Annotated in this window: 61 protein-coding genes (2 of these 61 cut by a window edge); 15 read left to right on the top strand and 46 right to left on the bottom strand. The window is 57.5% G+C overall.

What is annotated here, in order from left to right; all coding sequences use genetic code 11:
* From J2S62_RS04410 to J2S62_RS04375, 8 genes are all read right to left on the bottom strand, one after another.
* Positions 1–847: the 5' portion of a complex I subunit 5 family protein gene (locus J2S62_RS04410; RefSeq protein ID WP_310171832.1), read on the bottom strand. The gene continues 656 nt to the left of window position 1, outside the view; only the first 847 of its 1503 coding nucleotides appear in the window; it begins with the start codon at positions 845–847; its stop codon lies beyond the left edge, outside the window.
* A complete protein-coding gene (locus J2S62_RS04405; RefSeq protein ID WP_310171830.1) occupies positions 844–2445 on the bottom strand; it encodes a complex I subunit 5 family protein in 1602 nt (533 codons plus the stop codon). The genes J2S62_RS04410 and J2S62_RS04405 overlap by 4 nt, the downstream gene beginning before the upstream one ends.
* The gene (locus tag J2S62_RS04400) at positions 2442–2738 is read right to left on the bottom strand and encodes an NADH-quinone oxidoreductase subunit K (RefSeq protein WP_310171828.1); all 297 of its coding nucleotides are present in this window, start codon (positions 2736–2738) and stop codon (positions 2442–2444) included. Before J2S62_RS04400 ends, J2S62_RS04405 begins: the two co-directional genes overlap by 4 nt.
* Positions 2735–3745, bottom strand: a complete 1011-nt coding sequence (locus J2S62_RS04395) for an MnhB domain-containing protein (protein ID WP_310171826.1) — start codon at positions 3743–3745, stop codon at positions 2735–2737. Before J2S62_RS04395 ends, J2S62_RS04400 begins: the two co-directional genes overlap by 4 nt.
* Positions 3742–4041, bottom strand: a complete 300-nt coding sequence (locus tag J2S62_RS04390; RefSeq protein ID WP_310171824.1) for a cation:proton antiporter — start codon at positions 4039–4041, stop codon at positions 3742–3744. The genes J2S62_RS04395 and J2S62_RS04390 overlap by 4 nt, the downstream gene beginning before the upstream one ends.
* Positions 4031–4339 (bottom strand): hypothetical protein, encoded by a 309-nt coding sequence (locus tag J2S62_RS04385; RefSeq protein ID WP_310171822.1) that lies wholly within the window; start codon positions 4337–4339, stop codon positions 4031–4033. The genes J2S62_RS04390 and J2S62_RS04385 overlap by 11 nt, the downstream gene beginning before the upstream one ends.
* A 263-nt stretch (positions 4340–4602) precedes the next feature.
* Complete coding sequence (locus J2S62_RS04380; protein WP_310171820.1) at positions 4603–5586, bottom strand: Ldh family oxidoreductase; 984 nt, start codon at positions 5584–5586, stop codon at positions 4603–4605.
* A 96-nt stretch (positions 5587–5682) separates the two neighbouring features.
* Positions 5683–6510 carry an IclR family transcriptional regulator gene (locus J2S62_RS04375; RefSeq protein ID WP_310171817.1) on the bottom strand — a complete coding sequence of 276 codons (828 nt, stop codon included), beginning with the start codon at positions 6508–6510 and terminating at the stop codon, positions 5683–5685.
* Between the two features lie 47 nt (positions 6511–6557).
* On the opposite strand from J2S62_RS04375, the gene J2S62_RS04370 reads away from it, so the two are divergent.
* Complete coding sequence (locus tag J2S62_RS04370; protein ID WP_310171815.1) at positions 6558–7862, top strand: MFS transporter; 1305 nt, start codon at positions 6558–6560, stop codon at positions 7860–7862.
* Positions 7863–7944: 82 nt separating this feature from the next.
* Positions 7945–8652, top strand: a complete 708-nt coding sequence (locus J2S62_RS04365) for an MgtC/SapB family protein (RefSeq protein ID WP_310171812.1) — start codon at positions 7945–7947, stop codon at positions 8650–8652.
* Between the two features lie 93 nt (positions 8653–8745).
* On the opposite strand, the gene J2S62_RS04360 is transcribed toward J2S62_RS04365, so the two are convergent.
* A complete protein-coding gene (locus J2S62_RS04360; protein WP_310171810.1) occupies positions 8746–9318 on the bottom strand; it encodes an NADPH-dependent FMN reductase in 573 nt (190 codons plus the stop codon).
* 207 nt (positions 9319–9525) lie between these two features.
* Between J2S62_RS04360 and J2S62_RS04355 the strand changes: the two genes are divergently transcribed.
* Positions 9526–10092: a cysteine hydrolase family protein gene (locus J2S62_RS04355; protein WP_310171808.1), complete on the top strand. Its 567-nt coding sequence runs from the start codon at positions 9526–9528 to the stop codon at positions 10090–10092.
* A gap of 120 nt (positions 10093–10212) precedes the next feature.
* On the top strand, positions 10213–10776 hold the full coding sequence (locus J2S62_RS04350; RefSeq protein ID WP_310175713.1) for a dihydrofolate reductase family protein: 564 nt from the start codon (positions 10213–10215) through the stop codon (positions 10774–10776).
* A 6-nt stretch (positions 10777–10782) separates the two neighbouring features.
* Here the strand turns inward: J2S62_RS04350 and J2S62_RS04345 are convergent, their stop codons facing one another.
* The 9 genes from J2S62_RS04345 to J2S62_RS04305 form a co-directional block, all read right to left on the bottom strand.
* Positions 10783–11139 carry a zinc ribbon domain-containing protein YjdM gene (locus J2S62_RS04345; RefSeq protein WP_310171805.1) on the bottom strand — a complete coding sequence of 119 codons (357 nt, stop codon included), beginning with the start codon at positions 11137–11139 and terminating at the stop codon, positions 10783–10785.
* 84 nt (positions 11140–11223) lie between these two features.
* A complete protein-coding gene (locus J2S62_RS04340; protein WP_310171802.1) occupies positions 11224–11991 on the bottom strand; it encodes an isocitrate lyase/PEP mutase family protein in 768 nt (255 codons plus the stop codon).
* 96 nt (positions 11992–12087) lie between these two features.
* Positions 12088–12948, bottom strand: coding sequence for a phosphonate ABC transporter, permease protein PhnE (gene phnE / locus J2S62_RS04335; RefSeq protein WP_310171800.1), 861 nt, complete (start codon positions 12946–12948; stop codon positions 12088–12090).
* Positions 12948–13757: a phosphonate ABC transporter ATP-binding protein gene (gene phnC / locus J2S62_RS04330; RefSeq protein WP_310171798.1), complete on the bottom strand. Its 810-nt coding sequence runs from the start codon at positions 13755–13757 to the stop codon at positions 12948–12950. The genes phnE (J2S62_RS04335) and phnC (J2S62_RS04330) overlap by 1 nt, the downstream gene beginning before the upstream one ends.
* Positions 13757–14695: a PhnD/SsuA/transferrin family substrate-binding protein gene (locus J2S62_RS04325; RefSeq protein WP_310171796.1), complete on the bottom strand. Its 939-nt coding sequence runs from the start codon at positions 14693–14695 to the stop codon at positions 13757–13759. Before J2S62_RS04325 ends, phnC (J2S62_RS04330) begins: the two co-directional genes overlap by 1 nt.
* Positions 14696–14835: 140 nt before the next feature.
* Complete coding sequence (gene zapE, locus J2S62_RS04320) at positions 14836–15900, bottom strand: cell division protein ZapE (protein ID WP_310171794.1); 1065 nt, start codon at positions 15898–15900, stop codon at positions 14836–14838.
* 105 nt (positions 15901–16005) lie between these two features.
* Entirely contained in the window at positions 16006–16965 is a 960-nt protein-coding gene (locus tag J2S62_RS04315; RefSeq protein ID WP_310171792.1) for a zinc-binding dehydrogenase, read from the bottom strand.
* An 84-nt stretch (positions 16966–17049) separates the two neighbouring features.
* Positions 17050–17484, bottom strand: a complete 435-nt coding sequence (locus J2S62_RS04310; protein ID WP_310171790.1) for a hypothetical protein — start codon at positions 17482–17484, stop codon at positions 17050–17052.
* Between the two features lie 16 nt (positions 17485–17500).
* On the bottom strand, positions 17501–18376 hold the full coding sequence (locus J2S62_RS04305) for a PPK2 family polyphosphate kinase (RefSeq protein WP_310171788.1): 876 nt from the start codon (positions 18374–18376) through the stop codon (positions 17501–17503).
* Between the two features lie 234 nt (positions 18377–18610).
* Here J2S62_RS04305 and J2S62_RS04300 point away from each other — a divergent pair, with 234 nt between their 5' ends.
* Complete coding sequence (locus J2S62_RS04300) at positions 18611–19096, top strand: GNAT family N-acetyltransferase (RefSeq protein WP_310171786.1); 486 nt, start codon at positions 18611–18613, stop codon at positions 19094–19096.
* Positions 19097–19107: 11 nt separating this feature from the next.
* Here J2S62_RS04300 and J2S62_RS04295 read toward each other — a convergent pair whose 3' ends face one another.
* From J2S62_RS04295 to J2S62_RS04280, 4 genes are all read right to left on the bottom strand, one after another.
* Positions 19108–19668: a dihydrofolate reductase family protein gene (locus J2S62_RS04295; RefSeq protein ID WP_310171784.1), complete on the bottom strand. Its 561-nt coding sequence runs from the start codon at positions 19666–19668 to the stop codon at positions 19108–19110.
* Positions 19669–19745: 77 nt separating this feature from the next.
* A complete protein-coding gene (locus J2S62_RS04290; RefSeq protein ID WP_310171782.1) occupies positions 19746–20411 on the bottom strand; it encodes a DUF6320 domain-containing protein in 666 nt (221 codons plus the stop codon).
* Entirely contained in the window at positions 20408–21748 is a 1341-nt protein-coding gene (locus J2S62_RS04285) for an alcohol acetyltransferase (protein ID WP_310171780.1), read from the bottom strand. Before J2S62_RS04285 ends, J2S62_RS04290 begins: the two co-directional genes overlap by 4 nt.
* On the bottom strand, positions 21745–22764 hold the full coding sequence (locus J2S62_RS04280; RefSeq protein ID WP_310171778.1) for an alpha/beta hydrolase: 1020 nt from the start codon (positions 22762–22764) through the stop codon (positions 21745–21747). Before J2S62_RS04280 ends, J2S62_RS04285 begins: the two co-directional genes overlap by 4 nt.
* Positions 22765–22913: 149 nt before the next feature.
* On the opposite strand from J2S62_RS04280, the gene J2S62_RS04275 reads away from it, so the two are divergent.
* Positions 22914–23417 carry an SRPBCC domain-containing protein gene (locus J2S62_RS04275; protein ID WP_310171776.1) on the top strand — a complete coding sequence of 168 codons (504 nt, stop codon included), beginning with the start codon at positions 22914–22916 and terminating at the stop codon, positions 23415–23417.
* A 70-nt stretch (positions 23418–23487) separates the two neighbouring features.
* Here the strand turns inward: J2S62_RS04275 and phnE (J2S62_RS04270) are convergent, their stop codons facing one another.
* From phnE (J2S62_RS04270) to J2S62_RS04260, 3 genes are read right to left on the bottom strand one after another with little or no spacing between them, the layout of a single operon-like run.
* Entirely contained in the window at positions 23488–25251 is a 1764-nt protein-coding gene (gene phnE, locus J2S62_RS04270) for a phosphonate ABC transporter, permease protein PhnE (RefSeq protein WP_310171774.1), read from the bottom strand.
* Complete coding sequence (phnC, locus tag J2S62_RS04265; protein WP_310171771.1) at positions 25248–26099, bottom strand: phosphonate ABC transporter ATP-binding protein; 852 nt, start codon at positions 26097–26099, stop codon at positions 25248–25250. Before phnC (J2S62_RS04265) ends, phnE (J2S62_RS04270) begins: the two co-directional genes overlap by 4 nt.
* Positions 26100–26105: 6 nt before the next feature.
* Positions 26106–27077 (bottom strand): phosphate/phosphite/phosphonate ABC transporter substrate-binding protein, encoded by a 972-nt coding sequence (locus tag J2S62_RS04260; protein WP_310171768.1) that lies wholly within the window; start codon positions 27075–27077, stop codon positions 26106–26108.
* A 270-nt stretch (positions 27078–27347) separates the two neighbouring features.
* On the opposite strand from J2S62_RS04260, the gene J2S62_RS04255 reads away from it, so the two are divergent.
* Complete coding sequence (locus J2S62_RS04255; protein WP_310171767.1) at positions 27348–29159, top strand: pyruvate kinase; 1812 nt, start codon at positions 27348–27350, stop codon at positions 29157–29159.
* On the opposite strand, the gene J2S62_RS04250 is transcribed toward J2S62_RS04255, so the two are convergent.
* A complete protein-coding gene (locus J2S62_RS04250; protein ID WP_310171764.1) occupies positions 29156–29716 on the bottom strand; it encodes a pyridoxine/pyridoxamine 5'-phosphate oxidase in 561 nt (186 codons plus the stop codon). The genes J2S62_RS04255 and J2S62_RS04250 overlap by 4 nt on opposite strands.
* 371 nt (positions 29717–30087) lie before the next feature.
* On the opposite strand from J2S62_RS04250, the gene J2S62_RS04245 reads away from it, so the two are divergent.
* Positions 30088–32031, top strand: coding sequence for an MFS transporter (locus J2S62_RS04245; RefSeq protein WP_310171761.1), 1944 nt, complete (start codon positions 30088–30090; stop codon positions 32029–32031).
* A gap of 161 nt (positions 32032–32192) precedes the next feature.
* Here J2S62_RS04245 and J2S62_RS04240 read toward each other — a convergent pair whose 3' ends face one another.
* Both J2S62_RS04240 and J2S62_RS04235 read right to left on the bottom strand, forming a co-directional pair.
* On the bottom strand, positions 32193–33251 hold the full coding sequence (locus tag J2S62_RS04240) for a restriction endonuclease (protein ID WP_310171759.1): 1059 nt from the start codon (positions 33249–33251) through the stop codon (positions 32193–32195).
* 78 nt (positions 33252–33329) lie between these two features.
* Positions 33330–34349, bottom strand: a complete 1020-nt coding sequence (locus J2S62_RS04235) for a bile acid:sodium symporter family protein (RefSeq protein WP_310171758.1) — start codon at positions 34347–34349, stop codon at positions 33330–33332.
* Positions 34350–34560: 211 nt separating this feature from the next.
* Here J2S62_RS04235 and arfB point away from each other — a divergent pair, with 211 nt between their 5' ends.
* The 4 genes from arfB (at position 34561) to J2S62_RS04215 (ending at position 37436) form a co-directional block, all read left to right on the top strand.
* A complete protein-coding gene (gene arfB / locus J2S62_RS04230) occupies positions 34561–35001 on the top strand; it encodes an alternative ribosome rescue aminoacyl-tRNA hydrolase ArfB (protein WP_310171756.1) in 441 nt (146 codons plus the stop codon).
* Positions 35002–35077: 76 nt separating this feature from the next.
* On the top strand, positions 35078–35401 hold the full coding sequence (locus J2S62_RS04225) for a PadR family transcriptional regulator (RefSeq protein WP_310171754.1): 324 nt from the start codon (positions 35078–35080) through the stop codon (positions 35399–35401).
* Positions 35398–36105 (top strand): DUF5808 domain-containing protein, encoded by a 708-nt coding sequence (locus J2S62_RS04220; RefSeq protein ID WP_310171750.1) that lies wholly within the window; start codon positions 35398–35400, stop codon positions 36103–36105. The genes J2S62_RS04225 and J2S62_RS04220 overlap by 4 nt, the downstream gene beginning before the upstream one ends.
* A gap of 32 nt (positions 36106–36137) precedes the next feature.
* A complete protein-coding gene (locus J2S62_RS04215) occupies positions 36138–37436 on the top strand; it encodes an FAD-dependent oxidoreductase (RefSeq protein WP_310171747.1) in 1299 nt (432 codons plus the stop codon).
* On the opposite strand, the gene J2S62_RS04210 is transcribed toward J2S62_RS04215, so the two are convergent.
* Complete coding sequence (locus tag J2S62_RS04210) at positions 37426–39144, bottom strand: AMP-binding protein (RefSeq protein WP_310171745.1); 1719 nt, start codon at positions 39142–39144, stop codon at positions 37426–37428. The genes J2S62_RS04215 and J2S62_RS04210 overlap by 11 nt on opposite strands.
* Positions 39145–39435: 291 nt before the next feature.
* Between J2S62_RS04210 and J2S62_RS04205 the strand changes: the two genes are divergently transcribed.
* Complete coding sequence (locus tag J2S62_RS04205) at positions 39436–40569, top strand: N(5)-(carboxyethyl)ornithine synthase (RefSeq protein WP_310175711.1); 1134 nt, start codon at positions 39436–39438, stop codon at positions 40567–40569.
* Positions 40570–40722: 153 nt separating this feature from the next.
* Here J2S62_RS04205 and J2S62_RS04200 read toward each other — a convergent pair whose 3' ends face one another.
* The 5 genes from J2S62_RS04200 to J2S62_RS04180 all read right to left on the bottom strand — a co-directional run bounded on the left by J2S62_RS04200 (position 40723) and on the right by J2S62_RS04180 (position 44538).
* Positions 40723–41091 (bottom strand): DUF1801 domain-containing protein, encoded by a 369-nt coding sequence (locus J2S62_RS04200; protein WP_310171741.1) that lies wholly within the window; start codon positions 41089–41091, stop codon positions 40723–40725.
* Positions 41092–41343: 252 nt separating this feature from the next.
* Complete coding sequence (locus J2S62_RS04195) at positions 41344–42177, bottom strand: ABC transporter permease (protein ID WP_310171739.1); 834 nt, start codon at positions 42175–42177, stop codon at positions 41344–41346.
* Positions 42178–42184: 7 nt separating this feature from the next.
* Positions 42185–43153 carry an ATP-binding cassette domain-containing protein gene (locus J2S62_RS04190; protein WP_310171737.1) on the bottom strand — a complete coding sequence of 323 codons (969 nt, stop codon included), beginning with the start codon at positions 43151–43153 and terminating at the stop codon, positions 42185–42187.
* Between the two features lie 189 nt (positions 43154–43342).
* A complete protein-coding gene (locus J2S62_RS04185) occupies positions 43343–44116 on the bottom strand; it encodes an SDR family oxidoreductase (protein ID WP_310171734.1) in 774 nt (257 codons plus the stop codon).
* A 62-nt stretch (positions 44117–44178) separates the two neighbouring features.
* The gene (locus tag J2S62_RS04180) at positions 44179–44538 is read right to left on the bottom strand and encodes a VOC family protein (protein ID WP_310171732.1); all 360 of its coding nucleotides are present in this window, start codon (positions 44536–44538) and stop codon (positions 44179–44181) included.
* 228 nt (positions 44539–44766) lie between these two features.
* Here J2S62_RS04180 and J2S62_RS04175 point away from each other — a divergent pair, with 228 nt between their 5' ends.
* Both J2S62_RS04175 and J2S62_RS04170 read left to right on the top strand, forming a co-directional pair.
* Positions 44767–45393, top strand: coding sequence for a M23 family metallopeptidase (locus J2S62_RS04175; protein WP_310171730.1), 627 nt, complete (start codon positions 44767–44769; stop codon positions 45391–45393).
* Positions 45394–45494: 101 nt separating this feature from the next.
* Positions 45495–46040, top strand: a complete 546-nt coding sequence (locus J2S62_RS04170) for a hypothetical protein (RefSeq protein ID WP_310171727.1) — start codon at positions 45495–45497, stop codon at positions 46038–46040.
* Here J2S62_RS04170 and J2S62_RS04165 read toward each other — a convergent pair.
* The 12 genes from J2S62_RS04165 to J2S62_RS04115 form a co-directional block, all read right to left on the bottom strand.
* Positions 46037–46540: a methyltransferase family protein gene (locus tag J2S62_RS04165; RefSeq protein ID WP_310171726.1), complete on the bottom strand. Its 504-nt coding sequence runs from the start codon at positions 46538–46540 to the stop codon at positions 46037–46039. The two genes, J2S62_RS04170 and J2S62_RS04165, sit on opposite strands and share 4 nt — an antisense overlap.
* Before the next feature lie 42 nt (positions 46541–46582).
* A complete protein-coding gene (locus J2S62_RS04160) occupies positions 46583–47089 on the bottom strand; it encodes a flavodoxin family protein (RefSeq protein ID WP_310171724.1) in 507 nt (168 codons plus the stop codon).
* A gap of 891 nt (positions 47090–47980) precedes the next feature.
* Positions 47981–49162: a PD-(D/E)XK nuclease family protein gene (locus tag J2S62_RS04155; RefSeq protein WP_310171722.1), complete on the bottom strand. Its 1182-nt coding sequence runs from the start codon at positions 49160–49162 to the stop codon at positions 47981–47983.
* A 69-nt stretch (positions 49163–49231) separates the two neighbouring features.
* Positions 49232–50863: a response regulator transcription factor gene (locus J2S62_RS04150; protein WP_310171721.1), complete on the bottom strand. Its 1632-nt coding sequence runs from the start codon at positions 50861–50863 to the stop codon at positions 49232–49234.
* Between the two features lie 113 nt (positions 50864–50976).
* Entirely contained in the window at positions 50977–51825 is an 849-nt protein-coding gene (locus J2S62_RS04145; protein WP_344986473.1) for an NAD(P)-binding domain-containing protein, read from the bottom strand.
* The gene (locus tag J2S62_RS13570; RefSeq protein WP_344986476.1) at positions 51822–52088 is read right to left on the bottom strand and encodes an FAD-dependent oxidoreductase; all 267 of its coding nucleotides are present in this window, start codon (positions 52086–52088) and stop codon (positions 51822–51824) included. The genes J2S62_RS04145 and J2S62_RS13570 overlap by 4 nt, the downstream gene beginning before the upstream one ends.
* A 141-nt stretch (positions 52089–52229) precedes the next feature.
* On the bottom strand, positions 52230–52733 hold the full coding sequence (locus J2S62_RS04140) for a GNAT family N-acetyltransferase (protein ID WP_310171720.1): 504 nt from the start codon (positions 52731–52733) through the stop codon (positions 52230–52232).
* Between the two features lie 10 nt (positions 52734–52743).
* Complete coding sequence (locus J2S62_RS04135) at positions 52744–53286, bottom strand: 2'-5' RNA ligase family protein (protein ID WP_310171718.1); 543 nt, start codon at positions 53284–53286, stop codon at positions 52744–52746.
* A gap of 225 nt (positions 53287–53511) precedes the next feature.
* Positions 53512–54078, bottom strand: a complete 567-nt coding sequence (locus tag J2S62_RS04130) for a type 1 glutamine amidotransferase domain-containing protein (RefSeq protein ID WP_310171716.1) — start codon at positions 54076–54078, stop codon at positions 53512–53514.
* A gap of 115 nt (positions 54079–54193) precedes the next feature.
* Entirely contained in the window at positions 54194–54544 is a 351-nt protein-coding gene (locus tag J2S62_RS04125) for a hypothetical protein (RefSeq protein ID WP_310171714.1), read from the bottom strand.
* A 336-nt stretch (positions 54545–54880) separates the two neighbouring features.
* Positions 54881–55825, bottom strand: a complete 945-nt coding sequence (locus tag J2S62_RS04120) for an NADP-dependent oxidoreductase (RefSeq protein ID WP_310171713.1) — start codon at positions 55823–55825, stop codon at positions 54881–54883.
* A 193-nt stretch (positions 55826–56018) separates the two neighbouring features.
* A protein-coding gene (locus tag J2S62_RS04115; protein WP_310171711.1) for an OsmC family peroxiredoxin crosses the window boundary here: on the bottom strand, positions 56019–56069 show its 3' end. Its footprint extends 387 nt past the window's final position; the window shows 51 of its 438 coding nt (coding positions 388–438); its start codon lies off the right edge, out of view; it ends in the stop codon at positions 56019–56021.

The raw sequence follows: 56069 nt of genomic DNA, 5'->3' as shown, positions 1-56069 counted from the left end.
GGCCCAGCTCACGTGCGGTTTGGATGCCGTAGACATCATCGACGATGCGGACGATACCGAACACACCGGCCTTGACCACGGCCACGGCATGGAGCAGCGCTGACACCGGCGCGGGTGCAACCATGGCCATGGGGAGCCAGCCGTGTAAGGGCACCAGGGCTGCTTTGACGCCGAGCCCACCGATGAGCAGGATGAAAATGAGAATGGCCACGATCGGTGACTCGGCGGCCAATACATCGACCGCTTCAGCTCCGCCGGCTTGGAAGTCAGCTTGACCTGTGTAGACGGTCAACCAGACCACACCCACCAGTAAGGCCAATCCGCCAGATAGTGTGTAGCGCAGGTAGATTCGTGCCACGCGGATGGCTTCGGGGGTGCCCCAGTGGGCCACCAGGGGGTAGGTGACCAGGCTCAGCATCTCGTAGAAGAGCAAAAAGGTCACTAGGTTACCGGAGAACGAGATCCCCACCGTGGCCGTCACACACAGGCTGAAGAATCCAAAGAAGCGACTCTGGTTGGGTTTGCCGCGTAAATACCCGATCGCATATACGGTCGTGATGAGCCACAAGACCGAGGACAGCGCGGCAAACAATAACGCTAACGGTTCGACCCGCAACACGATGTCGAGTCCGGGCACAAATGGCAGGGCTATTTGGGGGTGGACCTGTTCCACCAGGACCAGCGGGAACAGTGATGCGACCAGCCCCACCTTGACGACTGCCAAACTGATATTGACTGTGGCTCGCAGTCGATTGGCGCGCTCGGGCATCGGGAAAATTGCCATAGCTGCCCCCAGGGAGAGCAGCAGCATGATCACCGGGATGTAGGTCAACAACGTGTTGTTCACCAGCTCACCCCCACATCCAACAGGTTAAAGATCGGCGCGCCCATGAACCCGGTGACCACCGTGAGGATGCCGAGCACAAACGGGGCGGCTTGGGCGAGTTGCGAGATGTCCTCGCGGACGGGTGCGGGACGTTCGATCTCTTCGCCATCGGGGCCTTGTTGCATCAGCAACGGGGCTATGGCTTTCAGCAGGTAGGCGGCCGAGAGAAGGGTGGCGATGACGATAACGGGCAGGATCCAATAGTGTCCGGCCGCGACCGCTGCGCTGGTCAGTTGCCATTTGCCGGTAAACGACAGGGAGAAGGGCAGGCCAGCTAACCCGACGGCAGATAGCCCCATTGTCATGACCAACAGCGGATGAGACCGGGCCACCCCGTGCAACGCGTAGATTTCATCGGTGCCGTAGCGTTCCTTGAAGTAGCCGGCGGTCAGAAAGAGGCCAGCTTTGGCCAGCCCGTGACCTACGATCAGCCCGATGGTGCCCGCGAGCGCACCGGATTTGACGCCGGCATCGTCCAGGAAGGTGATGGCCGGATCGGCCAAGGAGTCCCCTTCGGGGATGACCAGGATGGGCAGCAATAAAAACCAGTAGCCAACTTGGGCGACGGTGGAATAGGCGATCAGCGGTTTCAAATGGGTCTGGCGCAGCGCCATGATCGCACCGATCACCAAGGCAAGGACTCCCAAGATCGCAAACACCCAGGCCAAGATGGTGACGGCGGTGTCGAAGTCGAAGGATTCCGCGGGGTTGCCGGCCATCACGATGGGGATAGCGATCCAGCCCCAGCAGCGCAGGAAGACAAACAGCGCGGCTTTGATCACCAAGGCGCTGAGCAGCGGGGAGACTGCCGAGGGTGCACCAGAGTGTGCCGGGACCAGCCAGTGGTGCATCGGAAACAGTGCGACTTTCATTGCCAGGCCCAGGCTGAGCAGGATGAGGGCGATGAATGCCACGCCGTGGTTGTGTGGGTTTTCGATCAGCGCACCGGCGGCCTGGTTCATGTCCAGGGTCCCGGTGACGGAGACGATCAGTCCCACGGCCACCAGGAAAAACAGGGAGCCGAGCACGGCGATAAATAAGTAGCGTAGTGCCGCGGCCCAAGATCCTGAGCCTCCCAGGGCGACCAGTCCCACGGCGGTCAGTCCCACCAGTTCAAGTCCCACATAGCTATTGAATAGATCCCCGGAGACGAATACGGCATTCAGTCCCGCCCAAGCACCGAAGGCTAGCGGCCAGAATCCGGGGTGGCCGGTGATTTCGTTGTGTTCGGCATCGGTTCGGGTGCCGGTGGATGAGTCGATGCGTGCGGCAAAAAAGATCACGCACAGCCCGACTGCTGCCGTCAGGGCAATGAATATCGCTGACATGCCGTCGGCTCGTAGCCTGATTCCTAACGGGGCTTCGTAACCGCCCAAGGCCAGCTCCAGGACCTCTCCGGTGGCGACCTCTGCGATGACCGGTACCGTCAGGGCGGTCACCGCCAACGCTGCAACCACCCCGGCGATCCGGCGGGCCAGGGTGGGCAGCACAGCCAGGATGGCCGCGACCAACAGGGGCAGCAGGACCAGGGCTCCGAGACTGATATCGACAAGGCTCATGACGAGGCCTGCCCATCGTCAATGTCCGGGTGGTCTTCCAGGCGACGGATCAACACAGCGGCAACGCTGGTAAAAGCAGCGGTGATGACCAGTCCGGTAATCACCAGCGCTGAGATCACCGGGTCGATGGGAGTCGACCGGGCGGCTAGTGCCATCAGCACCATCAGTGAACCAGTCCCGGTGACGTTGAGGGCAATGAGGCGGGCGATGAGGTCCTGGACCATCAGCAGCCGTAACGCTCCGGTGGTCACCACAACAATGCCGAGACATAAATACCAGGTGGCTATGCTCATGTGTCGGCCTCCCGGTGGGTTTCGGGGACCGGGGCGGAGGCGACGGACCGGTACGAGGCGGCTAAATACAGCATGAACAGACCGATGGCGATGCCGATGGTCAGGGTGGTCTCGATGGTCAGGATGATGGCGTAACCGCCCACGGTTGGCCAGCTAAACCAGGTGGCGCCCCAGCCCAGTCCCAGACCTGCTGCCAATGTAAAGACGACCACCCCGATGATGGCCAGCGGTGTTAACCAGTGGCGCACGAGATGATCGAGGCGTGCCCCGGTGAGCTGAATCATAATGAGCATCCCGGCTAAGACCGCACCGGATTGGAACGCTCCACCGGGTTGAGTGGTACCGGCAAAGAGCAGCCAGATTCCGACAAGCAATAGCAGGGGCACGATCAACCGGTAGGCCCAACTGAAATCTAGGGCCCTGGCGGGTTGGAGGAAGGTTTGGTGGGTGGCGGCCAGCTGGTCGAAGTTGTCATGGGGCATCAATGCCCGGGCGATAATGGCGCCAAACATCAACACGGCGGTTTCTAGCAGCGTGTCATAGGCTCGAAATGCCAACAGCACCCCGGTGATGCCATGGTCAACCGGCAGCGCGTTCATTGCCGGTGTCAGCAGGGCTTCCCATTGGGGTAGTCGTTGTTCGGCGCGTAACCACACACTGGCAATCACTACGACCAGCACTGCCCCGCTGAGCAAAGCCACGACCACACTGACCCACAGTGGCACGTTGTCGCGCTGCTGTTGAGCTTGAAGTTGGTGGGCGGAATGTGCACTGGGCGCGGCCGCCAGGATGACCAAGACTGCGCTGAGGATTCCACTGCCCAAAGCTGCTTCGGCCAGCCCGACATCGACACTGCCCAACCGTAACCACACCAGGCTCACCACCACGCCGAGACCAAGAAAAGCTAACACCTGGGCTTTGCGGGCGCGTTGGAACAGCGTCATCCCGACGATGAGCAACACCGCTAGGGCTAAGGCAAGGTCGATAAGTGTGACGGTCTGGGTCATTGACTATCACCGACCGCAGGATCGATGTGGCGCTCACTTGATGCCAGCACCCGGGCCGCCAAGGATGCAGATATCAACGCTAGTAACCACGTCAGCAGCAGGATCAGAGCTACTGACCAACTGGCTAGATGGATGGCGATACCGGCAAAGAGCATGCCCAGCCCGAGATTATCGGCTTTGGTGAGTGCGTGTAATTGGCTGCGAATATCTGGGAAACGCAGCAGGCCGATGGTGCCTGCGGTAAAAAATATCCCGCCTGCGATCAGCAGTGCGGCGACCAGGATGTCAAGGAGCATGGTCACCGTCCTGGCCTGCGGTGTTTCGGCTGAGCATCATGCGCATCACAACCGGCAGGGAAGCCAGTCCCATCAGAATCAGGCTGAGATCCACGAACCGGGCCGGTTGGTCTGAAACCGAAATCGCAACCAGCGCCGCGACTGCCGCACCCGTAGTACCCGTCAATAACAGGGCCAGTAACCAACTGTTATCTTTACTCCGGCGACCCAGCACAACCATGGCGGTCACGAGGTTGAACAGCAGTACGATGCAGATCACCATCATGACGATCTCAAGCACAGTACTGCCTCCTGACACGCTTTTCAGTCTGGGTGGTCAGTTACATCTTCACGGCATCCGCCGCGCGTCGTCTAGCACTGACCGCCGCATATACGGGATCATTCAACGATTTAACTGTTAAGGATGGCTGACGACTTTTCAAGCACGACCAGCTGTTTCCACCCTCGTCGAAATTGCCCAAGGTCAAATCCCTCTGGGTGTGTTACCGCACCGCATAACGCCGTGGGATAATAATTCCGCATGTCAGAGTCGGGAAACCTGCCGGGGCGGTACGACGGACACTAATGATTCCGCAGCGAGCCGTCTGCAGCATAGTTCGTCAGTTGCGACCACAAGCTCTGAGAAACCTCCACTGCGCGCTTTGCTAACTGGAGGTCCGTCAGCCGAATCTTGCTGCCACGATCGTGGGTGAAGTGCTGGACTAGCTCGTCAATTCGGTCGGTGTATCCGGGCAGCTTCTCCGCATCTATCGCAATGATGCTCGCCCCGATGCCTTGCTTGCGCTCGCCAGCATAATACGGTGCGGCTTCATACGAGGAGTCTCCCCCGCCGAGCATGGCTAGGAACTCGACCATCAGCGCGATGTTGCCACCTTTGTATCCTCCAAAGGGCAGAAGCGTGCCTGCGAGCGCGTCGTAGGCGTTCGTGGTGGGCTGGCCATGACGGTTCAGGGCCCAACCTTCTGGGATGGCCACCTGACGTTCCGCATATTTTTGAAAATTGACCCGCGCAGTCGACGAGGATGCCTGATCAATGACGATGGCCCGGTGTTCATCCAACGGGATCCCATAGCTGAGCGGGTTGGTGCCCAGCAGGCGATCAAAACTGCCGCCCACACTCATGACCGCAGGGCTATTGGCAAACGCGATGGATACCAACTTGTGTCTGGCTAACCGGCGAGCAAAATACCCAAGCTCCCCACCGGCAAAAGCTCCGTGAATCATCAGCAGGGCAACCCCGTGACTTTGCGCGGCCTCGATCAGCGCTGTTTCACTTTGACGGTAGGCAAATTGCATGGGTCCGTGGTCAGCGTTCGTGCGGAGCATCGCGCCGGTCAATGACTGATGCTCAAGCACGGGGGTGGGGTTGATGAGACCGTTCTTGGCTGCTTGAAAGTAATAGAAGAGGTGGCTCAGGCCCACGGAGGGCTTGCCGTGCAGCTCTGCTTCGGTGGTTGAGTCGGCGAGGACCTCCGAGACAGCTTCGAGGAACCCAGCACGCTGAGTAGAGCGATATACCAGATCCCAGATCTGCTCTGCTGTCACCGTTTTCATGTCTACCCCGGTCTCAGTAGGTGTTCGCTAGGTCACAGTATACGGGTAGGTAGCCGCGGTGTGAGCTCAGAAAAACTACGTGGGGCCCTACCTGCGGACCACAAAATCCGTGAGGTCGGATTCGAGTGAGGATTTGGTCCGCCATAACGTGTCGACAAGCTTTCGACGAACCTCCCCTGAGAATCGGGTGTGCGGGACTGACACGCTTAGTCCTGCAATCGCTTTACCATGGCCATCGCGGATCGAGACCCCAACCGCGCTCACCCCGGCTTCGGTTCCTTCAACGTTGGTAGCAAAACCCCGGGCACGGACGACGGCCAGCTCATTGCGTAACGAGGTCATCCATGAGTCGTCAGGGTGGTCGGTTCGTGTCCGCTCGAAGATCGCCTCAACATGCTGCGGGTCCAGCTCAGCCAAGATGGCTTTGCCCCCGGAAGCCTTATGGGCCGGCAGCGCGACACCTTCGCGTTCACTAATTTTTGGTAGCTGCCCTTGTTCGAGGGCTTCTTCCAGCTCCGCTTGAGCCTCCCCTTCAGGCTCGACCGACGACAAAAAGCGCACCGCATCCCCAGACAACACCACAAGGTTGGAGGTTTCACCTACCCGGTCCGTTAGAGCCTCCATGTGTGTTCGAGCGCGATGGCGTAATTCAGCCGTCCACGATAATCCGGTGGGTGTTAGGCCCATTGCCGGACCGGGCACATATCGGCGTGATGCGTCTTGCTCGACATAACCGCGATACACCAGCATCGCCATCAATCGGTGCGCCGTGGAAGGAGATATGTCCAAGAGTTGCGCGGCAACGCTGATCCGGATGCGGCCAAAATCCCGAACCATTTCCATGAGCGCGAAAGCACGGTCCACCGAGGCAATGGGATACTGCGGAGGTTGCCGCAAAAGCTGTAGTTTCTGCATAGCAGAATAGTTTTGCACACACCTGTAGTGACCCTCACAATATGACTATGTCCCAGATCCCAACTGAGCCCACCGCTCCGCGCGCAAACGATGCCGCGTTCACCCCACCGGTCCCCCGCCGCCAAGCCATCATGGCCATCATCGTCTGCTGGCTCCTGGTGGTCTTCGACGGTTATGACCTCATTGTCTACGGCACTGTGCAATCGTCCCTCTTGGCTGAACCTGGCTGGGGATTGGACGCAGCTTCGCTCGGAACCGTGGGCTCCATGGCCTTTATTGGCATGATGATCGGTGCCTTGCTGGCAGGTCGCATCTCGGATGCTCTGGGACGTCGCAAGACGATTCTGGCTTGCTCGATTACTTTTTCTATCCTGACGATCGCTTGTGCTTTCGCACCCAACGCGTGGGTGTTTGGCGCACTGCGCCTGCTCGCCGGTATCGGCCTAGGCGGCCTGGTCCCATCAGCCAACGCGATGGTTGCCGAACTGGTCCCACCCAAGTGGCGTTCTTCGATCGCCACGTTGATGATGTCGGGTGTGCCCATCGGTGGTTCGCTGGCCGCCTTGCTCGGTATTCCAATCATTCCGGCCTTCGGCTGGCCCGCCATGTTCTTGGTTGCGGCTGTGGCACTGTTTGTCGTCGTACCGCTGGGTTTCAAATATCTGCCCGAAACCCTGCCATCCGAAGAAGAGCAACGCAAGGAAGCTGAAAAGAGCGGCTCCACCTCGGGCCCAACAGTCACCGGGTTCGCCTCGTTGTTGCGGGCTCCGTACTTGGGTATTTCGCTCATGTTCGCAGCCGCCACGCTGGCTACGCTCTTTGCCTGGTATGGTCTGGGTACCTGGTTGCCAAACCTGATGGAACGGGCCGGCTACGACCTGGGTTCTGCTTTGACCTTCGCGCTGTCCCTGAACCTTGGTGCTGTGATCGGCTCGATCGTGACCGCCTGGGCCGGGGATCGTTTCGGGCCGGTATCCGCCGGTGCCGCAGCTGCAGCCCTCGCCGGGGTGGCGCTGTTGGTCCTGCTGGCTTCCCCACCGGTGTGGGTGGTCTATGTTGTTCTGGTGCTTGCCGGTGTCGGTACGCACGGCACACAGTGTCTGATCATCGCGGCGGTAGCGAACCACTATCCGAACCATATGCGCGGTACAGCGCTGGGTTGGGCGTTGGGCGTTGGCCGGATTGGCGCCGTTGCAGCGCCTCAGGTTGGTGGCCTGCTGTTAGCTATGGGCTTGGGAACAAACTCCAACTTCATCGCCTTCGCCGTCGGAGCACTGGTGGCCGGGGTCCTGCTGGTCATCATTGCGCTGCGTTCGTCACGCGAGCTCCGCGTGCATAAAACTGCAGCATAAGACAGCCTGCGGGCACACGAACAACAAAATAGAATCCGACTGAACACTCGGCACCTGAGATAAATCCACGTACTGTGGTCTCATGGACATTGAGTTGTTCCCCGAGACACTGGCCACCGAAGCTTTCTTATTGGTGTGTTCCTTCGTGCTTTCGGGAATTATCGGCTTAGAACGCGAGCTCCGGCAGAAATCTGCCGGAGCTCGCACTCATATTCTGGTCGGTATGGGGTCTGCTTTATTCACCCTGGTGTCTGCTTATGGGTTTCAGCACGTGTTGGGCGATGATGTGGTGTTAGACCCCTCGCGTATTGCCGCACAAATTGTCACCGGTATCGGCTTCTTAGGCGCCGGTGTCATCTTCGTTCGGCGCAACATCATCTCGGGGCTCACGACTGCCGCTTCGGTGTGGGTCACCGCCGCCGTCGGGATGGCCTGCGGGGCTGGCATGCCCGTCATTGCCGCCCTGACCGTAGTCCTGTATGTTTTTGCGGTCACCGCCGTGACCGCTGTGATTCGTCGGCTGCCAACCCAACATCAAGCAGAGATCTATCGCATCCGATATCAAGACGGCCACGGGGTGCTACGAACCATCCTGCAAACCGCCACGAATGCCGGCTATGAAATGACGCTTTCTGAAACTCGGCGTCAGCACAGCGAGGACGGCTATATCGTCAACGCCACGATGGAATTCTCCCGAGGTAAACAACCCCCGACTGAATCCCTGCTTCAGCAGCTGAGCGAGCTGTCAGGGGTTATCGAGGTGACTTCTGAAGACCGGGACCACGACTAGTGGGAGATCCTCGGGCTCTAACACCGTAGATTCGGGATAGAAAAACGGGTGCCCTCCGAATATCGGAGAGCACCCGTTTAGGAAAAGATCAGACTAGCTGCGGTCTGCGGCTACGGTTTCGCGGTTCTTTGCGACCAAGGCTTCGAGCTCATCTAGCATGGCTTGGATCTCACCCGGGTGACGCTCTGCCGGGGTGAATTCACCGTCGGCCCAGTCGAAGAAGAGGTTGAAGTTCAGTTCTGCACGGGTCATTGGCATGGAGAAGTTTGCCAGGATCTGGCGCCATTGTTCAATCGCGCGGACTCCCCCCACGGCACCGTGGCCGATGAAGGAAACTGGTTTGCCGATCCACTCGGCAGCCAGTACGTCAACAGCGTTCTTGAAACCACCGGGCACACCGTGGTTGTATTCTGGAGTCACAAAGACGAAACCATCGAGGGCGTCAATGGTGTCGGACCAGGCCTGTACGTTGGCGTCTTCGTAGTCCTTATTGGCCATCATCGGGTGCACCGAGGTAGTCAACAGTGGCACATTGTATTCACCAAGATCGACGTACTCGTAGGTCACGTCACCATCGCGCTGGGAAGCGATATCGTATGCGTATTTCGCGACTGGTTCGGTGTTGCGTTCGGCGCGGATCGAGCCGTTGATGATACCGATCTTCATAAAGATGTACTCCTTGTAAGTCCTATAATGCCAACCCGTAGCTTACCTTCAGTCAGGCATAGCCGATTTGGGTTTGTCACAATCGAGCACTCTATCCCGCCCACATATCTACTTCAAATTTGTAGCGGTTGGCGGAATGCTCATCTCACAGTACTTTCCGACACCCATTGCTGTACCTCAGCGTAAGCCGTCTTTTAGACTGACGGCATGACTGAATCCCGTGATGCATTACTACTGGTCGACATGCAAAATGCCTTCTTCAATGAGGACGGTTTAGCTGAGCAGCAGGAAGAACTTGTCGAGGCAGCCAATCGGCTTTCAGATGCTGCACGACAGGCAGAAGTCCCGATCTTCGTGGTCACAACGGTCCACAGTCGAGACGAGTCCACTTGGACGTTGGGCATGCTCGCTGCCGGTGAAGGTTTCCTCTTCAACGGCGATGAAGGCACCGAAGTGGTGCCAGGACTGGACACGTCAAACACCACGCGAATCGAAAAAACTCGCGACAGTGCATGGTTCGCCACTGACCTGCATCTGCGGCTGTCCAATCTGGGCGTCGATCGAATTGTATTGGCCGGCGTTTCGACCCACGGTTGTGTGGGACAGACCGCCCGCGATGCGTATGCCTACAACATTCGCACCACGATCGTGACCGATGCTGTGGGAGATTCTCGCGACGACTATCACCGCGAACAGCTCTCCCACCTCGAAGATGACGGTCAAGCCGCTATGGCGACCGTCGATGAGATCATCGAGAAATGGACCGGTGCCTAACAAGACGAGCATTGGTTTCACTAAGCTCGGCGCTCGGGTGGTCTAAGATAGACAGATACCAGTACCTCATCCACATCTGACACATTTGCCCTTCACACATCGACGACAGTGAGGTCTGTGATGGGTCAACTGATTTACTCCATGATGGTCTCGTTAGACGGCTACGTGGCCGACCAACACGGGGATTTCATGTGGGCTGTGCCGGATGAAGAAGTCCTCGCCATGGTGAACGAACAGACCGCAACGGTGGGTACGTACCTGTACGGTCGGCGGATGTATGAGCTCATGCAGGTCTGGGAAACCGATCCCGACATCGCTGGCGATTCCCTGGGATCACAAGAATATGCCGCCCTCTGGCAACAAGCGACCAAAATCGTGTATTCACAGCGTCTCAATGAGGTAGCTACGCAGCGCACCACATTACGCCGAAGCTTTGACCCTGCAGAAGTACGACAGCTCAAGGAAACGTCTTCGACCAACTTGACCGTCGATGGGCCTACCTTAGCTGCCGAGGCGTTCCGCCACGACCTGGTAGATCAGATTCACGCGATTGTCTGCCCCGTGGTGGTGGGTGCAGGCCTAGCCTTCCTACCCAAAGTCCGCCTGGACCTCGAGCTACTCGCCAGCCGACGGTTTGCCAACGGAATGGTGAGCCTGCAGTATCAGGTCCACCACCCCTCCTAACCAGCCTCAGCCCGCCTTCTTCACCACACTGGATTTCAGCTGCATGTTGCCAAACCCGGGCACCCGCGCGTCGATATCATGCCCATCGATAGCATCTTCGAGGAGCCGAATACCGGTGACCTTTGTGCCAACCTTAATCACGCCGCCTGCTCCTTTGACCTTCAAGTCTTTCACGATCGTGACGGTGTCGCCATCGGTGAGTTCATTCCCCACCGCATCACGGATCACCGGTACCGCAACTTCCGCATTCAGGTCTGCCACAGCAGACCATTCATGACCGCACATCGGGCACACAAGTAAAGTACCCGATTCGTAGGTATACGTTTCGTGGCATGCGGGGCAGGCGGGCAATTGATCAGACATCGACGCGACTCTCTCCGGGTAATACAGCTGGGATACGGGCTGATGACAGCAACCCGTATCGTATCAGGCTGGCTGAGGAGTAGCTCAGTCAGTCCATTTCGCAAGCTGTTTCGCCGAAACGTCACCGAGCCATTTCTGCCACAGTGGACCGAACGTTACACGACGAACGCCCAGTTTTTTGAGTTCCTGAATGTGCCCGACCCCGTGACCATCGACCGGGTGGGCTGTTGCATTGACCGGGACCGAGGTTGCTTCAACCACTGCGCTCACCTCGGCGGCAGTGGACAACCCGACCGGGTAAACGGCACGCGCTCCGGCCTGTTCCATTAACCTAACTCGCTCGACGGCTTCGCCCAGCGGATCCTGGTAGACCTCGGAGCCAAGCTTGACCGCATCGGTACGTCCATTGATCACAAAGTCCACCCCGGCATCATCGGCAGCTTGACGGGCTGCTGCAATGTAGTCGGCGTGTTCCTGACGCTCACGCACACGTTTGCCTTCAGTGTGCACGACGTCTTCGATGTTAGCGCCCACGGCACCGGCTTCAAGCAGCCGGGTGATCAGTTCTTCTGCTTTGAGGCCGTACCCGGATTCCACGTCGGCACTAACCGGCAGGTCGACCGCACTGACGATGCGTTTGATGACCTCAAGGTATTCGGAGAAGTTCATATTCTCGCCGTCGGCGCTGCCGATGGCGTCTGCTACCGGGTGACTTCCGATGGTCAAGCCGCTGAATCCGGCTTCGGCAGCCACCGTTGCACTCCACGTGTCCCAAACTGTGGGGAGAACGAGTAACTCGCCCGACTCATGTTGTTCTGCTAGGTCTTGAGCGTGTGCTTTAACGTTCGACATAGAACCTCCTTAGGATTGCATTTTCAACCTTACGATGCCTTGCGGGTGGTGTACACACTCGTCGGGCCTGACCAGGGTATCTTCCACCTGCGAGTGTTAGACAGCTCGCTGGAGCTGGTCCACGCCTAGCATTTTGCGGCGCACCAGGGAACTCAATTGTTCTGCTAAGAAGACCACCACCAGGATCATGATGATGATCGTTAACGCCGTATCGAATTGACGCATCGTGAAGGCCGGGGTGAGTTCCATCCCGATCCCACCGGCGCCGACCATGCCCAAAATGGTTGCTCCACGTATCGATTTCTCCAGTGTGTAGAGGCCGGTTGCGGTAAACGAAGCAAACGAGGCTGGTAGCACCGCGGTGGCCACGACCGCGACACCGCTGGCTCCAGTGGAACGCAGCGCATCGATCGGGCCGCGTTCGACTTCTTCGATGCGCTCGGCAAAGAACCTGCCAGCAAAACCCAACACGTCCACGGTAAGGGCCAAGATTCCTGCCAGCGGTCCAAGTCCGACCGCCATCACGAAGATCAACGCCCATACGAGTTCTGGGATCGAACGCAGGACCGTCAAAATAAATCGCATAGCAACCCCGATGGGCGCATACGGCGTGGTGTTTTGAGCAGCGAGGATCGCTGCCGGGATGCTCAGGACAACACCCAGCCCGGTGCCGATGATCGCCATTTCTAGGGTCTCAAGCATGGCCTCAGCCAGATTGGGTGCGCGCTCGAGGTTCGGCGGGAACGCCCCGGTGATGAAGCCCCAGATGTTTGCTGGTCCCTCGCCGATACGTGCCCAGGAAATATCCATGCGCACCAGACCATTGACTGCAAGCGCCAGCAGCAAGACCCCGATAGCAATAGAGGTCCACTTCGGGAGTTCGAACCGTGCTGGTAGCTTCGCGGTCCCGTGTGCGCCAGTATCTGGCTGATTTCCAGCGGGTTTCAGGCTAGACATTAGGCAGCACCTCGCATATCTGACCGCTGATCATAGTCATGTTCACTGGTGTAGAGCCCTTGGAGCTGATGGTCTGCCAATTCTGAGATATGCGCGTCAATATCTAGGGAGCCTGCGCGCAGTGCGACAATTCGGCTGCCGTAGTCCCGGGCGAGCTCCAGTTGGTGCAATGTACACACCAACGTCAGGTTGTGTTCTTCTGTGATATCCCACAGCATGTCCATAACTGCCCGACCAGCGCGTGGATCCAGTGCGGCCACGGGTTCATCCGCGAGGACGATCTTCGGGCGTTGCATCAGCATCCGGGCAATCGCAACTCGTTGCTGCTGACCACCCGATAACTGTTCAGCACGCTTGCCGGCCACATGAGCCATACCTACTCGGTTCAGAGCTTCCAACGCTTCTTCGCGCTGGGCCTTTTTGGCGGTCGCACTCAGCCAGTTCCTTGGACTCGGTGCCCTACCCAACCCGCCGTGGATAACATTGGTGAGTACGGATAGCTCGCGCACGAGATGAATGCGCTGATGTACCATGCCCACCTGCTGTCGAACCTGGGTGAGCTGTCGTTTATTCGCGCTGGTGACTTCCGTGCCCAGCACATTAACCGAACCGCTCGTTGCAGCCACCAGTCCGTTGAGGCATTTCTGTAAAGTAGATTTGCCCGAGCCGTTCGCACCCAAAAGCACGACCGTTTCTCCGGCGGCTGCCGAAAAATCGATGTCATGCAGTGCCTGCGTGCCGTTGCGATAGACCTTCGTCAAATTCCGGACGCGAATAACCTCGTCTTGCGCCGAAGACCACTGTGACATTACTGTTCGTCCTCATCCGGGAGGTCGGCGTACTGGTCGAAGCCTGCTGCTTCGAAGGCGCGTCGAGTTGGGTCATAGTCGCTATCGGTCGCGTCGACGAACTCGGAACCGAGGTATTTGTCGTTTTCACCGGTCTGGACGATCGCCTCAAGGAGCACGTCCTGGTTTTCTTCCAGGGTGTCTGTCAGGTAGTTCGCGCAGTCTTCACCAAGGCCAGTGCGTGCAATGAACAGATCGTTTGGCAAATCTGGGCCTTCAGCAAGGATCTCGACTGCGTCGTCGCCCATCGCTTCTTGCACGGCTTCGAAGTCGGAGATGCCGGTCCCCAGTGCATCGCCATCGCCGGTGGCGAAGGCTTCAATGTGAGTATCTGACAGCGGGACGACTTCGACGTCACCGGCGTTTGGGTCCAACCCGGCGGAGTCGAGCATTTCTAGTGGGCCAAGGTGGCCGGAAGTTGAGCCGACTTCTTTAGTGATCATTTGTTTGCCTTCAAGATCTTCGACGGATTCGAGATCAGAGTCGGCGCGTTTGAAGATTGCCGCTTTGTAGTTGTCGCGGGTGACCCCGACCAGTGGGATCGCGTCGGCTTCTTCTTTTAGGACCACATATTCAGCCGGTCCGGTGAGCAGTACGTCCAGGTCGTCATATTCCAGGGCTGTGGCTGCTGCGGTGCGGGAGGCCATTGGTTCGAATTCAACATCCAGACCGGTGGCTTCCTCTAATGCGACGCGGAAGTCTTCGAATTCCAGCACGAGGGTTTCAAGTCCTTCAACACCCGTGTCGGAGAAGCGCAACGGTTCGAACTCAGCGCAGACTCCACCTGCGGAGTCAGCAGAGGCGCCATCAGCAGACTCGTCAGCATCTGCGTCACCACAGGCTGTCAAAGCAAGTGCGGTGGCTGCTGCCGCCGAGAGGGCAAGAAACTTTCGTGACATGAAAAAGGGTCCTTCCACAAGGTGCGAATTTGGTGGCACTCCTGTTGAGGTGCCATGCGTAGTTTTCGCGCCTTATCTAAACGGAAGGTTGCCCAATCACGAACCCTCGGTCCCGGGGTGTTGAATTCTTCGAACTTCGACTACTGCAAGAGCTGCAGGCGGCTTTGCGTGCGGAACAGATCAGGAGGTGGGTCAGCGATGTCTACGAGTTCTTCACGAGAGACCTCAGCACAGACGATGAGTGGCCTATCTCGCTCAACCAAGACGTCGATCAGGGTCACCAGACGCTGTCGTGAGGCAGGATCCATCCGCGATAAGCGCGGAACATCCGTCAGTCTCCAAGCATCGAACTGTTCCGCCAGTTCCAGATAATCATGTGTCACGGAGCGTGTGCCCAACAGGTTGGCGAAATCGAACCAAATCTGAGAGCCTCGAACAGCGCTGGCCTGCAACGCACGATGGCCCTCAAGCACTGTGACGACCTCGTCGCTTCCGGGCGCGATTTCACCAACGGAGAGCAGCGCGTCTTGGGTGGCTTGGCCTGGGCCGAGGGTAAGCCAGTGACCCGATGCGAAGCCGCCGCTTCGGGGTGCGGCCAAGCTTCGGTAGTCGGTGCCACCGTCGAGTTCTTCAACGACGAACTGCTCCCGCAGAATGGTAATACTGGGTTCGATCACATGATGGAACATAACATCCGGGAGGAGCCCCTCAGGCTCATAGTTCGACGTGATCAGCGTGGGAATCCCACGCTCCGCGATCTCAGCGAGCAGGTTGTTCAGCAGTGCGGCGCTTCCGGGGTCATGCACATGGAGCTCATCAAAGAAGAATAATTCGGTGCCGGCCAATAGCTCGGTCAGGGTTGCTTCGATGGCTTTACGCATGCTGGTGCCGGGGCCAAGTTGCTGCTGTAAGTTGCGGAAGAAATCGTGAAAGTGAACGTGGCGTTTAGTTTCGGCCGGATATGATGCCCTCTCAAAGAGCTGGCTCATTAACCATGTTTTGCCACGACCAGGAGGACCGTAAACAAAGTATCCCGTCGGCACGTCAGCGGGCGCATGACTTCCTTGAGGCGAACGGTGCAGCAACTCAATGACCGCGGTCGCTAGGCGTCGCTGTGATGCATCGAGTGTCGTTCCGGTGAGGGATTCGATTTCTAAGAGCGCCGAGGCGACGGTCTGGGAGGGTAAAGTCTGCGCTATCTCCATAGCGCCCCATCATAGCTACCAAACCGTAGCACTCAGCTGTGACCGAAAAGAACCCCGGATGGGACGCCTTGTGCATCTCATCCGAGGTTCTTGGTCTAGCGGAAGTTAGTTGTCGTATTCGGCGATGTAGCGGCCGACCACGCCACCTTCGCGAAGTTTGTTAATTGCTTCTGGGATGTCCTCGTGTTTGATGTGATTCATCGGAGGGTTCAGCTTGCCAGAGCGCATCAGTTCATAAATTTCAGCCAGGTCCTCTTTGGTTCCAGACTGGGAACCTTTGATCGTCAGCTGATTGATGATGATCGTATAGGTGCTGATGGTCGCTTCAAGCCGTCCCATGCCGACCTGGACAAAAGTACCGAATTTGCCCAGGGTCTCGATGCCTTGGGCTGTCGTGGTGCCGAAACCGGCGTAGTCGACGATGAGGTCAAGTTCTTTGTCCTTGAAGGCGTCGATAGAATCCGCAACGTCTTTGAGGCCAATTTCGTCAGCCAGTTTTTGGGTCTCCGGATTGATTTCCGCCCCATAGACTTCGGCACCCAGCAGTGCTGCCACGCGGGCACCGATATAACCGAGCCCACCGAGTCCGATGACGCCAACTTTGAGACCTTCCTTAGCACCACCCTTGGTGACCATGGCATGGTATGCGGTCAACCCGGCGTCCGTTGCCATTGCACCCAGATCGAAAGGCACTTCATCCGGCAGGGCGACGAGGTTGTCTTCAGTGGCAAGAAGTTTCGGGGCGAAGCCGCCATCCCATTTGCCGTAACCCAGTGCGTCCCCATCGGACATCATGGGTGATAGACCAACCCGATCGCCGACCTTCCACTGTTCCATGCCCTCGCCGACTTCGCTGATGATTCCGGCGTTTTCATGGCCCATCGTGCGTGGGAGGCCGTGCTGAAACAGCTCCATCCAGCCTGGATCATCAAGTGCTGACACGTCCGAGTGGCACACGCCAGCGGCTTTGACCTCGACTACGACCTGTCCAGGACCCGCTGTGGGTTCTGGGACCTCGTTGAGTTCTAGAGGTTTATCTGTTCCTACGAATTGCCAAGCTTTCATGAACTTCACCTTTCACTTTGGAGTGTGGGTTCCTCTCCACCCTACGCCTCGCAGTTTGGCTCTTCTACGGCTCACGTTTGGGACTTAGCTCTCATGGTCCGGTGAGTTGGATGGCAGCAGGCCACGCATCAATGGACTCAAGCTCAGCTGTAGAGCCCCGAGCGCAAAGTAGAGCGGTTGTAAAAAGAAGTACGTATCAATGATGAGGACTTCGACGAAGATAAACACCATCATGGTCATGCCGGCGAAAGCATGTGCGACACCCAGCCACGGGCTCCTCCTGAGGTGAACAATGAGTGCTGTCAACTGCACGAGGCCGACGAAACCGAGAGCAAGCGCGGCCAGCCCATAGTTATCCTCAAACGTGGTGCCAGCCAGAATATCTTCACCAAACAGATCGGGCCCTGCGGCAACCAGGCCCACTACCCCGGCAACGCAGCTGAGCACGTTGAGTATGGCAAGGACGAGCAGTAACCAACGAATGCCGCCCTGTGGCTGCTTTGCGATTCGAGAGCTCATGCCAGAACTGACCAGTTTATCGGCTGGCTTCGAGCCGTTTACGCTGTTCCTCAATGTCGAAGGTCGCCTCGGGCCAGCTCAGTTCAAGAGATTCGAGCGTCTCGATGAGCAGCTGCTGCACGGCGAGCCGGGCGTACCACTTCCGGTCTGCTGGGATGACAAACCAGGGCGCTTCAGGTTTATCGGTTTCTTCGAGCGCTAGCTGGTGGGCCTCCATATACTCGTCCCATTTCTCGCGGGCATCCACATCGCTGGGTGTGAATTTCCAGTGCTTCTCTGGATTATCCAAGCGTTTGGAAAGCCGTTCGTATTGTTCCTCCCGGCTTATATGCAGCAGGACTTTGACGACGATCGTGCCGTTACTGACGAGTTCTTTTTCAAATTGTCGGATCGAACCGTAGCGACGCTCCAGGCGTGACGGTGGGGTGAGTTCTTCGACTCGGTGGATGAGGACGTCTTCGTAGTGTGAGCGATCAAAGACTCCGATTTCGCCGTGCTTTGGCGTCTCGCGGCGGATGCGCCACAGAAAGTCGTGCCGGAGTTCTTCTTCGGTGGGTTTCTTGAACCCAACCTGATGCACGCCTTGCGGGTTCATCGATCCGACCACGTGGGTGATGGTGCTTCCTTTACCGCTGGTGTCCATGCCCTGCATGACCAGCAGGACGGAACGGCGCAGCTCAGCCGCCTGGGCGTTGGCGAAAAGCAGTTCCTGGAGCTTGGCAAGGCGTTCAACATCGCGTTGGAGACGTTTCTGCCCAGCGGCCTTCCCTTTGGTTTCGCCTTTCTTGGTGAAGAAGCCAGGGGTTTGGCGGCAGTCGAGCGTGGTGAGATCGCTCAACGCTCCATCCTGAAAGGCGAATTTTCGTAGGGCTTCGTGGAACGGTTGCTTCACAGTAGTCCTCCAGACCTGCGGGGTGCGCATCATGCGTTCATATCTCCCACCAGAGGTGGATCGTGTAATGACGAAGCCACAGTGAAAGACAGAGACGCAACTAGAATTCAGCTTAAACCTCTTGCGTAAACCTGTAAGCCTCTGAAGAGCCCTATGCCCGGTAAGGATCGCTACGATCCGTCGAAAGCACACACCTGTGATCCGGTGTTCAGCCTGCGCGTCTATCATCGAAGTATGGTTTCTGTGACTATTCGTGCGTTGCGCCCTGATGAGGGCGAGTTACTCTTGCGGGCCACGGTAGATAATTTCAACTGGCAAGACGAGCGTTTTACTGCCTCCGATGTTCTCGCGTCTCCGGAGATGGTCTACTACACCGAACTGTTTCCTGAGCGGGGCGACTTCGGATTCGTTGCACTGGAGGGTGACACACCCGTGGGTGTCGCCTGGGCGCTGTATTTGCCACCTAGTGCTCCAGGGTGGGGTTTTGTTGATGCTGAGATCCCCGAAGTCAGCCTATGGGTAGCGCCGTCGTATCGCCGCGAAGGTATAGGTCGAGCCTTAATACACGCTATCCAACACGGCGCCCGGTTCAGAGACTTGCCCGGTTTGAGCCTGTCGGTAGATGCAGGCAACCCAGCGAAAGAACTGTATCGCAGTGAAGGTTTTGTCGAGGTTGAAGGCAAGGAATCCCACGGTGTGATGTTATGGCGCAGGACGTAAGGGGCGGGGTCCTATCTCCCGTATCGCAGGTATACGGTACCGTTGGCAAAAGTCCTGGTGTCTTCGAGCCTGAGTTTACGATACGCTCCCTCGGGCAGCGCCTTGCGTCCTCCACCAAGCACGATCGGGATGACGAAAAATTCGAATTGATCTACCAGACACGCCCGGATAGCTTCCGCTGCGGTGGTGGGTCCAAAGATTTCGACGACGCCGTCAGTTGCAGCGACTATACGACGGATGTCTGCGAGGCAGAGATCGCGTTGTAAGCGATCCCGATCAGATCGCATTTGACTTGCCGCGAGGGTGGAGGAGACGATGATCTTGTGAACGTCCTGCCAGTATTGCGCGAAGTCCTGTTCGGCTTCGGTCATTTCGGCACGCTGGGCCGGGTCCTCCCAATACTGCATCAGATGGTAGGTTCGGCGCCCTAAAATTTCGGTAGTCACGCCTGAGAGCCGCGCTAAATGCAGGGCAAAGATGTCTTCGTTCGGGGCAGCCCACTGAAAATCACCGGCACTGTCAGCGATATACCCATCGAGCGAGATTGTTGCGGCGTAATTCAACATCCCCATAGCTGCCGTCCTTTCCGACTGTGCAGCATCTTTGTGCAAAGTGTACAGCTGATTTCCAGGTTTGGGGAGGGTGATTTTTAGAGATGGAGTCGTTTGGCTAACTCATGGCGCACTTCAGCTCCGCGATACACCTGCATCATCACCAAGGCGATGATGCTGATGGCTGCACAAATGGCCGAGGGTATTGGTTGGGAAACCCACCCGAAGACGAGAAACACAATGGGAGTCAAACCCAACAGGACGGTTAAACCGCTGTAAACGATGTACTCCCCTACTTCCATGCGCATCACTCTGACGGTAATCACGAGCGCCACAATAGAAGCGGCCAAGACGATGGGGACGGCATAGTCCAGTGACCAGCCGTGCCAATCGGTCAGATAGTCCCAGTAGACACAGATGAGCCCCACCGCAAGGTTCAGGTACACAATGTTTTTCGCTACATTCCGGCGCTTGCGCACGGCCAGTAGGACGACTAACCACATCGCTGTGATTCCCAACCAGAGCGATCGGAGGATGCCGATATCGGCTTCGTTTGCGTCGAAGACCAGTTGGGCGGCAAACGATCCAAGTATCACCACGATAGAGCTGAGGAAGAGGATCTTCAGGATACGTCGGCGGGAAAAGGCTAGCGGTACATCCGGAAAGCCACTGGGTGTTGGTTGCCCGGTGGTGGGTGTTGCACACAACGGGCAGCGAGACCAGGTGCCGGCAATATCGGCCTGACAGTCAACGCAGTGTTTCATGGCTGGGATTCGGAGGTCGGGGTCAGTTCTTCTTCGGTGACGCGGGTGGCATCTACCGTGACGTGAATGTCGTGTGCTGTCAGTGTGCGCACAAAATGCCGGATGTGGTCCATTTCGACAAATGGCGAGGTGAAGCTGACGTTCAAATGCCCCGCGTGGGACATCACGCAGATTTGGGGCCGGACCGCTGAGACGTGGAATCCCATTCGACCCACGTGGTCTTCTGCTGGCTTTGGTAGCGTGACGCGCCCCAAGTTCGACACCGAGACACTCAACCCGCGGTTATTCACCCAATTGACACCCCGCAGAATGGTGTCTTTCAGCGGTCTGGGCACGACCCTCAGTAACGGCGAACGCTCGAATTTCGCGAACCGGCGCAGTTTTTTATCGAGCGCTTCGGGGGTGGCCTGCGGACGGAATTGGTTGTCGAGATTGCGACCGACCGAACCGATGTCGTCATCGCCCTTCCCGTAGGTGTGCTCCACCCGAACGGTGGCAAAGAAGTTTCGCGGCGAAACCGATGGGAAAAATTGACGAAGATTCACCGGCACCGTTGCGGCGAGCGTCTGGGATTTTCCGAGTCCTCCAGACGAGCTGCGAATCGCTTCAAAAAACAACGCGGTCAGATACATCGTCAGCGAGATACCTTCGGCGCGTGCCAGCGCCAGGACGTCTTTGGCCGGCATGGTGACCTCAACGGCACGAGTCCGGTAATCCGGTGTCCGTGTGCCACTGACCCGAAAAGCTTTCTGCGGTTTCGGCAGGCTGTCTTTGTCGTGAGGTTGTGTGGGAGGTGTCGCGGGGTGGAAGTACTGCGCGAAACTGTCTCCCGTGAGTCCGCGGGCCAGAGCTGCCTCGTGGGCTCCGGGTTGGGCGGTGAGTTCAGCCGTCGAGGTGTCTTCGAGTGCCTGATGTTCTGGGTGACGCAACCGCAGGTAGGCGCTGATCAGATCGGTTAGAAACCATAGGGCCCCGGTGCCGTCGGACAGAGCGTGGAAGACTTCGAGGCTGATGCGCTCGCGATAGTAGACCACCCGGAAGAGCAGGCCCGTGCGGTTGGCATCATAGATTGGTGCGCATGTGTATTTGGTGTCTTCGGTGACGGTTGGTCGTAGATCGCTGTCTTGCAGGTAGTACCAGAAGATCGCTCGACGCAGCACAGCGTGGTAGAGGTGATAGCGGTCGTAGGTGGTATCTAAAGCCGACTGTAACAACACGGGGTCGACTTGGTGGTCCATGTCTGCGCTGATCCGAAACACTTTTGGGTCAGTTTCGCTGCGTGCGGCTAGGAAAATATTCGAGGCGTTATCGAGTCGTACCCACGTGCGTCGGGTCATGGAGTGACCTCCGAGGTGGACTCAGGGTGTGCGGGATGCTTATCCAAGAAGGTGTTAATCACCTCATAGGCCTCCCGGACTGACCGAGAGATCCGGGGCAGCGCGATGAACCCGTGCAGGGCTTCATCTACTCGATGGATCGCCACCTCATTGCCAGCTTGTTGTAGTTTTCGACCGTAGTCTTCGCCTTCGTCGCACAACAAGTCCAGTTCTGCGGTGATAATCAGCGTGTCAGGTTGGTCGCTGAGGTTCTGAGCCATCAGTGGTGCCACCTTCCAGTCGCGTCGCTGCTGTTCATCCGGAACATACAGTTCAAAGTACGCCTGGATTTCTGCAGCGGTCAACCGGTACTCCGTGCCGTGGGATCGCACCGATTCATACGGAGACGTTTCCAGTTTGTGGTCCCAGTGCGTGACGGGATACAACAAGATTTGGCGACTGGGTGGTGTGCGACCCTGTTCGCGCAGCATTAGTGAGACGACCGCGGCAAGGTTGCCGCCCGCCGAATCCCCGATGAGCACAATGTTGGCTGGGTCTTCAACTCCAGCAGGAGTTGGGTCGGCGAGCAGATCGCGGGCCACTTGGTAGCAGTCCTGTAGTCCGGCCGGGAAAGGATATTCCGGGGCGAGCCGGTAGTCCACCGCCACGACCACGCAACCGGTCAGATCCGCCATCCGGCTACAGGTGGGGGTATAGCTGTCAATGTCTCCAGTGACCCACCCGCCGCCATGAAAGAACAGCAGCACATCGTCGCGGAGTCGTGCTTTGGGGTGGAATACTCGCACGGGGATCTCGTGGGTACCATCATCGGATGGAACCCAATGGTCGGTCGCTCTGGTGACCGAACGTGTGGGGGCCGTCAGACGCCGCTGGAGCCGTCGGACCTTCTCATAGTCTTCGCGCATATTGACTCGAGGCGCTGCAAACAGGCTCAGCACCGAACGCGCAAACCGGCTGACCGGCGAGCGCTGGCGAGCTGGGTCCTCTTCCCCACCTGGCTCCGCAGGTCTCCGCATAGTACCGTTCCTTCCCCGGGATATGAGGCTCACTTCCAGAAGTTCCGGTGTGGCCTCAAACCGCCAGTCTACGACATCCCGGGATAGGACCCGGGTGAAAATCCGGTTGCCTATAGTCAGCAGATCTGTGATCCACTACGCTGAGTTATATGACTTCCCCTGTCCCTACCGGTCGGGTCGTTTCGGCTGGGAAGGGTTGTAACCTGGTGTTGCCCCGGTCGCTGCCGGTGGCCCTCAATGACGCCTGGACACATATCACCGAAGCTCAATCGACAGCTCGGTGGATCGGCACGTGGCAGGGTAACGGTACCATCGGTGAAACAGCGCAACTCCAACTTGGATTCGAGGAGGGCCAGCCTTGGACGAACTTCCGGATCACTGCATGCCAGGCGCCCACTTGGCTACGCGTCGAGACCCTTGATGCAGACGGGCACACCGCATGGGATCTTTCGATTGAACTGCGCGGTGGCCCTGTTCAGACCGAACTGCTGTTCACGATGTATGGCATAGACCCAGCCAGTGTCGGAGAGATTGGCCCGGGCTGGGAGTATTACCTGGATCAGCTGGTCCTCTCGCTGAGTGACGCACCGTTACCGAATTTTTCGGAGTACTATCCCGCACAAAAGGAATATTTCCAGGCTCAGGTCCGCTGACTCCCGCATTTTCATAACTGCCCCCTCAACGCAGCTGCAGCATGCCCTGGAACAACTGCCCCAGGTCTACCTAGCGGACGATATTGCGCAACAGAATTGCGATCGCTTCGAGTGCGAGCACCACGATGATAATCAGCACCAAGATGAAGGTGACAACCTCAAACTGCAACACCCGGTTGGCGTTGAGCAAGTAGAAGCCGATACCACCGGCGCCGACGACACCCAGCAAGGTCGCCGAACGGAAGTTGACGTCGAGCTGGTAGATCACGTGAGCAATGCCGGCCGGCGCCACCTGCCGCAAGGTCGAACCGAAGAAGATCTGGGTTTCCGTGGCCCCATTGGCTCGAAGCGCCTGCTGGACCCGGGTATCAGTTTCTTCCAGTGAGTCTGCAATAAGTTTACTCAGCAGCCCCATGGCGCCAACGGCCAGTGCCAGCGCGCCTGCCACCGGACCCATGCCCGAGATAATGACAAAGATAATCGCCAAGATCAGTTCGGGAATACCGCGGGTAACTACAATGACGCCGCGGAAGAACTTCGACACCGACGGGTTGGGTGACACGTTGCGGGCAGCCAGCACCCCAACCGGTAACGCCAGCACGGCTCCGATCAGCGTACCGGCGAGTGCAATTTGTAGTGTCACAAGCAATTGCTCAAGCAGTAATTGAAGATTGCCAGCGTGATCCGGGGGCAGGAAGCGGCCCAAGACTTCGGGGAGGTTTTGGAAGCCTGAGAAAAAGCGCTGCCAATTGACTTCCGAGTACCACAGGGACAGCACGATCACAGCGATGAGCAGCGTCGTGAAGAATGTCTGGGTGAGACGATCGAAGTTCCACGGTCGCAGGGTGCGGGTGTCTGCCACTCCCGGCCGTGGGGCTTCGGCGACGTGCCGGTCCGGTGCTTGTGCAGTTGTCTTGGCGTAACGGCCTCGGATTTTGTTCACGCCCCAGAGGATGCCAAAGCGGGAGGGTTCGGCTTTGCGACCCAAGAGACGAGAACGCCACAGCCCGGAGATGATTTCTGTGACAATACATAAGGCCAGCACGACTACTGCCAGGGCCAGTCCCCTGTCATAGTCCCGGATAGACAATGCTGTGGAGAGCTCCAGGCCAATGCCACCGACACCGACCCAACCCAGGATCACCGAGTTTCGCAGATTGATATCAAACCGATGGAGGCCCGTGGCCACGATCGCGGGCATGACACCGGGGATCGTGGCGCCCAGTACTTGTTGGAGCCGGGTCGCGCCGTTTGCTTGCAGTGCTCGTCGAGGTCCGTCATCGGCGTCTTCGATTGCATCGGCGTAGAGTTTGCCGACCATCCCGACCGAGGTGAACCCCAGCGCCAAAATCCCGGCGATCGAACCGAATCCGAAGACGCGTAAGAAGAAGATTGCCAGAATCAGTTCTGGGGCTGCCCGCATGAGCACAATGAAAAAGCGTGCTGCAGCACGGACCGCCGGATGATCTGAGGTGGGGCGTGCGGCAAGGAGCGCCGCGATTAACGAGACAATGACTCCCAGGACCGTCGCGGAGATGACGATCGCTAAAGTCAGTGCAGTCATCTCCCACAGTTCAGCCCAGCTCGGGAAGTCCAGCGGAAAAACGTTACTGAAGAACCTGGTCGCGTTATCCCAGGAGTCGATCAGGGTGGCAAGGTTGATCCGCAGATCAATCACAGACCAGATCGCGGCGATAATAAAAACCGCCATAATGCCGGTGGCCAGCAGGCCACGCCAGGACGGGATGTTGAGGGTCCTTGGACTCCCGGGGGTCGGCGGGGTCGATGTGGGTTCCTGCTGTGCGGGTTTATCTAAAACCGGTGCGGTACTCATACAACTGGCCGTCCAGAAACCGATTGATAAATGCCCATGGCTTCTTCGGTGCTCAGCGTGTCGGTTGATTCATCGAGCACGAGCTCACCTTGACGGAGCCCAAGAATCCGGTCGCCCCATTCCATTGCCAGGTTGACCTGGTGCAGTGTGCACAGCACGGTCAGCCGGTCCTCTTTGGCAATCTGGTTGATCAGCGTCATGATCTGATGCGAGGATTCCGGGTCCAAAGAGGCCACCGGTTCATCGGCCAACAAGATTTTCGGACGTTGTACCAGTGCACGAGCAACAGCTACGCGTTGCTGCTGACCACCAGACAGTGTGTCAGCGCGCTGAAATCGCTGATCTGCTAGCCCGACGCGCTCCAGCTGTTCAAGAGCTGCTTCGCGAAGCTTCTTGGGGTAGGTGAACAGCCCGACTCGGGGCCCATTGAGGGCCCCGAGCGCGCCGCTGCACACATTCTCTAATGCTGTCATTGATCCCACGAGGTGGAATTGCTGAAACACCATGCCGATATCGCGGCGCAACGCTCGCAGTTTCCGGCCGCGGGTTGCAGAAATATCCTGGCCCAGTACCTTCACCGTGCCACTGGTTGGCATGTGGAGACCGTTCACTAACCGCAGCAGCGTGGATTTGCCTGAGCCGGAGAGTCCCAGCAGGACCGTGAAGCTGGACTCTTCGACAGAGAAGCTCACGGAATCCAATGCTGTGGTCGATGGTGCGAACTGTTTGATGACATCCTGCATCACCAACGGTGACTCTGCAGCTGGCTGTTGCACTTCAGTGAGTCTCGCATCTGTTTGGGGTGCTGCGGCCTGGATCGTGTTTCGAGGTGTGGAGATCAATGACATGGTGGATCACTCGTTACAAGCTGCTGCTTGGGTGATGTCACAGACTTCGCGAATACCGTCGTAGGTCGAGTCATCGACTGGCGCGTATTCGTAGGAGTCTTCTGGCAGGGTGCAGTCTTCTGCATCCTCGCAATACCCGGCCTCAACCAAGTTGTCGACGTTAATCAAACGGTCATCATGGAATACCCGGCGCAGTGCGTCTTGGGTTTCTTCATCCAGAGTGCCGGTGTTCATGTAGATCGGGGAAGCCGGGATCAGTGGGGATTCCCAGATGATCTCGTAGTCTTCTTCGGACACTTCGCCGCGGTCTGGCATGAGCACTTCAACCATGGAGTCATAAGCAAAAGCCATGTCACAGGTCTCGTCGAGCAGTGCCAGGACGGAGGCGTCGTGGCTTCCAGCGAAGATAGCGTCAACGTCCTCTTCCGGATCCAGACCGGCATCCATCATCCCTGCCGATGGGTACAGGTAACCTGAGGTCGAACCTTGGTCAACATAGCAAACGGTGCGACCTTCAGCGTCAGCAAGTTCCTCAATATCGGAACCCGGGCGAGTCAGAGCGTAAGAAACGTAGCCGGCTTCTTCGCCTTCCTCTTCGATACGGCCGCCCAGTGGTTCTACTTCGGCGCCGGCTTCAGCAGCACGGACGTAGGAGAACGGTGAACCAATAGACATGTCAGCCTGGCCAGCGACCAGCGCTTCGATGACGGCGGCGTAGTCGGTGGAGTTGCTGAACTCAACTTCCTTGCCGGTCTCTTCAGCGAGGACATCCATCAGCAGTTCGAATTTGGAGACCAGTGCGCTGGCTTCTTCAGCTGGTACACCGGTAATGGTGATAACTTCGGATCCGCCGTTGCCGGCGTTGTTTTCTGTTTCGGCTTCGGCTGCGGATTGACCACAGGCGGTCAAGCCCAACGTAGCGGCGGACAGTGCGGCTACGGTGCCCATAATGCGGCGACGGAATGGCGTGAGTGACACGACAATAGCTCCTCGATTGAGTGTGCATGGGGAGACGCTCCCCTCTTGACATTGCCCGACCTCTTAGTGGCGGGATTTTCAGTATCACTGGCTAATCTGTCGCCAAACCCACCGGAAGCTAAACAGCAGGTTATCTCGAGGACAAACTTCACGTCGTTTCATCCCGGTTTGGTGAGGTAGAACACGAATTCTGCCCGTGGGCAGTATCTTTGTGGCAGCATCGGCGGTCTCTATAGTTAGAGGCGGTATAACTGGAGAAAGCAGGGCAAGATGACAACCATATCGTCGCTCATCGACGACGTTACTGCCTTACGTGATGCCGTGCTCGAGGCCGAAGCACGACAGACTGAGGCGCTAGGCAGGGTGCTTGATCGTCACCTGGTGTCAGCTCGCAACCTCATCCACTACGTCGAAGTGCGCTCGCATGATTTGCGCGAGCTGCAAGCTCGTCTGAGCGATGTGGGGATCTCTTCGTTAGGACGAATGGAAGCTGGTGTCCTAGGCCATCTAGAAACTGTATTACGTGCGCTGCGCGCTCAGTTAGGCCACACTCCCCCGCCGGAACCGGCCGAATATGATGACCAGACCACTCCGGTCACCCCGGCTCAGGGCCGACAGATTTTAGAGGCCAATGCGACCCAGTTATTAGGGCCCGAACGTCCGGAACGCAGCCAGCGCATTATGGTCACCATGCCCAGTGAAGCAGCCGACGATGAGGAGCTCGTTCGCGGCATGGTCGAAGCTGGCATGGATCTGGCTCGGATTAACTGTGCCCACGATGACGAAGCTGCCTGGGCGGCCATGACCAAGGCGGTCCGGTCGTATAGTCGGCCCGATGGTTACATGCCGCTGGTTGCAATGGATCTTGCCGGACCGAAACTACGCACCGGGCCCCTCGAACCCGGCCCAGAGGTCCTGAAGATCAGGCCGCGTCGCGATGTCGATGGTCAGGTGCTGAAGCCGGCGCTGGTTTCCTTCGGCGATATAGAGCACGATGAGGCTACCGCCTTGCCTTTAGCCGGCGATGCCCAAGCCAACCGCTCGATCCTTGAGCATTTGCAGGCTGGTGAAGAGTTGCGTCTGACCGATGCGCGCGGCTCAAGCCGCAAGCTTCGAGTCGAGGAAGCTGGAGAGACCGGGGTGGTGGTCTCCGCCAAACGCACCATTTACTGGTCGACTGGCACAGAGGTCCACACCGACCATGGGACCCTGGTCATCGGTGACCTACCCGAAGTGGAACAAAGCATGCGGGTGCATATCGGCGATGAGATCGTGTTGACACGTTCGATGGAACCTCGGCCTGCGGTCGCCGAGTCGCCCTTTGTGATTGGCTGTTCGCTTACCGAGCCCTTTAAGACCATTTCCACGGGCGACAGAGTGCTCTTCGACGACGGAAAAATAACTGCCATGGTCACCGCCCACTCGGATGATGAAATTCGTGTTCAAGTCGAGGAAGCAGCACCCAACGGCACAAAACTCAAAGCTGAAAAGGGCATTAACTTTCCCGATACCGATCTTGGCCTCGCCGCTCTGACCGCTGAGGACCTCTCTCATATCCCGTTCGTGGCTCAGCACGCAGACATGGTCAACATGTCGTTCGTGCACAAAGCCAGTGACGTTGCTGAGCTGATGGACGCTCTGGCTGCCGAAGATGCGCAACATGTCGACATCACGCTGAAAATCGAAACGGTTGAAGCTTTCGAACAACTTCCGCGGATGCTGTTGGAAGCGATGCGCTGGGACAACATTGGTGTGATGATTGCACGCGGGGATCTCGCCGTCGAGGCAGGTTTCGCTCGTATGGCAGAGCTCCAAGAAGAGATTCTCTGGCTCTGCGAGGCCGCGCATGTACCGTCGATTTGGGCCACTCAGGTGCTCGAGAGTCTCGCCAAATCCGGTCTGCCGTCCCGCGCCGAGATCACCGACGCCGCCAGCGCCCAGCGCGCCGAAGGTGTAATGCTCAATAAGGGCCCCTTCATCACGGAAGCAATTACGGAGCTGTCGGATATCTTGCACCGCATGGGCAGTCACGCCGACAAAAAGCGCGATATGCTGCGTGAGCTACGCTCGTGGAACCTCTAGACTCGTTCCCCGATATTCTCAGTAGCCATATGCCACTGATCGCCGTTCGCAGCGTAGACGATACGCGTATGACGACGATCCTGCGCTCCCTGCCAGAATTCAACGCGTGTTGGTTGTAGCCTCCAAACTGCCCAATCATCAGGATTGACATCCCGTTGAGCTGCGGCGCTGCGAGCCCGCAGATCTGCAAGATTCTCTTCGCGAGAGGATTCAATAACCGGCCCGCGCAATCGGACCGAGCGGACCAGCGGTTGCCACCAAAACGTTAGGGCGGCATACGGGTGTTGCGCTAGCTGCTGGCCCTTGATGCTGGATTTCGTGCTGGCAAACGCCCAACCTCGAGTATCGACATCTTTCAGCACAAGCACCCGAGCATCCACCATCCCCTTGTCGCCCACGGTAGATAGCGTCATCGCGTGCGGCTCTTCGACACCTGCTGCTACTGCGTGCTGAAGCCATGTGGTGAATAGGTCGAGCGGATCAGCAGGTAGTGCGGCGAAGTCTATCGGTGGCGCGTCCCCGGTCAGCGCTGGCAGTGTTCGAAGTTGTGATCTCATGTCCTTGCTGCTCCCCTTTGCTTCCGTGATACAACCCAAGCACCTTATACACGCGACATGCCTTCGGGATGTCCTCCAGATGAACACCGAGGTAACTGCACGAACGCGTGGCAGCTAACTCAGCTCAGTGCAGGGGCTGCAGCGAGGTTGGATGGGATTTGGGTCCGCGTTGTTCATAAATGTGCCCGATATTCTAATCGTTCAGCTGACTGCAACTACGTGCCCAACGCAGCCACTAGGAACTGTTATAGTCATTTTCTGGCCATTTAGGCCCTTCCACTGCATCGATGACACGACACGCGAGGTCCATATAAGCACCTTCTGACACGGCACGGTCGATGAGTAATCCCCGCCGAACGTCAGGAGCATATATGTCCTCATCCCCCACTGCCCGAACGGCCCAAACTGGGCGTGCCGGGTGGATGATCGCGGTTGCAGCAGCGGCCGCGTTTCTCGCCACCTTCAACGAGACCTTCCTCAATGTGGCCTTCACGCCGATCATGCAGGATTTCAATGTCGATGTGAACACGGTCCAGTGGCTCACCACCGGCTACTTGTTGGTAGCCGCAGTGTTCGTCCCGGTCTCCAACGTCTTGTATCATCGCTTCCCGACGCGGCCGCTGTTTGCCGGCGTGCTCGCGCTCATGGTCGTTGGTTCGGTAGTGGGAGCGCTTGCCCCAACGTTTAGCGTGCTGTTGATTGCCCGGTTATTACAGGCCATCGGAACAGGACTGCTGACACCGATCGGTATGAACATCACCCTTGCGGTCTCCCCGCGTGAGAAACTCGGCCTCAACATGGGCATCATGGCTGCGATGACGACCTTAGGTCCGTCTTTGGCAATCGTCCTATCAGGCATCTTGTTGACCTTTGCTCCATGGACCACCTTGATGTGGGTCTTCGGCGGTCTCGCCTTCCTCGTTCTACTTGCCGGTGCAGTCATCCTGCGCACCGTGACTGACCTTGGCCGTCCAAAACTCGACATCCCGTCATTCCTGCTCGTGGCCGTCGGGCTTGTCGGAGTGCTTTACGGCGTCAGTGCTGCCTTCGGTGGCTCACCGCTGTATGCTGCCATCGCTGGTGTCGTTGGTCTAATTGCCCTGTGGCTCTTCGTCATGCGTCAATCTCGTACTGCACACCCCCTGATCAACCTCAAGCCCTTCTCGAGCGCGCCATTCGTTTTCGGCGTGTTGATGACCATGCTCGGACTCGCGTTCGTCTTCGCGATGAACGTGGTCATCCCGCTGTTCCTCCAGGGCGCCCATGGCATCTCGCCACTTGGTGCTTCGTTGACCCTGGCGCCAGGAATTTTGTTGACCGTCGTGATGGGACCGATCGCCGGCAAGCTATTCGACCGTCATGGTGGACGCTGGTCCATCCCACTGGGCTTCCTCGTCATGGCAGTCTTTGTCACCTTGGTTGGTATAGCTGCCGGATACACGTCCATCCTGCTGTTCGCCACGCTCTATGTACCGGCCGTATTGGCCACCGCATTTGTTATCGGCCCATCCCAGACCTTCGCGCTCGGCAGTCTCGACCGTGAAGCAGCACCTCACGGTGTCACGGTCGTGTCGACCAGCTTCCAGATCGCCGGCAGCGTTGGCACCTCGTTAGCCGCCGGTATTTATGGTGCATTGACCACCGCAAATATCAAGGCCGGGCGCGATGAGTTCGATGCAATGCTGACCGGTTTCCACGGTGCCGTCGGTTTCGTCGTGGTCGCTTCGCTGATCGGTGTTGTTCTGGCGATCCTGGCTTACCGTTCGGTCCGCGCCCAGCGTGCAACAGATAGTACTGCGGCTGAACATGACGCATCGAATACTGTCGCGTCGATCATGAAATCTAATGTCTACGCATTACGCGCCGATCACACGGTGCTGGATGCTCTCCAGATATTCAGTGAGCGCGGTATCTCGGGGGCACCGGTCCTCAACGAGGACGCTTCGTTGGCCGGTTTCCTCTCGGATGGGGACGTGATGCGTTATCTATCAGCAACGCACCCATCCTCGACCTCGATCTATTCTTATGCGATCGGAGCCGAAGACGACCTTGAACAAGCCATGACTGATCTGGCAGAGCTCAACGTACTGCGCCTTGCTACCCAGGAAGTCGTCACGATCAACGCCGACGCATCGATCGCCGACGCAGTGGCAACGCTTTCAGATGCGCACCTGAAGAAGGTGCCGGTCCTCGACGGTGCAACCGGCGACCTCGTCGGAATTGTTAGTCGATCTGCGATTAACCGGCTGGCAATAGCCAACTACCTGCGCAGCCGAGTAGACACGCAGCAACCGATAGAGACTGTGACCGTCTAATCAGTGGATATGTCCGCATAACTCTTGTTATGCGGACATAGTCTTCTCACGGATCGGTCCGGGCTCTGCCGAGCGCAGAAGTGCAGGCGAGATAGCGCGCGAGCACTATTTCGCCTGACCCCTGAACGCTCTATAGCACTGCGCACACCACGGACCCAGTTCTAGGCTTCCTCTTCTAACACCCATGCCTGGGTCAATGGAATGCGCGCCCTCGTCGTGGCAGGCAATTGCTCGTACGTGTCAAACAGCTGATCGAGGACCTGCTCTGCGTCCCATACCCGAAAGGAGGTGCGGTCCCGTTGAAACTCCCGCATCGCCGGTTTAGTGGCTCCACCCCAAGCCACCAGAAGACCCTGATCGGCTCGATCCTGAGTCATTGCAGAGTGCAACCCACGCACTACCTTGACATCCACGGGGATGCTTTCGCTCTTGACCTCGACGATTAGCGTTGGGGAGTCGAGACCAAGTGGCCCTCGACCGGCCAAGATATCAACTCCGCCATCAGGGCCTGGAGGCGATACTTCACAATGGAAACCACGCGCTTCGAGAATATCTGCAACGAGATGGGTGAGCTTGTGGTCGCCAAAGTTTTCCACCAAATGACGCCGGATTCTATCTCTGATGGCCTCAAGCGTGGGTGTAGGGTCCGGATCCATGACCTCATCCTGCAATTCTGCAGCGGTTGTCGGATCAGCCTCGCGCGCAGCTTCACTAAGTTCCACATCCCCTGGGTCTTCCCCTCGGTGATAAAGGGCAAGTACACGTTGAGCGGCATTATTTCTTGACGGGTTGAATACCGTCATGATCGCGTTCAAAGAATATAGCAAGTCATCTTTGATGACCGACTTCGAGATGGGTTCCGGTAACCACTCGACCGGAAGTTTATGGCGACGTCCTAGATCGGATTCCTCTGCACTGTAGACATAACTGCCCGTGCATTTGCCTAAATAAAGATAGCCCGGTTTAAACTTCGAGGGCATGATAACAATGTCCTCGGGCCGAATGAGGTTTCGAAAGGCCCAAATCTGGCCGGTGAGATTTGCCTTTCGACCAGGCGAGTCATCAGGATAGGCCTCGTCTACATGGGTACGAATTTCTTCGCGTGTAGTTGCGGGCGTCAAGTCGGGCACATTCCAACTAATCGTCGCAAACCCTCCTGCTAAATTAGCCTCTTCGTGCTCGCCTGCGCTACCCGCCCGGATGACCCAAGCTTTAGTCATTCTGGTCCTCTCTATCCCACCAACACGATGAACGAACCTACTGGTTCGAGCGTACGACGATGTCACGATCCGAATGTCCTACCGGGCAGCATCGCTATGAAGGCTTTCGGTCTGTTCCAGTTTTTCTTGACGTGCGGAACGATAACGATAGAACACCGCGAGCAGCCCGCCGGAAATGTTGTGCCACACACTAAATACCGCCGCGGGTAGTGCCGCAACCGGATTGAAGTGTGCTGCGGCCAAAGTGGCTGCCAAACCGGAGTTCTGCATCCCAACCTCAACGGAGGTGGTGCGTGCAACCCGCTCCGGATATTTGAACATTCTGGCTGAGAAATATCCCAACAAGTAACCCAAGGCGTTATGCAAGACCACGACCGCGAGTACGAGTAAGCCAGCTTCAACAATGCTGTCAGCTGAGCCAGAGACCACTGCGATCACAACATATGAAATACCCAGCACGCTGACCCAGGGAAGAAGGGGCAGAACTTTCTCGACCCAGCGGCGCAGGAGCCACCGGACAAGCAGACCGGCCACAACAGGGATCAGGACCATCTGGACGATAGACATGGCCATCGAACCGGCATCAACCGGTAACAGCGTTCCGGCTAACCACAACGTCAGCAGTGGAGTAAAGATCGGGGCGAGTAAAGTAGAGACCGATGTCATCGTGACCGACAACGCCACGTCGCCCTTGGCAAGATAGGTAATGACATTCGATGAGGTTCCACCTGGCGCACAGCCGACGAGGATCACGCCAACGGCCAGCTCCGGCGGCAATTGGAAGATAAAAACTAGTGCAACGGCAGCTGCAGGCATCAGTACATATTGCGCCACGACACCCAGGAGGATTGGCAGCGGTCGTTTCAGGACCAGCGCAAAGTCGGGGATGGTCAGGGTAATTCCCATCGCAAACATGATGATGCCCAGGGCAACGCTGGTGTATTGGGCTAACGGTGCGGTTTGTTCGGGGAACATAAACCCGATAAGAAATGCGGCAATAATAATAACCGGGAAGACCGTCACCGCAATGCGCGCTGAACGGTCCTCCTGAGTTGGGCGCCGATCCCCTGGCTGCCGATCCGTGCTGGTATTGTCCATAAGTCCCACTTCACCCTTCTGCTGCACGCCAACGAGCTGGTGGCGTTATGACGTTGGGTAACCTAGCACCGATTCTCAGCTCACCAGCAGATGTGACGGACGCAGCCCGTCTCTGAGGCATTCAGGCTGGGATACGTCAGTATCGAAGATAAGCTTTCACAGACAATATGTGCCATCTCAACCCACGCCCGGGATATGCCACACTGGCATTATGGACGATCTCGTTGTACCCGCTGGACCGGGTATTCCCAAAGGTCTCGTCGTGCCGGCCAAAGACCTCGTCGAACAATTCACGCACGCCTCCGGGCCCGGCGGCCAGGGAGTGAACACGACCGACTCGCGCGTCCAACTCAGCCTGGACCTCGGCGCCACGGCCGCACTGACCGAAACTCAACGCCATCGCGTACTTCGAAATCTCGAACAGCGACTGTCCGAGACCACTCTTACCGTCACGGCCTCGGAACACCGATCCCAGCTGCGGAATCGAAAAGCCGCTCGGCAGCGCCTGGCTTCCATGTTGCGCGATGCCCTGGCACCCCAACCGGTTCGCCGCAAAACCAAACCGACCCGCGGGTCACAGCGCCGCCGTCTAGCAGCAAAACGTCAGCGTGCCGAGATCAAGCAGAACCGAAAACGCCCGCCGATGGATTAGCTCATGCTCTAGTCACGAGGCTCGACTCCGACTATTATGTATTACAAGGTACTAGGCGTAGGAGAGAAGGTGTTCGGTGGCCGAATCGCAAATGCGAAAAGGTGTCCTTGAGCTCGTCGTCTTAGCGACGCTGAAGGATCAGCCGACCTACGGTGGGGCCCTGTTGGAAACCTTGACGGAGACACTGGGCTCTGACCTATCTTCAGGCACGCTCTATCCCTTACTTGCCCGGCTCCGCAAAACCGGGATGTTGGAAACTCATTGGGAGGAATCTCCCGTGGGTCCGCCACGCAAGGTGTACCGGGTAACTGACCGCGGCTCTGCAAGATTCAAGGATCTTCAGAGCGAATGGAGCGCTCTCGTGGGTGCCGTATCCACTGCGCTGAAAGGACTGCTATGACGACAACGCAACCCGAAGAAGCCGTACGACGCGTGCTCGGCGTCCCGGTTTCTCTTGCTGGATTGACCAACCCTGAAGCTCGACTTCGTGCATTCGAACCAGAGAACCCAAACCTTTTTGTACCCCGGACCGTTGGCATCGGGTGGGACCTGAATATCGGTGCCGTAGCGGTTCGACTCGGGCTGTTGCGGCCCGACGATTCCGTTCCAGATCTGGTTGACCATATCCCACCCGCCACGCTCAAAGCCTTACGCATCAGCCCGCTTGCAGGGGCCGCTGCTGTGGTCATCGCAGGGGCTTATACTGCCCAGCGCTACGAGCGACTTCCGACAAACTGGGGCCTATCGTTCCGCCCGACCCGCTGGGGCAACGGTGTCGCTGCGATGGCAACTCCGGTGCTGCTTTCTGTTGGGGCAGGGTTATGGGCCGAGATCGCTACCCGACGTGCGACCACCTCAAATACACGGTCGACCGTGGATGTGACAGCATCAGCCCAAGCGTTGGGACTGCAAGCCATGTCACTGGTGCTGATCACCGCAGCGGCCCGCCAAGCCGATAACCCAGACGCTGCCCGCTTACTTCCGCTGGCCGGTGTTATAACTGCCCCTGCGGTAAGCACCGGAGTGCTGGTAACAACCGTGCGCAGTGCACTCCGTCGGCTTGATCGCAGACTGCGCCGTAACAGCACTCAGCAAAGCAGGTAAAATGTAACGCACCTGTCGAAGGGTGTCGCATCATGGCTACCTCACACGATTCATCCGGCTCAGGCCCTGCTACCAGAACAACAACGTGCGCTATTGCCGGAGCTGGACCTGCCGGGTTGGTGCTTGGACTGTTGCTGGCTCGCGCTGGTATATCGGTCACGGTGTTAGAGAAACACGCCGACTTTCTGCGAGATTTTCGTGGCGACACCGTGCATCCCAGCACCATGGCCCTACTGGATGACTTAGGTCTGTTTGACCGGTTTGACGACCTGCCGCAATCACGGCTGTCGCATTTGCAGTTACCCGATGCCGAAGGCAACGGGGTGGTCCTGGTAGATTTTCGGCGGTTACCTGTACAGCATCGTTATATCGCCATGGTTCCGCAGTGGGATCTTCTGAATCTGCTTGCCGAGGCTGCAGCAACTGAACCAAATTTCACGCTGCTGACCCAACATGAAGTGACCGATGTGGTTCGGGATAAGGGGCGCGTTATAGGCGTCGATTACCGCTCGCCGGATGGTGAGGGTCGGTTGCTGGCTGATCTGACCGTGGCATGTGACGGTCGCTGGTCCACCGTCCGACGAGCCGCCTCGCTGCCGGTCAAGGAAACACCTGTCGGCTTCGATGTGTGGTGGTATCGCATCGACACCGGCCGCGATATTGGCAATGCGCTCCTCCCCCGGGCTTATCAAAACCGCATTGCGATCGTTATCCCTCGCGAAGGATATCTCCAGGTGGCGCAGCTTGGTCTTAAAGGTGCTAACGCTGAGATCCGCGCTCAGGGAATCGAAGCTTTTCGAGCTCAAGCAGCTGAGCTGCTCCCCGAAGTGGCCGAAGAGGTCACAAGCATCGAATCGATGGACGACGTCAAGCATCTGGCTGTGCGGGTTGATCGCTTACGCCGCTGGTACGGCCCCGGAGTGTTGTGCATTGGCGACGCCGCTCATGCCATGTCGCCTGTAGGTGGCATCGGTATCAACCTGGCTATTCAAGATGCCGTAGCTGCGGCCCGGTTATTGGCCACCCCACTACGCCGCGGAATTTTCGGAACCCACGGGGGTCAGCGACTGCTCGCACAAGTGCAACGCAGACGACTCGTTCCCACGATTTTGCTGCAGGGATTGCAACGCCTCGCGCATGCTGTGGTCATTATGCCGGTGTTGCAAGACCGCCGAAGTCTGCAGGTACCAGCACTCGTGTCGCAAGTTCTACAACGGGCGCCGTGGCTGAGCGCTGTTCCTGCATTTATCGTGGGAGTAGGTCCCCGGTCGGAAAAGATTCCGCGCTGGGCGCGTCGTCCCGTTCCACCCGCCTCGAACGTCAGCGTGTGATGTCACGCTTTTCGTTGCGGAGCCGGTCCACTTTCTGTAATTGGTTTTTGACCTCGCGGCGCAGCACCTTGCCCATCTCATTGCGCGGCAGTTCGGCCAACACGTGGAAGCGCCGGGGCACTTTATAACTCGTGAGTTTGTCTTTGAGCAGGTGCCGCAAGCGGTCCACGTCAGGCAGGAGACCGTCAGCGGTGACGAGCGCGGCGATGACTTCTTCGTCGCCTTGCTCATTGACCAGACCGATGACTGCGCTATCTTCAATGCCATCTTGGGTACGAATGACGTTTTCTACCTCAGAGGGGTAGACATTAAACCCGCCGGTGATGACGACTTCTTTCAACCGGTCCACAATGCGCAGGAAACCGTTGTCGTCGGCTGTTGCGATATCACCGGTGCGGAACCAGCCGTCGTAGAACGCAGCTGCAGTTTCTTCCGGGCGTTCGTGATACCCCGAAAATACTTGCGGTCCTTTGACCAAAATCTCGCCGGGTTCACCAAGCTCGACATCTCGGTCTAGGTCTTCTGGATCAGCAAGGCGGACATCGGTATCCGGGAAGGGCACGCCAATCGAGCCCGCCGTTCGTGTTGCATTGACCGGATTTCCGGCAACGATCGGCGAACATTCTGACAGACCGTACCCTTCGATGAGATACCCACCGGCTGCGTCTTCCCAGGCAGTAATCAGTTCGGGTCGCAGGGGCATCGCACCCGCGACGCCAGTGCGAATCTCAGCCAGTGAGACACCCCGTTCTTTGGCACCGTCGACGATACGCTGAAATAGTGGCGGGACGGCGATCATGGTGGTCGGTGGCCGACGCTTGATGGCATCTAAGATCAGACCTGTTTCGGGCTTGGGAATCAGGTGAATCATCGCACCCACGCTGATCCCAGCATTCATCGACAAGGAGCACCCGAAGACATGAAACAGCGGCAAGCATGCCATGAAGACTTCTTCACCAGGAACGATCGTCGTGACCCACTCCTTGGCTTGAGTTGTGGTGGCGAGCAAGTTGGCGTGGGTCAGGGGCACACCCTTAGGCGTGCCGGTAGTGCCCGAAGTGTACAGCAACAACGCCACGTCTTCGGCGCTGGGGCGCAATACTTCCGGTGCCCGGCCCTTGCTGCGCAACAGTTGGGAGTACGGCACGGCTTGTGGTGGCGCCGGCTGGCTCAGTTGCTCGCGTGATGCCCGCGCCTTGGACAATGGCAGGCGCAGCAGCGCTCGTTTGAGTCGGGGCATCTCTTCGATCAAGTTGACTGACACCACCACACGAGGGCGAACGGGTTCCGGGAGTTGCAGCAGTTTTTCTGCGGCAGCGTCCCACACGATCGCAACCTCAGCGCTGTGGTCTGCAAAGAGCTGTTCAAGTTCCTCGGGCGAGCTCAACGGGTTGTGTTCCACAACGGTGGCTCCGGCGCGCAGCACTGCGTAAAACGCCACGACATGTTGTGGACAGGTTGGCATGAGCAGGGCGACGCGAGAGCCCTTGCCGATACCCATCGTGTGGAGGGCAAATGCTAGGCCTTCGACCTGTTCGGAAAGCTCGGCATACCGTGTTCTGGCACCAAAGAAATCCAATGCCGGTTTGTCCGCGTAGGTATGGCACGCCTTGAGAAATTCATCGACAAGCGAGCCGGTTGGGTAGTCCAGGTGCCGCCGAACCCTAGGGTCATATGAAGCTTCCCAGCGGTCCTCTAGTGTCTGCATGTGCCCTTGCCACCTCTCGTATCTCAGATAGTTCTCGTTCCAGACTAGGCGGTAACGGGCGGGTCGTGTCACTGGTTCACTCGGTACCTGAAATGTTTGCTTCTTGACGTGGCCCAAGCTGCGTCCACTATGCCGCTGCCCGAATTGGCATTAGCCGTAAGCGGCGTAGACTCAAGGTCGGAGCCGACCTGGGTTCCACAATAAGGAGGGCGCATGCCCGGTACCACTGATCACTTTTCTCCAACCCCAGTCGCTGCAGCACACAGTAGCCCGCCACAAAAGTCGCTGTTGATGCTCGGGCTTCTTGGCAGCTCGTCGATGGAGAACGAAAAGCGCCTTCCGATTCATCCTCATCATTTGGATCGCATCGACGCAGACGTGCGTGCTCGGATGATCGTCGAACGGGGTTACGGCGCGGATTTCCAACTTGAACCTGGTTACGTTGAGGCGCGCGTCGGGCGCGTCGCTGAACGTTCGGAAGTCCTCGAAGCCGCTGACGTGTTGGTGCTGCCGAAACCGCAGGCTGAGGATATGGGCGCCATACCGGCGGGTCGCGTTCTATGGGGATGGCCGCATTGTGTTCAGGACACAGAGATCACCCAAACCGCCATCGATAATCGGCTCACGTTGATCGCTTTTGAGGCGATGAATCACTGGACCAGTCGGGGTGATTTCAACCTGCATGTGTTCCATAAAAATAATGAGCTTGCTGGCTACGCTTCGGTCCTGCACGCACTGAGTCTGGTCGGATACACCGGCGATTACGGTCCCCGACGCAGCGCGGTCGTCATAGGCTTCGGAGCCACGGCACGAGGCGCCGTCACCGCGCTCAAAGCCCACGGGATCCACGACGTTCAGGTGCTAACCCAGCGGGGTGTCGCCGCCGTCGGCTCACCAATACACGCAGCACACATCACCCAGCTCAACACCGACGATGGCGCAGCCTATCTCAGCACGGTGCCCACAGAAGATGGCGACGTGCTGTTACCGGAGTTCTTGGCCAGCCACGACATAGTCGTCAACTGTACGCTCCAAAATGTTGCGGCACCGATGACCTACCTGCGCACGGAAGATCTCAAACATTTCGACGCTGGCAGCCTGATCATTGACGTGTCGTGTGATGAAGGCATGGGCTTTGAATGGGCCAAACCCACCGAATTTGAGGACCCGACGTTTACCGTGGGGCATGAAGTGAACTACTACGCCGTGGATCACAGCCCGTCCTACCTGTGGAACTCCGCCACGTGGGAAATCAGTGAGGCACTGTTGCCGTACCTTCGCACCGTCATGGAAGGTCCTGCAGCTTGGGCAGAAAGTTCTACGGTAGCTCGTGCAATAGAGATCCAAGATGGCATGATTAAAAACCCGAGCATCTTGAGTTTTCAAGGTCGTTCGGCAGACTATCCGCACACATTTGTTGGCTGATCCAAAGAACACCTGATTCAGCCTTCGGATACTGCTGGTATCGCTGCGCTACGGGCGTGTAGCGTTTGCGGATGGCACCCGCATCGTGGTGACGCTTTGGCGGCCTCTGCTGGATGCCAGCAGAGGCCGCCGCAGCGGTTTGCGGAATCGATACTAGATGGACTCTGATACAGGGACTACAGCTCGAACGATCTCGGCCACTCGCTTTTCAGTGACCTCATCGAGTGCTTCGAAATACCAGGCCGCTGGAATCAGCAGGCCATCTTTGCCACCGGCTGGTTTCAGCTCAGCTTTTTCACTGATCCCGAGAGTCATCAGGTCGTCCTTGCGGAAAAACACCAACACCGCACTGCTGGCACTGAGGGCATAACCTGGCATGCCGTACCAAATGCGTGCTTTAAGGTGAGGCGCCGCCGTGGTGATGACCTCGTGCATACGCTGCATGACGGACCGCTCAGGTTCCTGCATTTTTGCAATCTTGTTGAGGACTTTCTGCAGATTCTTCTCGTCTTTGGTTGCCATGACATATCCTTTCAAAATGCCGATCGATCAGATCGGCTGCGAGGTTAACGCGCTGGTTAGCGCAGCACCCCACGTGGACATGTCCTGAGAAGTTCAGTCCTCTCCACAGTGATTCAGATTCTCAGATCTGGAAGCGCTGTCGGTGGCGCATAACGCGGCCACAACTCCATGATACTAACCTACGAGGGCACGTTTCCAGCGCTAGGCCAGTGTAGGTTTCGGCACGTTCTGGCTCTGATTCGCAAGGCTAAATCAGGAAATGCGGTTGTAAATTCGCAGAGCAATGGGAGCGAAGATCGCAATGATCACAGCGGTCATTCCTAGTAGTATCAGCACGCCCGACAGCGTCGCCTCGTTATTCATGAAATCGCGCAGCGTGTCAACAACGTGGGTTACCGGATTGACGTTAACGAAGGCTTGTAACCACGTCGGCATCGTTTCGGGTGGCGCATAGGCGGAACTCACAAACGTGAGCGGAAACAAGATCAGCACCGAGACGCCCTGGACTGCGCTTGGTGTGCGGACTTTCAAGCCGACCACAAGCCACATCCAACTCAGCGCAAAACAAAACAGGAACAGCAGTCCCACCCCGGCGAGGACACCGAGGAGTCCACCCGAAGCGCGGTACCCGAGAACGAATCCCACAATGAGGGTCAGTACGGTGGCGATACCGTACCGCAGCATATCGGCCAGCAGCGCTCCGACCAAGTGGGCGGGGCGCCACACGGGCTGAGTACGATATCTTTCGAAGACGCCCTTTTGGATATCGGCGTTGATGGTCATCGCGGTGTAGATCGTCAGGAAGATGATCGTTTGGGCCAGTATCCCGGGAAGTGCGTACTGCAGGTAGTCTTCGGGCGTGCCGCTGATCGCACCGCCTAAGACGTAGACGAACATCAGCACAAATAACACCGGATACAACACGGCGTCTAGCAGTTGTTCGGGGACGTGCCGGATCTTGAGCAGAGAGCGCCACGTGAAGGTCAGTACCGCGCGCCCGGGTCCGAGAAGCTCGACTTGTTGATGAGTATCAAGCGTATCGTCGAGTCGTACGACACGTGCTTCCGCGCTGGGTTTAGCGTTCATCGTTGTGTTACTCCTTGGAAGCTTGCGGAGCGGTCAGTGCTAGGAATACTTCATCGAGACTGGGCTGTCCCAAGGAGAATTCAGTGATGTGCAGACCGTCTTGTTGCAGCTGCGAGACCAGGATGGCGGCCTCGGAGGTATCAGTCATCCGTACCCGCACGGTCAGCCCTTCGCTGTTGAGTTCGGCGAGGTTCGTGTGCCGCTGGTCGAGCTGGTCCATGGCGAGCCGAGCGTGGTCGGCTTGGTCGAAACGGATCTGGAGGATGCCCGATCCCACTATCTTTTTGAGTTCGGAAGGGGTACCCTCGGCTGCAATGCGACCCTTGGCCAGGACGGTGACACGATCGGCCAGTTGGTCAGCCTCTTCTAGATACTGGGTGGTCAAAATGACGGTCGTGCCAGCACTGACCAGCGTACGGATGGCCTGCCAAACATCATTTCGACTCCGCGGATCTAAGCCGGTCGTGGGTTCATCGAGGAAGAGTAGTTCGGGGCGGACCAAGAGCGAGGCGGCAATGTCGAGGCGACGCCGCATACCGCCGGAGTAGTTTCTCACCTGGCGGCTAGCGGCTTCAGACAGGCCAAACGCATCAAGCATGACTCCCGCCCGGTTCTTGGCAGCACGTCCGCGCAGACCCCGTAGCCGTGCCAAGATTGCCAGGTTTTCCAGACCGGTGAGGTCTTCATCGAGCGAGGCGAATTGACCGGTCAGTGCGATCCGTTGCCGAACCTGGGCAGCTTGGGTGACGACATCGTAACCAAGCACTGTGGCGTGTCCGCTCGTGGAGCGAAGTAGGGTGGTTAGAACGCGGATGACCGTAGTTTTTCCGGCACCGTTTGGCCCCAGCAAGGCATGGACCCCACCTTGGGCGATCTGCAAGCTGAGATTATCAACGGCGACGCTACGACCAAACCGTTGAGTCAGATTTTGCGTTTCGACAGCTAACGTAGGGCCAGCTGCATCGTGGGGTGTCATGTCCGCACCGGGTCCATATGGTTACCCTCGCTGCTTCTGTCATGCGTCATAGACGTTCGGGGTTGACCGCTGCAAGAAATTTTACGCCTCGCTCAATCACCGAACAAGATCTTGCCCGGAACATGCTTCCTGTGACAACACGGCATGTTCGGAAGAGCAGTGGCAACCCGACCGTTCCAGGGCAGATCGTCAGGTGGGGCTCGACGCCATCCCAAGCCAGGCTTCCAGTGTGATGTCATCCACGATGGTGTCTTGGGGTATAAGGCCGCCGGTCGCCGTCGCTTTGCCGAGAAATGGCACCTGTTTGAGTATGCGTGGACGTCGACCTCCGACGCGACCATGAGCAGCGAGGATCGCCTGAGCCATATCGACCCCGGTGGTGATCTCGGGGCCTCGTATTGCGACCCGCTGTACACCGCTCGGAGGATCAGCCACCGCGCAGTCTGCGACAAGACGAGCCACGGAATCTGCCGCGACCGGGGCCATGCGCATCGTTGGCAACAGCGTAACCGGCCCCACGGAGGCGCGCCGTACCAAGTTATCAATGAGCTCAAACCATTGGGTCGAATGAATGACCGTCACAGGCAGGCCTGAAGCCTGGTAGATCTTCTCTTGAACTGCTTTCCCCTTGTAATAGCCGTTTGCCGCGTTGACTTTCGGATCCGCAGCACCAGCAATCCCGACGCACAGCACGTGAGTAAGACCCGTCCGCCGCGCTACTCTCACCACGTTGTGAGAGGTTTTCGAGAAAAAGCGGACGGCCTTCTTCTCGCTGAGGGTTTCGATGTTGAGACAATCGATTACGGCGTTAGCCCCGGTGAATGCGTCGTGAAGTCCCTCCCCCGTGGCGGCATCGACCCCACGACTGCGGCTGGCTTGGACAACCTCGTGACCGGTGGTTTGTAGATGCTCGGTGATCTTTGCTCCGATAGTGCCGGTAGCTCCGAGAACGACGATCTTCATGTCGGGCCAACCTCCTCCTGTCGATGGTCGCGCGAACCCAGACAACTCGATCGGCGACAGCTTTATTGATCTGCGTAGACCCCCAGGCGGTTACCACTTGGATCGAGGAACTCGAATCGTCTCCCACCTGGAAACTCATAGGGCGGGGCCGCAATCGTTCCTCCGGCGTGCTGTACGGCCGTGACTGTTGCATCCAGGTCCGTGGAAAAGAGCAACACAAGAGGACCTGCGCCACTAGGCTCGAGCCTAGGATTGAGACCGCCTACTTCACCTTCCCCGTCCGGTGACTTGATTCCGCTGTATGCCGGACCGTAGTCGTTGAACTCCCACCCGAAGGCCGCCTCATAGAAGGCTTTGGTCGCAGCGAGATCGGTCACCCCGAACTCGATGTAACTGATGGCATGATGCTGGGGCAATTTCATAGAAGACCTCCGTTAATGCGGATTGGTCGGAAGATCTCTCGGGGCTGGGGTGAACCCAGCGGGTGTCATCGGGCGAGAGCAAACGGTGGAAGTTAACTTAGTCTCGCTGTCTCGCCGTGAGCACTCTCAACGGACAGCGCCATGTTCAAAGACTAATCCCACCTCGCACCCACGACAAGACAATGCCTAAGATGGTTAGACCACTGCTGGCAGATAGCAGGTGAGCACATGTCAGGACCGTTGGAGCTCGATTACCCGTTTCGCGGGAGATGGCAGGTTCGCAACAGCCCCGCGAATCGAGTGCCAAGCCATGGCACACCCCGATTTGGTCTCAGCTATGCCATTGATTTTGTGCCCGTTGACGATGCTGGGCGTTCAGCGCCGTTTAAGCTAGGGTCACTGTTCCGATCTGAACCGCCTGAAGCATTCGTCGGTTTCGGACGACCGGTCCTCTCCCCCATTGCAGGTCTTGTCATCGGAGTTCACAATGCTGAGATTGACCATGCCGCGTATCGAGGCTTCCCGTCGGTTGGTTACGCTGCGAGTCAGCGCCGCCGAGCAACCGTTGGTCGGCATGCCCTGCTTGGCAACCACGTTCTGATTGAGGCCACACGCCTGACAGGCTTCGCCGTTGTTGTGTTGTGCCATCTCCAGCATGGCAGTGTGGAAGTCACTCTTGGCCAACATGTTGTTTCGGGCCAGCCAATTGGACGTTGTGGCAACTCTGGGAATAGCACCGAACCGCACCTGCATCTCCATGCGGTCGACGGGCGTGACATCACGCGAGCTCGTGCTGTGCCTATTCAATTCAATCGGTCGATTCCTCGAAATGGGACCGTTGTCGATGTGAGCTAACCAGTGCTCAAACAGCGTACGCTCACGCACGGCAGGATTTATCTAAGTGGCGAGCGCTTTGCGCCAGTCGTGACACCTAAATCTCTGGTATCAATGGTGACATGGTCAAATCATCGAATACCTCTGCGGTCGCGGCTGCTACCGGCCGTTCTTGGGATGACTGGATAGCACTGCTCGACAAGTCAGATGCTCGTCGGATGGACCACACCCAGATCGCTGCCCTTGCTCTTAAACTCATGCCGGAAACCGTTGAGCAAAAAGAGTGGTGGGCCCAACACACTGCTGTGGCGTTTGGACAGCATGCCGGGCTGCGAGTCCCCGGGCAGACGAGTGCTGGCGACTTCCAGCTTTCGACCACACGAACTGTGCCCGGCAATATGGACGAAACGCTGCAGGCATGGCTAGAGCTAGTCGAATCGTACACTGAATTTGGCGGCGTGCCGATTGAGGATGAACCATCGACCTCAAGCACCGATCGTTGGCGCTACTGGCGTGTGGCGCTGGCCGACGGGACTCGAGTCGTGGTCAATATCAGTGATAAACCAGGCGGCAAATCAACCGTGGGGCTGCAGCATTCGAAACTCGACTCTGCAGAAGCTATTCAGTACTGGCGTCCAGTTTGGAAGGAGCTGCTAGCGAAGCTCTAATAGCGCACGTTCTGCAGTTTCCCCAGCCATCGGGGCACGTTCCCCCGATACCGTTCAAAAGAAGCGCCAAATCGCTGTTGCAGTACGGCTTCTTCGGCAGGAATTTGTATCTGGTTCATAGTGACTGCAAACAACCCGGCCGGCACTAATGCGAGCCATGATCGTCGAGTCAGTGCATGAGCCACGAGCAGCCCAGTCATTCCCACATACATCGGATTGCGGGTCAGCTTATACGGGCCCGTCACGACAAGTGCAGTGGTGTCGAGCGTCTTCGGATTAACGGTCGTGTGGCTGCGGCGAAACTGTATCACCGCGCTCCCCATTAACACTCCTGAGCCAACCACTAGGAGTGCCCCGGAGAGGCGCGAGGTTTTTGTGCTCGATTTCCGCCGACTCACGAGCCGCTGAGCACCGAATGCGACAGCTGCCAGCACTGGCGGAGGAACGTGGCCCTTGGGCAAGGCTCCGCCTGCATTAGATTGGTCATTCTTTCTCCCCATGACCTTCCCCTCTGTTCCAGAACTACCACGTCAGTGCAGCAGTTAGTCCATCAGTTGCACAGCGATGGTGGCACCTAGATCTTCAGCTGCCTCAAGGTCTTCTTCGGTGACATCACCCATTGCTTCAACGATCTCACCGCCCCGACGCCATCCCAGCCCACCGACAATACCTTCCACCGAGCGAACCGCCCCGGTCGTATCGTAGCGGCCGTGCACAATGAGCCCGTAGAGCCGTCGTTGCGTCGCTGTCTCGCCGCCGCTTGCGCTCCCATCGGCGCTGAGTGACCCACCAATCTTGAGGAACGTGCTGTCGAAAACGTGTTTGAGCGCCCCGCTCATGTACCCGAAGTTCGCCGGCGTCACGAATAGGTAGCCATCTGCCTGTTGAATCAATGTTTCGTCCTCTTCGTCACGCGCCCAAGCCAAGGCAGGCCTGGAGGTGACCTGAACCCCTTCGATGTCAGGATGGTTAGCTCCGCGCAGCGCCGCATCAAGCAACTGCTGAACGCTATGAGTCGGACTGTGATGAATCACCAACAAATGTGTCATATCTCCAGAATGACACACCGCGCAATAGAGGGCGAGACGGCGTACGAAAGTCGCTGACGACTCGTCGCTTTCAGAGTTCTTTGAAGTAGCGCGCGTCGGGCCACCGTTTGTAACCCGCCGCTTCATACGTCATTCGCGCTGGGGCGTGTCCGGGATCGTCGCCTGTCTCCACCATGCCCACCCATCCGATCTTCGGGATGCAAGCGAATACAAGCCCACCCAACGACTCGGTCGTTCCTCTTGGCAACGGCAACTCTCTCGTCTTGCTTGTCGAGGACAGCTGCAAGGTCGGACAGTTGACGCGCTTCCCGGCCGTCGGGGTAGAAGTTGTCGAACACAAATCCCGGAACCGCGTCTCGCATGCGCTCGAAGACCGGTCTCCAGGCCTGGATCGCTATCTCAAGCAGGTGCTCGCGCTCCTGGGGTTGGTACTGCTCGATTGTGAGGTCCTGAGAGTCGGGTTCAGAAAGCAATGGGTCAACACTCCCATCGGTAGGAGTCTATTTCGTGAGGCCCACGGACAGCTTTTCGCTCATGAATCCCGGCTCTATCGTAAGAAACGTCGTAGAAGCCTACTAATACCGCGTCGGCCGGCACGTCCTGCCATTGCCCTTGGTCCCCGACGCGCGGCACGAAAATCACCACGGAATCGTAAAATTCTAAATAGCCAGTTCACGGCAACTCCTTTGAGTAACGACGTTCTTACAGCAGCCACAATACGTCTCAGACCTTCGCCGCGCGAGGTTAACCCCGCGATAGATTACATTCGTGAGGATACAAAGTCGCGATCGCGAGAATGACGCATCCGAACCGCCAATATTGTAGCGGTAGTGAGCTTGGATAAAGCTCAAACCGTTGCCATCAGCAACAAATACGAGTCGGTGTTCCGGTTCAGAACCCCGGCTCGGCAGCAAGTGATTCTATGATTTCGTCGTGCAACCTACTATCAGAGGACTCCAGACCGTCAAGAATTTCTTGCAACCTTACACTCGATTGTCGAAGCGTCCGAGTATCTGTTCTTGCGATAAAGACTTTCGAGTAATCTACGTACTCCGGTTCAACTCGGTATTTCCAGTACTCGTCCTGCACATTAGCGAACCATGCGGTGGGACCAAACTTCAGTTGAATCAGGGGCTGGTCAGCAGCACTGGGCAAACCATCCATCTCCAAGTTAATAGTCCATTGATAAATCCCGGCATAGGTCATACTCACTTTGTGAACCTGAGCAAGATCGAGCGTGGCATTGAGCTGCTCCTTCAGAGGCCCCTCGCTGAACGCTCGAAGTAACGCTTTGAGGCGTTGCAGTAGTTCCCGCCCTTCGACGAAACGTTGCCTGGCCTGCACAGCAATATCACTGGCGAACTGCTCGGCAACTTTCTCCTGCCGTAAGAATCCGTATCGTGCTGCCTCTCCGGTATGGCTCAGCGCGGTCACGAATTTCAACACATCACGATCTTCCACAAGGCTCCTTTCACGAACGAACTTTCGATGCATTTGATGTATGAAAGAATAGGCATCCGGGTTCTGCTGTTGATAGAGGACATCGTCACAGACGACAGCATAGAGACGGGCGATCAAAGCTCGATAGGTCAAGATATGGGAGTCTTCCCACCCCTGTGACAACCGATTTCGGTCTTCATCGCGACACAGCAAGACGACTGCTCCTCGACGCCCGCCCTGACGGCTGTATTGCAGGTAGGTGGCATAACTATGACCGTGGCCATCGGAGGTGAAATAGTTTTCGATAACGAGCCGCGCAGTGTTGTTCTCAAGCACCAGATCAGCGATATCGACTTCTCCCGTGTCAGATGCCGTATTGACTTCCTGTTGCACTCGGAGGCCCTCGAACGGCAAAGGAGTGTGCCCTGGCCTCGTGCGGTTTGTCTCGTCCACGAAGATCCTGAGGAACTGATCTCCTAGGTTGTGGGTGCCACCAACATCTAGCAGCCACCCGAAGACATTGGAGAGCTGTTTCTCATGGGTTCCGTGGTGCATAACGTCGAATACGTTGAAGCCCACATCAAGCGACCTGCCGAGTATGGGTAGTAGCTCGGTAATCAACTCGTCAGTCAATGCAACTCCTCCAGGGTCTATCGCTACCGCGCAAAGCAACTTAGCACTGTCACGTAATCAGGACCCTACTTATACCACGCCATATCGGCGGGCAACCGCTGCGGCTTGGGTTCGGGAGCTTACGTCGAGTTTGGTGAAGATATTCGACAAGTGCCGAGCGACCGTCTTGATTGATAAATGCAGGTCATCAGCTATTTGTGCATTACTTCGCCCAGCGGCAACGAGCCGCAAGACTTCGACCTCACGCTCAGTTAGCCCACCGGGACGATTGACCCCGCCAAGCCGCTGGGTTACATCGTGAGCATCTGCAAGCGCTCCCTGTGATTCGAAGGCTGCCAGGGCCGTGCGCAGCTCAAGTGCAGCGCCTTCGTCGTCACCCATGAGCTGGAGCGCGCGGCCAATCAGGACGCGGGAACGCGCCACCTGATAAGCGGCCTCAAGGTCTAACCAGGAGTGCAAGGCAGCTTTCGCCGCAGGCAGTGCTGCTTCAGCGTCACCCCGTGCAAGGCCAACTTGGGCAGCAACGACACTTGCCGCGGCCCCCACCGCCGTACTGCCATAGTCTTGAGCGATGACAGCCAGCTCATCTGCGAGCGCCGCTGCTTCTTCGATGCGGCCTGCTGCCAGCAAGACTTCGACGCACGCGGGGATGATTCGATGTCGAAAAATATCACCCTGAACGGCTACTAGGACTCGACGGACCGCCGACACCGCGCGATCAATATTCCCGCGACTCAGACTCACCAGTGCCCGCCCAAGCTGGGCATCGCTGCCGTGCAGTACGGCAGCAGCGTAGGCTTCGTCGGCTCCTTCGAGGTCGCCCATCAGCCGCAACACATCGCCACGTTCGGTGTATACCAGTGCCATAGCAGCCCGGTTACCTACCGCTTCATAACGTTCGACAGCTCGTTCCAGTTCAATGACGGCATCATCAAATGCGCCATTGAAGCGCATCAGCTGGGCCCGGTGGACCGCGCATTGGCCGGTGAAGGCCACCAGACCGGTCTCCTGGCTGCACCAGGTGGTTAACGCGCGGGTCCATTGAGCAGCGCGACCCCAATCGCCGATCCATTGGCACGCCTCGATCATTGAGCAGTAGACTTCGCCGGCGAATAATGGATCATCGACCTCGCCCGAGACGATCCCGGTCATCGCTTCGTCGAGAAATCGGACGCCTTCTGTGAGCTGTCCGAGCACGGTTAATATTCGGCCCTGCTGATTCAGCCCGATGGCTAAAAGGTTGGCGTCACCGTGGCGTCGGGCGCAGGCAATGATCTGAGGTGGTACTTTCGCGGCTGTCTCCAGGTCACCCACCCCGACCCGCTCGAGCATGCGCGCAACCAGCAGGTACCCTTGTTCAACGACGTCATCACCGATTTCTTCGAGCAGGCGCTCGCCGGTAGCAAGCCATCCGCCGGCTACCGCCGTTTCACCCCGCAGAGCAAGTAACATCGCTAGACGCGCGGTGGCACGTGCCGCAATGATCGGCTCACCGGCACCAAGTGCAGCAAGGTGGGCACGTTGTAAGGCCTGGACAGCGTCGTTGGAATGGCCCAGCAACTCAGCGGTATCAGCCAACCGAATGAAGTCCGTGGCCGCAAGCGCTGCGTTGTCGAGGTCCGAGAGCGTCTTATAGGCGGTCAGCCATTCGCGACGCTCGTAAGCCTCACGTGCACGGTGCAGCGCTTTGACCACATTCATAAAACTATTCTAATTCGCACAGGCGGCTGCCCAGATGGCAGCCCACACGCACATGCCTTGGTCAACGACACCAGGTTGTCGTTGACCAAGGCTGCTCTGCGGGCAGAGGTGGCTCAAGCGGCCAGAAGGTGTGCTCGGTTATGCTGGACAATCCGGTCGGCCAGATATGCCGCATCCCGTCCGACGCCGCTCATCTCACCTGAGCTGAAGGCATATTGGAAGGCTAGACCCAGAAAGAATAATCCTGGTAGTTCTTCTACAACACCTCGATACTCGACCGGCCAGCCATCTTCAACTGGAAGCGGCAGAGCTATCCATGAGTAGTCGTGTTTGAAGCCCGTGGCCCAGACGATCGAGGCCACGTCAAACGTCCGTCCATTCACCAGCTGGGGCAGGTCGTCTTCTGAGACACCAGTAATATGTTCTTGGAGCCACTCGATCCCACGTTCTTCCAGGTGGTGGGCTTTAACCCGTAGTTGTGGGGAACCGTGGTGACGCAGACTGTTGAAGACCTTCCGCCCCATTGGAGTGCGCCTGGTTAAAACGTGCTGGAAGATAAACTCGATCAGCGGGAATGCCCTACGCATAACCCTCGAGCCCCACTCAAACGGAATGTTGCCGCGAGCCGGGCCCACCAGCGTCGTCTTCCGGTCTGCACCGAGCTCAAACGCTAGGTCTAGACCACTGTACGAGGCACCAACGACCAAGACCGGGCCGTGCGGGAGATCCGCCGGATGACGATAATGCATCGAATGCATCTGAAAAATGTCATCCGCAAGCTCATCGGCAAAGCCTGGAACCTTGGGTTCTTGCCCAAACGTCCCGGTCTCGATGATGACAGAATCACACGTGATGCGTTCTCGTTGCTGTTCGCGTTCCAGCTCAACGACATATCCACCGTCGCTGCCCTCGGCTAGTCGCCGTACGTGGCTGCGCAACCGGACGGATAGATCGTGAGTCATGCATAGAGTTCTAGGTAATCGGCCATGTCATCCTTGCTCGGGAAAGCCTCCTTATCTCCTGGAAACGGTAGACCATCGAGACTGTCAGCATACGCCGGGGTGAAAAGACGGAGGCTGTCGTAGCGATCCCGCCACTGGTCACCAATGCGTGCGATCCCGTCGAGGACGAGGCACTCCACTCCCCTACGCTGCAGATGATAGGCGGCCGAGAGGCCGGCCTGGCCGGCACCAATGATAATTGTTTCGACGTGTTGTGTTTTCATGACTGCTCCTGATGTCGTTTGCGTAATCACTACGCTACGGACACGACCTCTGACTGACATCGGGAGCAATACCCATTTCTGCAAGTAGGTCTATGGGTAATTCGCCCCATAACAGGCATGGGACACTAACCAAGGTTCGACTCAGGCTCTCGAGACGAGGTCTTTTGTCATGTGGAAATTGGTTATAACCACGCCATTGACCACAGGATGTTGTTCAGCCTGCACGTGAAAACCTACGGCTTCGAAGAAGGGTCTGGCAGTGATACTCACATTCGCGGTGAGTTGCTGCGCTGAATTGCTCCGCGCTTGCTTCTCCAAAAAAGCCATCAGCGCCCGGGGTACTCCTCTGCGTGCGAAATCTGGCGAAACATACAGCATGTCGATGTAGCCGTTCTTACTGACATCCGAGAAGCCCCCGACCTGACCTCCTAGGCTCGCCACTACGCTGTTGCGGCGCAGCATTGATTGATCCCACTCAGTAACGTCAAGCTGATCGGGACGAGCCCAAGCGTTGAGCTGATCACGGGTATAGTCACCAGCGGCCGTCACCATGATTGCTTCTTGAAAGATGCGCAGGGTCGTCTCGGCGTCTGCACTTCGGTAGGCGCGAATGCTAACGTTCGAGGGCGCTTCGTAGATATCCACCGTTGCAGTCCTAGGTTTGCCGTGGTCTCGCTCGAGTTCCGTTTGGCGTAGTCGCCTCGGCGAGCACGGTGAGTTCCTGTGCTCGCGGCCGCCAGAGTGCCGCCCGAACTGCAGTAAATTCGTTGAGCTGAGACGACGTCAGCTCGTCGAGAGCGCGCATGTAATCTGGCACGATCTCACGTGGCAGTCTCAATCCCACTGTCAAATGGGGAATCCAGCGAGGACCACGACCATCGGGGTTGGCCGCACTAATCTCACGGGCCGCAATCTCCAGCTCATCCGAAGTCTCGAGTAACCAGGCCACCGTTTGTTTCCGTTTCCTGCCAAAAACAACGGTACCCACTCGATGAAATCGTGCAGGGATCAACGGCGGGAGTAGTTCTGCGGCTCGTTCCACGACGTCGGCCTGCATTGAAGGGGAAAATGTGATGGTAATGTGTGGCGTTTGTTGCTGAGCCGGGAAGCCTCGCTCCTCCAGGAGCGCGAACACTTCTCGCACCTGTTGCTCTTCCTCTTCTGGAAGATGCAGCAAAATATTCTCCGGCGACGCCATCTTTTGTACTTTCCTTGAACTTCTAAACTCGGTAATCCACGAATAAGCATCGGCCATCGCAATTTGTGCGAAGGCCGCCGCTCTGAAACAGAATACCGTGTGGTGGAGGTTATTCGTCGGCTCCGGCGCCCAACAGATCTGGGCGTTGAGTTACCAGAGTAATGGCCCGCCACACATCGGTCGGTGGCGGGCCATAAGCGTTTGGCGAATCAACTCACAGTGACATTAGGTGGTTTGCTTGCTGTGCTTACCTTCAGCTGCTTCCTCAATGAGCTTGGCATTGAATGCCTCAAGATCGCCGGGGTTTCGGGAAGTTGTTAGCCCGTTGTCGACGACCACTTCCTGGTCCACCCATTTCGCCCCAGCGTTTTTGAGATCAATGGAGATTTTGTCGACGCTGGTCATCGTCCGTCCATCGACGACGCCGGCGTTGATGAGCAGCCAGGGACCGTGGCAGATGGATGCGACCGGTTTTTTAGCCGAGAAGAAATCACGCACGAAATTCAGGACGTCTTCATTGGTGCGCAGAGTATCTGCGTTCAGGGTGCCACCCGGTAGTACGAGGGAGTCGAAGTCTTCGGCTTTGGCCTCGCTGATGTGCCGGTCGACAAGGAACGAGTCGCCGTGCTCCCAGTCGCCCTGCATGGCGGTGATGCTGTCTTCCTTATCCGATATCAGCACCGGGGTGGCTCCGGCTTCTTTCACGGCATTCCATGGGGAAGTCAGCTCGTCCTGTTCCACGCCGTTGGTGGCAACAAATGCGATGGTATGTCCGTTCAGATTCTCAGTCATGGATCCTCCTGAAATCATTGATGACGGGTTCCAATTTCCACCCAAACACTATGCAGTCTCAGTGGCAAGACCTGTTCTGCCGATGGCTTTTAAACTAGTCGTTGGTGCCCAAATACTATGGCCGTTGCGCGCTGGGCAGGCATTCGCGGACTTCGATCCATGTGTCGAGCTGACCGGCGAACTTGGAAGCTATGTCTATCGCTCGTTGGCGACTTGCAACGCGGATTGCCCAGACTCTCGCTGAAGGCTTCCCACCGGCATTATAAAAGCCACTGCGAACTTCCGCACCTGGCCCGACCACGATCGCCTGTGTTTCCGGATCGAGCACTTCGACCCAATCGAGCTCGGAGTTGACGAACAATTCATCCTCATACTGGGCTAGAAATGCGACCACTTCTTCGCGCCAGGCTGGGCTACGGGTGCGCATCTCTGCTTCGCGGATGTGCCATGACAATAAGTAGCGCATTTGAACTCCTCACTGCGCAGCCACCCGATCTGTACCCGGAAACTCTTGGGGTGATGTTTGCTGACGAATCCCGGTCTCTCTATATTCCCACCAAGCATCAGGGGTGTCGACCGTTTACTGCAGCAAGAGCTCAGGCTTTTGGGCGGAAACATGTCCGAACTACGGAGCGGCCCAGAAGCACAGCGGTCGAGTCAGAAAAGGAAACCGGAGTGTCTGTTCCACAACTACAGCAGCAAAGTCGCGGCCAGAAAGGGTCGCCTTGGGGTCAGTGAATTCGCTAAAACTTCGTTGAGCTACCTTCGGACCCTGCCTTCTCACGAGATTCTTAGCGTGAGATTAAGAACGCGCGTCTACTAGGTCACCGAGTTCGATCACAATTCTGCCACGGACTCCCCCAGCTTCCATACGGCGGTGTGCCTCTGGAGCTTGGTCCATCGGAAGCACATCAGCCACCCGCAGGGTCAGATCACCATCTTCGACTAGCTGGCGTAGCTGCTCCATTTTTGGACGCTGCTGGTCATAATCGGCTACGGAAATGGGATACAGGGTCACGCCACGGTCACGCTCCCCTTCGGCTCCACGGATGGTGATGATCTTCGCGCCATCTTTGGCCGCAGGAACGACTTCATCAGTCTGCGCGGCGGCATCGATGATTCCGTCGACACCATTGGGGAATTTTTCACGGACTGCGTCAGCGAATCCCTCGCCACGAAGTTTAACGATGTCAGCGCCCAGCGATTCGACAAGGTCGTCGTCTTCTTCGGACGCATCGGCAATTACTGTCAGTCCATCAGCTTTAGCTAACTGAACGGCGTAGCCACCCATGACTCCTGCGGCGCCGGTGACGGCGAGCGTCGAGCCTTTCGGGAGGTTCAACGTATCTAGTGCAAGGCGTGCGGTGAGACCGTTCATCGGCAATGTTGCGGCTTCAGCGAAGGTAGCACCCTCGGGCATACGGGCAACGGAATTGACAGAGACGGCAACTCGCTGTGCATATCCGCCATGAGCTCTGCAAGGCAAGATAAAAGCCATCACTCTGTCGCCGACTTTCAGATCTGTATCGGCATTTTCATCGATGGCCTCAATGACTCCGGCAGCGTCCATCCCCACCACAGTCGGGTGTTCTGAACGTTTCCGAGCGCGGATTCCTAAGTCGACGGGACTGACCGCAGTAGCTTGGACACGTATCAGCACTTGGCCTTCGCCTAGTTCTGGGTCTGGCAGGTCCATTACTTCAAGAACTTCTGGGCCACCCGGGGCACTAAATGCGATAGCTTTCATACAGTCAACCCTAGCCGTTTACTCCTATTAACACTCAGCGCAATGTAATGATCGTCCTAATCACGACTGAACGCGTCACATGCTCAAGCAGCCGTTTACTACGCTGGCTCATCGGCACTTGCATCAAACCTCAGAACAAAACGCGTCCCCCAAAACCGGACGGTTTCGAGGGACGCGATCGAAAAATTCGTAATTAGGACAACGTCGCGTTCAAAGTGATCTCGACACCCTGGAGCGCTTTTGA

The sequence above is a fragment of the Enteractinococcus fodinae genome (assembly GCF_031458395.1).
GTDB lineage: Bacteria > Actinomycetota > Actinomycetes > Actinomycetales > Micrococcaceae > Yaniella > Yaniella fodinae.
Note: the sequence above shows the minus strand (reverse complement) of the source record. Positions and strands in the feature narration are given on the sequence as shown.

Excerpts from the sequence above, each read along its gene's own strand:
- J2S62_RS04405 (WP_310171830.1), bottom strand. The coding sequence starts at position 2,445 with ATGAGCCTTGTCGATATCAGTCTCGGAGCCCTGGTCCTGCTGCCCCTG.
- J2S62_RS04400 (WP_310171828.1), bottom strand. The coding sequence starts at position 2,738 with ATGAGCATAGCCACCTGGTATTTATGTCTCGGCATTGTTGTGGTGACC.
- J2S62_RS04395 (WP_310171826.1), bottom strand. The coding sequence starts at position 3,745 with ATGACCCAGACCGTCACACTTATCGACCTTGCCTTAGCCCTAGCGGTG.
- J2S62_RS04390 (WP_310171824.1), bottom strand. The coding sequence starts at position 4,041 with ATGCTCCTTGACATCCTGGTCGCCGCACTGCTGATCGCAGGCGGGATA.
- J2S62_RS04375 (WP_310171817.1), bottom strand. The coding sequence starts at position 6,510 with ATGCAGAAACTACAGCTTTTGCGGCAACCTCCGCAGTATCCCATTGCC.
- J2S62_RS04370 (WP_310171815.1), top strand. The coding sequence starts at position 6,558 with ATGTCCCAGATCCCAACTGAGCCCACCGCTCCGCGCGCAAACGATGCC.
- J2S62_RS04365 (WP_310171812.1), top strand. The coding sequence starts at position 7,945 with ATGGACATTGAGTTGTTCCCCGAGACACTGGCCACCGAAGCTTTCTTA.
- J2S62_RS04360 (WP_310171810.1), bottom strand. The coding sequence starts at position 9,318 with ATGAAGATCGGTATCATCAACGGCTCGATCCGCGCCGAACGCAACACC.
- J2S62_RS04355 (WP_310171808.1), top strand. The coding sequence starts at position 9,526 with ATGACTGAATCCCGTGATGCATTACTACTGGTCGACATGCAAAATGCC.
- J2S62_RS04350 (WP_310175713.1), top strand. The coding sequence starts at position 10,213 with ATGGGTCAACTGATTTACTCCATGATGGTCTCGTTAGACGGCTACGTG.
- J2S62_RS04345 (WP_310171805.1), bottom strand. The coding sequence starts at position 11,139 with ATGTCTGATCAATTGCCCGCCTGCCCCGCATGCCACGAAACGTATACC.
- J2S62_RS04340 (WP_310171802.1), bottom strand. The coding sequence starts at position 11,991 with ATGTCGAACGTTAAAGCACACGCTCAAGACCTAGCAGAACAACATGAG.
- phnE (WP_310171800.1), bottom strand. The coding sequence starts at position 12,948 with ATGTCTAGCCTGAAACCCGCTGGAAATCAGCCAGATACTGGCGCACAC.
- phnC (WP_310171798.1), bottom strand. The coding sequence starts at position 13,757 with ATGTCACAGTGGTCTTCGGCGCAAGACGAGGTTATTCGCGTCCGGAAT.
- J2S62_RS04325 (WP_310171796.1), bottom strand. The coding sequence starts at position 14,695 with ATGTCACGAAAGTTTCTTGCCCTCTCGGCGGCAGCAGCCACCGCACTT.
- zapE (WP_310171794.1), bottom strand. The coding sequence starts at position 15,900 with ATGGAGATAGCGCAGACTTTACCCTCCCAGACCGTCGCCTCGGCGCTC.
- J2S62_RS04315 (WP_310171792.1), bottom strand. The coding sequence starts at position 16,965 with ATGAAAGCTTGGCAATTCGTAGGAACAGATAAACCTCTAGAACTCAAC.
- J2S62_RS04310 (WP_310171790.1), bottom strand. The coding sequence starts at position 17,484 with ATGAGCTCTCGAATCGCAAAGCAGCCACAGGGCGGCATTCGTTGGTTA.
- J2S62_RS04300 (WP_310171786.1), top strand. The coding sequence starts at position 18,611 with ATGGTTTCTGTGACTATTCGTGCGTTGCGCCCTGATGAGGGCGAGTTA.
- J2S62_RS04295 (WP_310171784.1), bottom strand. The coding sequence starts at position 19,668 with ATGGGGATGTTGAATTACGCCGCAACAATCTCGCTCGATGGGTATATC.
- J2S62_RS04290 (WP_310171782.1), bottom strand. The coding sequence starts at position 20,411 with ATGAAACACTGCGTTGACTGTCAGGCCGATATTGCCGGCACCTGGTCT.
- J2S62_RS04285 (WP_310171780.1), bottom strand. The coding sequence starts at position 21,748 with ATGACCCGACGCACGTGGGTACGACTCGATAACGCCTCGAATATTTTC.
- J2S62_RS04280 (WP_310171778.1), bottom strand. The coding sequence starts at position 22,764 with ATGCGGAGACCTGCGGAGCCAGGTGGGGAAGAGGACCCAGCTCGCCAG.
- J2S62_RS04275 (WP_310171776.1), top strand. The coding sequence starts at position 22,914 with ATGACTTCCCCTGTCCCTACCGGTCGGGTCGTTTCGGCTGGGAAGGGT.
- phnE (WP_310171774.1), bottom strand. The coding sequence starts at position 25,251 with ATGAGTACCGCACCGGTTTTAGATAAACCCGCACAGCAGGAACCCACA.
- phnC (WP_310171771.1), bottom strand. The coding sequence starts at position 26,099 with ATGTCATTGATCTCCACACCTCGAAACACGATCCAGGCCGCAGCACCC.
- J2S62_RS04255 (WP_310171767.1), top strand. The coding sequence starts at position 27,348 with ATGACAACCATATCGTCGCTCATCGACGACGTTACTGCCTTACGTGAT.
- J2S62_RS04250 (WP_310171764.1), bottom strand. The coding sequence starts at position 29,716 with ATGAGATCACAACTTCGAACACTGCCAGCGCTGACCGGGGACGCGCCA.
- J2S62_RS04245 (WP_310171761.1), top strand. The coding sequence starts at position 30,088 with ATGTCCTCATCCCCCACTGCCCGAACGGCCCAAACTGGGCGTGCCGGG.
- J2S62_RS04240 (WP_310171759.1), bottom strand. The coding sequence starts at position 33,251 with ATGACTAAAGCTTGGGTCATCCGGGCGGGTAGCGCAGGCGAGCACGAA.
- J2S62_RS04235 (WP_310171758.1), bottom strand. The coding sequence starts at position 34,349 with ATGGACAATACCAGCACGGATCGGCAGCCAGGGGATCGGCGCCCAACT.
- arfB (WP_310171756.1), top strand. The coding sequence starts at position 34,561 with ATGGACGATCTCGTTGTACCCGCTGGACCGGGTATTCCCAAAGGTCTC.
- J2S62_RS04220 (WP_310171750.1), top strand. The coding sequence starts at position 35,398 with ATGACGACAACGCAACCCGAAGAAGCCGTACGACGCGTGCTCGGCGTC.
- J2S62_RS04215 (WP_310171747.1), top strand. The coding sequence starts at position 36,138 with ATGGCTACCTCACACGATTCATCCGGCTCAGGCCCTGCTACCAGAACA.
- J2S62_RS04210 (WP_310171745.1), bottom strand. The coding sequence starts at position 39,144 with ATGCAGACACTAGAGGACCGCTGGGAAGCTTCATATGACCCTAGGGTT.
- J2S62_RS04205 (WP_310175711.1), top strand. The coding sequence starts at position 39,436 with ATGCTCGGGCTTCTTGGCAGCTCGTCGATGGAGAACGAAAAGCGCCTT.
- J2S62_RS04200 (WP_310171741.1), bottom strand. The coding sequence starts at position 41,091 with ATGGCAACCAAAGACGAGAAGAATCTGCAGAAAGTCCTCAACAAGATT.
- J2S62_RS04195 (WP_310171739.1), bottom strand. The coding sequence starts at position 42,177 with ATGAACGCTAAACCCAGCGCGGAAGCACGTGTCGTACGACTCGACGAT.
- J2S62_RS04190 (WP_310171737.1), bottom strand. The coding sequence starts at position 43,153 with ATGACACCCCACGATGCAGCTGGCCCTACGTTAGCTGTCGAAACGCAA.
- J2S62_RS04185 (WP_310171734.1), bottom strand. The coding sequence starts at position 44,116 with ATGAAGATCGTCGTTCTCGGAGCTACCGGCACTATCGGAGCAAAGATC.
- J2S62_RS04180 (WP_310171732.1), bottom strand. The coding sequence starts at position 44,538 with ATGAAATTGCCCCAGCATCATGCCATCAGTTACATCGAGTTCGGGGTG.
- J2S62_RS04175 (WP_310171730.1), top strand. The coding sequence starts at position 44,767 with ATGTCAGGACCGTTGGAGCTCGATTACCCGTTTCGCGGGAGATGGCAG.
- J2S62_RS04170 (WP_310171727.1), top strand. The coding sequence starts at position 45,495 with ATGGTCAAATCATCGAATACCTCTGCGGTCGCGGCTGCTACCGGCCGT.
- J2S62_RS04165 (WP_310171726.1), bottom strand. The coding sequence starts at position 46,540 with ATGGGGAGAAAGAATGACCAATCTAATGCAGGCGGAGCCTTGCCCAAG.
- J2S62_RS04160 (WP_310171724.1), bottom strand. The coding sequence starts at position 47,089 with ATGACACATTTGTTGGTGATTCATCACAGTCCGACTCATAGCGTTCAG.
- J2S62_RS04150 (WP_310171721.1), bottom strand. The coding sequence starts at position 50,863 with ATGAATGTGGTCAAAGCGCTGCACCGTGCACGTGAGGCTTACGAGCGT.
- J2S62_RS04145 (WP_344986473.1), bottom strand. The coding sequence starts at position 51,825 with ATGACTCACGATCTATCCGTCCGGTTGCGCAGCCACGTACGGCGACTA.
- J2S62_RS13570 (WP_344986476.1), bottom strand. The coding sequence starts at position 52,088 with ATGAAAACACAACACGTCGAAACAATTATCATTGGTGCCGGCCAGGCC.
- J2S62_RS04135 (WP_310171718.1), bottom strand. The coding sequence starts at position 53,286 with ATGGCGTCGCCGGAGAATATTTTGCTGCATCTTCCAGAAGAGGAAGAG.
- J2S62_RS04130 (WP_310171716.1), bottom strand. The coding sequence starts at position 54,078 with ATGACTGAGAATCTGAACGGACATACCATCGCATTTGTTGCCACCAAC.
- J2S62_RS04125 (WP_310171714.1), bottom strand. The coding sequence starts at position 54,544 with ATGCGCTACTTATTGTCATGGCACATCCGCGAAGCAGAGATGCGCACC.
- J2S62_RS04120 (WP_310171713.1), bottom strand. The coding sequence starts at position 55,825 with ATGAAAGCTATCGCATTTAGTGCCCCGGGTGGCCCAGAAGTTCTTGAA.